This window comes from Arthrobacter pigmenti (genome assembly GCF_011927905.1).
GTDB lineage: Bacteria > Actinomycetota > Actinomycetes > Actinomycetales > Micrococcaceae > Arthrobacter_D > Arthrobacter_D pigmenti.
The window spans coordinates 2410635-2465422 of record NZ_JAATJL010000001.1 but is presented as its reverse complement, the minus strand read 5'-3'; the positions used below and the strand labels follow the sequence as shown (position 1 = coordinate 2465422).

Below are 54788 nucleotides of genomic sequence, written 5' to 3'. Positions count from 1 at the left end.
CGCGGCGTCGTGACCGTGTCCGGTCCGGACCGGCTGAGCTGGCTCAATACGCTGTCCTCCCAGCTGTTGCTCGACCTGCAGCCGGGCGAGTCCACCGAGACCCTCCTGCTCACCGTTCAGGGCCGCATCGAGTTCAGTCCCCGGATAGTCGACGACGGCGAAACCGCCTGGCTACTCACGGAGGGATGGGAAGCTGCTCCTCTGGCTGACTGGCTGAACCGGATGAAATTCATGCTGCGCGTGGAAGTGACACATGCCTCGGACCAGTGGGCCGTCGTCGGCGCGGTGAAACCCGTTGAGCGATTCGGGGACCGCATCACCTGGATCGACCCCTGGCCGTATATCAGCGCGGGCGGTTACGCGTACAGCGTCGTCGCGGAGCCGTCGCACCCGGGCACCGACCGCCCCTGGTTCGAACACCTCGTGCCGCGTGCCGAGCTTGCCGATGCTGTGCACGGTATTCCGCTAGCAGGCATCATGGCGTCCGAAGCATTGCGTATTGCGGCCTGGCGCCCACGGCTCGGCATCGAAACGGACGAGCGAACCATTCCCCATGAACTGGACCTCCTGCGCACGGCGGTCCACCTGTCCAAGGGTTGCTACAAGGGCCAGGAAACCATCGCCCGCGTCCATAATCTGGGACACCCGCCGCGGCGCCTCGTGTTCCTGCAGCTCGACGGGAGCCAGCACACGCTGCCAGCCGCGGGCAGCGCCGTCGTCGTCGGTGGACGGACCGTGGGTACACTGACCTCGGCCGCCCAGCACTACGAGATGGGTGCAGTGGGCCTTGCCGTCATCAAGCGCAGCGTCGACGCCGAAGCCGAACTGGAGGTTCTCGACGGGGAAGAACGCTACGCCGCAGCACAGGAAATCATCGTGGCTCCGGACGCCGGCCAGGTTGTGGGGCGTGCCAAAGGGTTCCTGAGGGGTGCGCGACCATGACCGGGCACGGAGCAGAGGATCAGGCCGCTGAGCAGGCGATCGCGCTTGCCCACCGGCTGATGGACGCGGCCCGCGAGGGGAATGGCGCGACACTGCGCAAGTACCTCGACGCCGGTGTTCCCGCCACCCTGACCAACGCGGCGGGGGACAGCCTGCTGATGCTCGCCGCGTATAACGGGCACGCCTCAGTGGTGGAAGACCTTCTTGCCCGCGGCGCAGATGCCAACACGGCGAACGATCGCGGCCAGACACCCCTGGCGGGCGCTGTCTTCAAGGGCTACAGCGACGTCACCCGGGTGCTTGTCGACGCTGGAGCCGATCCTGATGCCGGCACACCCTCGGCGCGCGACGCCGCGACGATGTTCGGAAGGTCGGAGCTGCTCGAACTGTTCAGCCGGTGACCGGCTCAAGCAACACGCTCGTCTGACTTCCCGCCAACTCAAATCCCGCGCTCAGCGCCGTGCGCTGCGATGCCACATTGTCCGCCCGGGCACGCCACTGAGGCACGAGCCCGGAGGCCATTGCCTCCTCCACGGCGACCGACGCCGCGAACTGTGCCAGGCCGCGCCGTCGTTCTTCCGGCGCCGTAATCACACCCACATGCGCGAGAATGCCCGCCCAAACGTCATAGCCGGCGCCGGCCAGCGGAGCAGCCGGGTCCCGGTCTTCGTCCATCAGGATGCAGTTGTGCTCCATGGCGCTCAAGCCGACTTCCGCGACGTCGTCGGGCGGGCAGAGCCGTTCCAGGGCGATGCTGTGTTCCGGATCGCTGCTGACCGGCGGCCCATCTTCGGCGAAGGCCGGCAACGCGTCGCAGAAGTAGAGGTGAGCCTCGCCGAGTGCGCGTCCGCCGTGCGGGCGGCTCAGCGAGAGCAGCGTCGAGTGACGTGCGAGTTCGACGCCGCTGAGCCCGCGCGCCGCGTCCACCGCCCAGGACGGTCCAATGAGGGCTTCCTGTCCGAAGAGCGAAACGAACGTGAGCACCGACGCACTGTTGTCCTCGCGATAAATGCGGTCCCCGCCCTGCGCCAACGCGCCGTCGTCGAGTTTCAACAGGCGCGACCACGCAAGCTGGATGATCGAAACGGTGCCGGGCTCCAAATCCATACCGGCAACGTTAGCTGACGAGCAAAGTCAGCCGAACAGTATGGCGGCCTCGTCGTAGCGGTGCTGAGGTACACGCTTCAGGTTTCCGAGGGCCGCCTCGAATCCGACGTGGGCAATCTCCGTGCCGTGCAAAGACACCATGGTGCCCCAGAGCCCGTCCACTACGGAGTCGACGGCTGCCATTCCCAGGCGGGTGGCGAGCACCCGGTCGAAGGCCGAGGGTACGCCGCCGCGCTGGATGTGGCCGAGGATCGTGGCCCGCGTCTCGATCCCGGTGCGTGCTTCGATCTCCGGGGCGAGCTGATCAGCGATCCCGCCCAACCGGGGCCGGCCAAAGGTATCGAGGCCGCGCTCGGAGTGGGCCTGCTCGAGGTGAGCCGGAACAAAGCCCTCCGCGACCACAACGAGGGGGGCGCGCCCACGGTCACGGGCGTCGGTAACCCATTCACACACCTGCTCAATGGATGTCTGCTGCTCGGGGATGAGGATGGCATGTGCGCCGGAGGCCATCCCCGCGTGAAGAGCGATCCAGCCGACATGTCGGCCCATTACCTCAGCGACCATGCAGCGGCTGTGCGACTCACCGGTGGTCCTCAGTCGGTCGATCGCCTCAGTGGCGATCTGCACGGCGGTGTCGAAGCCGAAGGTGTAATCAGTCGCGTCGAGGTCGTTGTCGACTGTCTTCGGCACGCCCACAATCTTCAGTCCGGCATCAGTCAGGCGCTTCGCGGCGGCGAGCGTACCCTCGCCGCCGATGGCGATCATCGCTTCGATTCCCAGTCGTTGAAGGGTTGCCTTGATGGCCTCGGGGCCGCCGTTCCCGTCGAAGGGGTTGGTGCGGGAAGTACCGAGGATGGTGCCGCCCTGCTTGGAGATTCCGCGAACCGCGTGACGGGGAAGGTCGATGATGTCTCCCTCGACCACGCCCCTCCACCCGTCGCGGAACCCAACGAACTCGAGGTCGTGGGACTTGATGCCGTTCAGCACGGCGCCGCGGATAACAGCGTTGAGGCCGGGGCAATCGCCGCCGCTGGTGAGGATGCCGATCTTCATAAAGGGGGAGTTCCAATCAAGAGTGGACGGATGACTTGGTCAGGCGCCTCCTTGAGCCCCGTATGATTCTAGACACACTGGCCGTTCGACGCTCAAAGATGTCTCCGCCGGTCCGCGGCAGGAAGCAGGCCCCGTTCCATGGCGACCACCACGGCGCGTGTGCGGTCATCGACGTCGAGCTTCGCGAAGGTCCGAAGCAGGTGTGTCTTGACCGTTGTCTCCGCGATGAAAAGCTTCGTCGCAATTTCCGGATTGCTGAGCCCCTGCGCCACGGCTTGGAGAACTTCCACCTCCCTTGGCGAAAGGGCAGGCAGTTCCGGCCCACGCAGCCGGGAAACCAGCTTCGCGGCAATCGGGGGAGCGAGCACCGTCTCACCGCGGGCCGCCGCCAGGACGGCACCAATGATGGCTTCCCCCGGTGTGTCCTTCAGGAGATAGCCCACCGCGCCGGACTCGACTGCCCGCATAATGTCCGTGTCGCCGTCGTACGTCGTCAGCACGAGGACCTTGACGGCGGGCGCGGCAGCAAGGAGTTGGGCCGTTGCGCCGGCGCCGTCCAGATGCGGCATGCGCAGGTCCATGAGTACGACGTCGGGGGCACACTCCGCGCTCAAGGACACCGCTTCCCTGCCGTCCCCGGCTTCGCCCACCACCAGCAGTCGCCCGTCAGTGCTCAGGAGTGCGCGCAGGCCTGCCCGCACGATGGGGTGGTCGTCGACGATGAGGACGCGGACCCGTACGGCGTCGTCGTTCATTGTGTTTGAACTTCCTGTGCTGGAGTTTTCTGCCCTGGAGCTTCGGGCCCTGGAGCTTCGGGCCCTGGTGCCTCGGGCCCTGGTGCCTCGGGCTCGGGGGCTGGTTTCGCGAGCGGCACGGTCATGGTGAGGCTGGTGCCCTGCCCGGGAGCGGAGCGGAGCTCGAGTGACCCGGCGATTTCGGCCAGCCGGGCACGCATGGAGTGCAGGCCATAACCGCCCGGACTGTCCGCAACCGCAAAGCCGGCGCCGTTGTCGGAAACGGTGAGAACCAGGTCGCCGCCACTGCTTTGAACAACCAGTTCCACCACATCCGCACCGCTGTGGCGGCGGACATTGCTGAGAGCCTCCTGCGCACAGCGGAGCACGGCGATCTGCTGGGCGGACTCGAGCGGCGGCAAACTATCCGGCAGGGTGATACGCACCCCGCGGCCGTCCTGTGCGGAGGCTTCCCCGACGCGTCTCAGCGCACCGAGCAAGTCGCCGCCCTGGAGCTGGGTAGGGCCGGCGGAGGCGATGAGCGCCCTCGCTTCCTGCAGGTTCTCCCGTGCTGTGGCACCGATCGCAGCAAGGTCCGTTTCCAGGTCCGTGGCCGGAGCTTCGGGTGTTCTCTGGCGCAGACGGGCCTGGCCCGCTTCGGAGAGCATGATGATCGAGGTGAATCCCTGGGCCAGCGTGTCATGGATCTCCCGGGACATCCGTTCGCGCTCCGCCATGGCTCCCTGTTCTTGGTGTGCATAGGCCAGTTCAGCGCGGGCGGCTTCCAGCTGTGCGATCAACTGCCCGCGGTCTTCGCTTTGGTCGATGATCTTGTAGATCCATAGCCCGAGCATGCTTGAGGCAAGGAAGGAGATCAGCGCCTGGAGCGCCACGCTCTGCAAATTCTGCGGGTCGGTGCCGAACAGCCTGAGCTGCCCAAGTGCCACCACGATGCACAGCACAGCTGTGGCAATCAGTCCTCCCCTGGGCGATCCGGAGAACATCCACACCTGCGGGAACGCGATGAAGAGCAGGACCGCGCCCGAGCCGGACAGGAAGGCCAGAAGCCCGACAGTGGCGATGAGCAGCACCACGTACACCCGCGGACGCCATGTTTCCAGATACTCCAGCCGGGCCAGAAACGGGTAAGCGCCTGCCAGGACTGCGATGGCGATGAACATGGCCGCCCGGACGGGGCCGCCTTCCACGCTCAGCAGCACCACGAGTACCACGGATGCCAGGGCCGTGTAGAAGCCGACGTGCCACCAGCGCATACCTCGCAGCCACACCGAATTGTCAGGCAGCAGCGTAGGGTTGCGGGCCGGTTCAACGGTCATGAGTTCACTGTACGACGGCGGGTGCCCGGACCGGACGGCGTGGTCACTTCTGCGGGGGCCAGCGGAAAAACAGTCGCGCGAGGACCAGTCCCGCGACGAGCCAGACGCCGATCACCACTGCAGCCATTCCCAGGTTCCAGATACCGCCGGGCTCCACGGTTTCCCAACCAGCGGGTAAGAACACCGAGCGCATTCCACTGGCAGTCCAGCGAAGCGGAGTGAGGTCCGCGATGGCCCTCAGCCAGTCGGGAATCTGGGAGAAGGGGAAGTACACGCCGGAGATGAAGGACAGCAGCAGGGGCGGAACGGCGGACATGGTGGACGCGCCCTGCCCGGACTTCGCCAGGCAAGCGAACACGATACCGACCGCTGACCAGGCTGCGGTCGAACCCAGCAGCAGCCAGGCGAAGGTGAGCCACGCGCTCACTGTCGTTGGAAGCTCTACGCCGAACAGGAACCGCGCACCGAGGAGGAGGAGTGCGCTCTGGGTCAGGATCAGGAATGCGGTGACGCCGGTCTTGCCGAGGAAGTAGGACACGCTGGGCAGCGGTGTCCCGGCCAGCCGTTTGATGGATCCGTTGAAGCGTTCGGTTGCCACGTAGCCGCTGAGATTTTGGAAACCGCTCAGGATGGTTCCCAGCGCCAGCATGCCCGGAAGGTAATACTCAGCGGGAGTCAGGAGCGACTCCGGCCTGGCCGGATCACCCATGCTTGCCTCGCTGCCGAAGACAGTGCTGAACAGGCCCATCATGATCAGCGGGAAGAACAGGGTGAACACGAGCGACATGGGGTCGCGCGAGAACATCCTTGTTTCGAGCAGGGTCCGCCGCCACCCCAGCACCAGGGCGTTCGGTTTCCACGGCGTTGAAGCGCTGGGGCCGCGCGCGTCCTGAAGAGTGCTCATGATGTGGCTCCTGCTGTGTGGTCATGGCTGCGCTGCCCGGCGCTGGTTTCCTTGTGCTGCTTAAGCAGCTCAAGGTAGATGTCTTCGAGGGTCGGCACACGGACCTGGAGGTTTCGCGGTTCGCGGCTGCCCCCATCGCTGAGACGGTGCACCACCTCGGCCGGCCGTTCCGTGACCTCCTCGCGGGCGATCCCGGGGTGCGCGCCGTCGTCGTCAATCCAGGTCACCCGGGGCCGGCGAAGCTCAGGCCCCCCGAGCGAGTCCGGCGTACCCTCGGCGATCAGCCGGCCGTCGGTGATGATGCCCAGCCGGTCCGCGAGTTGTTCCGCCTCATCGAGGTAGTGGGTGGTGAGGACGATGGTGGTGCCCTCCGCCCGGAGTCCACGGATCAGTTCCCAGAAGGCGCGCCGCGCGTCAGGGTCGAACCCGGTGGTCGGCTCGTCGAGGAAGAGCAGCTCGGGGTTGCCGATGAGACCCATGGCAACGTCCAGCCTGCGCCGCTGGCCGCCCGAAAGGGTACTGATGCGCTGAGAATCCTTGCCGTCCAGCCCCACAGCGGTGATGAGTTCGTCCACGGCGCGGGGTCGGGGATAGTAGGCGGCCAGGGCCTGCAGGGATTCCGCCACCCTCAGCTCACCGGCGTCGGTTGCCTCCTGCAGGACAATGCCGATCCTCGCCCGAAAGGACGGCGCAGCCTTGTACGGGGTGGTTCCGAGGACGCTCACCCGGCCGGATGTGGGCTTCCGGTGCCCCTCCAGGATTTCGATCGTGGTGCTCTTCCCGGCGCCGTTGGGGCCGAGCAGGGCGTAGGTTTCGCCCGCCCGGACTGAGAAGCTCAAGTTGTTCACGGCGCGCAGTACGCCTGACTTGGTTGTGGGGTATTCCTTGGTGAGGCTGTCGACTTCGATCGGCGAGACAGGAATGCCCGCCTCGCCCGTATGTGGGGATGCGTTGAACGCTGTGGTTCTCATGACTCAAGCGTGCCGCGGCCGGGTGCGGTTCCGTAAGCGCCTGTTGACTGAAAGGGCGTGTCCACCGGTTGGTGGACACGCCCTTTTCAGAGTCTTCGGCGTACGCGCTAGCGGCGATTGCCCACCAGCTGCTCCAGGGCGATGGTGCCATCGGTCTTGGGCAGCAGGATCCACAGCACAATGTAGAGCGGGATTCCGATGAAGGGCAGCAGGAAGCTGAGCAGCACGCCGAGCCGGACAAAGCCGACCCGCCAGCCGAACTTCAGCGCGATACCGGAGGCAATGCCGCCGAACCAGCCGCCGGGGGCACGCTTGATGGGTGAGGAGCGGAGGGCGTTGAAGAAGGAGTTCATGGGTCCATGCTTTCGTATTGGCGGTTGCTTGTCACGGGTCTTGCGAGGGTCTCGGATAAAGATAGGACCTACGACGACGGCGGCAGTCGCCGCGCGCGGTCCACTTTCCTCTCGCGGCGGGTCATCGACAGTACGCCGCCGACCACGAGGGAGAGCCCAGTGCCGATCAGCAGTGCCATCACCACCAGAACAGGGTCCAGCATGATGTCCGTCAGTGCGCCGGCAAGGATCAGGGCACCGATCACTATCGTGACCACACCCCAGATGATGGTTCCGGGGCGTACCCGGGTGGCGCCGTCGTCGTGGTTGGTGGTGTGGATGGAGCTCATCGTTCCTGCCCGCTTTCGGTGTCTTCGAGTGCTGCTTCTGTTGTGGCAACCGTGACGTGGCTGACCACTCCGCGGACATCCAGGATGATGCGGGGGCCTTCGGCGCCCTCATTGAGATGAAGGGTGCCCGGCTGCCAGATTCCGCCGAGGGTGGTGGTGTCGGACGCGGTTACGAGCTCAGTGGAGCTCAGCGCCACCATGGACCGGACATCCACGGGAACGTCCTCGGGCACCAGGATGCCCACGTTCCCCGCGGCAGCGTTGACCGGGATAACGACGTCCTCGGTAATGTCGGCGAGGTCCGTCAGGTCCAGCCGGCCCTGGCCCGCCACAATGGTGTATCCCTCTTCGGCCGGATCGGCGCTGGTAGTGGACCACTGGCCTTGCGTTGCGAGCACCCAGTTGCCGGTCGACGGCACGGCAGCGGAGACGATGCTCGCTATGAGGCCCACCGCCGCGAGGAATCCGAGTACCCCGGAGGTTTGTCCGCGCATCCCCATCAGGACCACACCGAGCCCGATAACCACCGAGCCCGTCGCCACCGCAACGGTGAAGCGGTCACCGCCCAGTGACAACAGCCCGAGGTAGTCGAGGGCGAGGACCAGGCCGGCGAGAAGTACGGCTCCACCAAGGAAGACGGCGACGTCGGCCCCGCTGGGCCCCGGCACTACCGGCTTCGGCGCCTTCTGCGGCTTGATCACGGGTGGGATGGACGGCCGGGGATGGAAGGTGTGCGGCGCGTATTGTGCCGTCTGGTCCCGCGGCGTCTCCACGGTGAGCGGCATAGTGTGCGCGGTGTGTCCATCCGCCGGAACGGGTGTGCCTGCATCGGCCGGGGCGCCGGCGTCTGCCTTCTTCCGGTTGGCCGAGTTGGAAATCCAGTAAACGATGAAGACAGCTACGCCGATCCAGAACAGGCTCCAAAGGAAGCCGCCGAATCCGCCTGTGCTGCCGAAGAAGGGCACGTTCGGCCGCCACAGCCCCAGGATCGAAACCACCATGGCTCCCGTCATTCCCGATGTCCAACTGCCACGGGCTGCTGATTCAGCGTGGATCCGTCCGTCTGGTTCCGGCAGGAGCGCCCAGGCCAGACCGTATGCGAGCAGCCCGATGCCGCCGAAAATCGCGAGTACAACGAAGAGCCCGCGTACCAGGATGGGGTCCAGCCCGGTGCGTGCAGCGATCCCGCTTGCCACGCCTCCAATCCAGCGGTCCTGGCCGCGAACCAGGTTCAGGCTCCGAAGCCAGCCGAAGAAGCCCCCTGCTCCGGACGGACGGTTGGGCGCTGTGGGCGTAGGTTCAGTGGAAGGTGATTCACCGGACGCAGCCGATCGGTCTGCTGGTTCTTCCGGCGTCGAAGGAGGGTCCTGATGCGAGTTCATACCTTCATCCTGCTGCCCGGAACCGGGACGGACCATCGGGGCTCACCCTGAACCTCCCCTGAGCGGCACCCGGATTCCCCTGACTTACGGTTACGCACGGCCCTGACCCCTTTTAACTATGTTTCGATTGATGCATGAGACCTGCGCTGATCCGCTCCGACGACGCCGTGATCGCCGGTGTCTGCGCAGGCCTGGCCGCCCATCTAGGGGTGTCCCTGCGTGCTGCTCGTATCGGCATGGTTGCGCTCGCGCTGGTGGGGGGAGCGGGTCTGGTTCTTTATGGCTGGCTATGGCTCCTTGTTCCGACAACTGAGGAACGACGGCGGGGTGTGGCGCAGCCGGCCGGGCTGCGGTTGGGTGCGCCCGCGCTCGCCGGCCCCGTGCCCGAGGCGACCGGGGTCATTCGTTCGCCGGGGCGCCGGGAGGTGATTATCGGCGTCGGGCTTCTGGTGGTGGCCGCCGCCTTTGTTGCCCAGCAACTCGGTGTGAACATCCAATGGGGTTGGCTGCTGCCGGTCGGTGCGGTGGCGCTGGGCGCGGTGCTCGCCTGGTCGCAGATTGATGAAGCCCGTCGGGCCAAGCTCATGGACCACGCGGGAGCCACACGGGCGGACGGCCTCGCCCGGCTGGCGGCCGGTCTGGTCCTCGTCATGGTGGGCGTGCTGATCCTCGTCTCCGGTTCCCTTTCATGGCAGTTTTCCTGGCCTGTGCTGCTGGCGGCCGGTGCGGTACTCGGCGGCGTGGGTCTGGTGCTGGCTCCGTGGGCAGTGAAGTTCTGGAAGGATCTGGAGGCTGAGAGGGCAGGGCGTATCCGCGAAACTGAACGTGCCGAGATCGCCGCTCACCTGCACGATTCGGTGCTGCAGACCCTCGCCCTTATCCAGAACCGGGCCGGGTCGGAGCAGGATGTCGTGCGGTTGGCGCGGGCACAGGAACGGGAGTTGAGGCGTTGGCTCTATGCGGACGCCGCACGGCGAACCGGGAATCTTGCGGACAGCATCAAGGCGGCCGCGGCGGAAGTCGAGGAAGCCTACGGGCACCCCGTCGACGTCGTTTCCGTTGGTGACATGCCGATGTCCATGCGGCAGGAAGCGCTGGTCCAGGCCGCGCGGGAGGCGATGGTCAACGCAGCCAAGCACGCAGGCGGCGCCATCTCCGTCTACTTCGAGGCGAGCGGGGGTGTATCGCAGGTGTTCGTGCGGGACCGCGGGAACGGCTTCGATCTGGATGCCGTACCCTCTGACCGGCTGGGAATACGTGAATCCGTCATCAACAGGATGCAACGGCACGGCGGGACTGCAGGGATCCGCAGTTCAGAGGCAGGAACGGAAGTGCAATTGACCATGCCGGAAGCCGAAGCAGGTGGGACACATGAGTGAGCCGGTGACCGTCGTCGTCGTCGATGACCACGCCATTTTCCGGTCGGGCCTCAAGGCGGACCTCGACGGACGGGTGCATGTGGTTGCCGAGGCCGCGACGGTCGAGGATGCGGTCACGGTGATAACTCAACACCGGCCGCAGGTGGTCCTGCTGGATGTCCATCTGCCGGGCGGCAAGGGCGGCGGCGGCGCGGAGGTGATCGCCGGCTGCGGCGACGTCCGGGATTCCACACGGTTCCTGGCCCTCAGCGTCTCAGATTCGGCCGAGGATGTGGTTACGGTAATCCGCGCCGGCGCCCGTGGATACGTTACGAAGACCATCTCCGGAGCGGACATCTCGGATGCCGTCCTGCGGGTCGCTTCGGGGGACGCCGTCTTTTCTCCGCGCCTCGCGGGCTTCGTGCTGGATGCCTTCGGCACTGCGGCGGTCGCCGCCGTCGACAGTGAACTGGACCGCCTCTCGGCACGCGAACTCGAAGTGATGCGGTTGATCGCGCGCGGATACAGCTACAAGGAGGTTGCCAAGGAGCTGTTCATCTCGATCAAGACTGTTGAAACGCACGTCTCAGCGGTGCTCCGGAAGCTCCAGCTGTCCTCACGCCACGAGCTCACCCGATGGGCTGCCGAAAGGCGGCTGTTGTAAATCCCTCGCGAGAGTCACCGCTACCGGAGCTTGCGCGCTGACGGCCATCGCGATGCCCCGGTGTGGTGGGCATCGCGGAGCGGGCAGGGCCCGCGATGTCCGTCGGCGCGTCCGGAGTCAGCGAGCGGTGCCGAGGAACTGCTGAAGCCGGCCCACGCCCTCAGCAAGATCCGCGTCGCCGAGCGCGTAGGAGAGGCGGAGGAAGCCGCTGGGACCGAACGCCTCACCCGGCACGACAGCAACCTCTACGGTGTCGAGGATCAGCGCCGCAAGCTCGGCCGAAGTCAACGGCCGGGCCCCGGCAAGCTCGCGTCCCAACAGGTTCCTCACGTCCGCATACGCATAGAACGCACCATGCGGCACCGGGCACTCAACGCCGTCGATCTCGTTAAGGCCGGAAATCATGGCACGACGACGGCGGTCGAAGGACTTCTTCATCTCATCCACTGCGGTCAACGGCCCGGAAACAGCCGCCAACGCAGCCATCTGCGACACATTCGCGACGTTGGAAGTAGCGTGGGACTGCAGGTTCGTTGCCGCCTTCACGACATCCTGGGGGCCGATCATCCAGCCCACCCGCCAGCCGGTCATTGCGTAGGTCTTGGCCACGCCATTCAGGATGACCACACGGTCGCCGAGCGACGGCGCCGCAGTGGCGATCGAGGTGAAGGGAACGTCGTCGTACGTGAGGTGCTCGTAGATCTCGTCGGTGATGACCCAAAGGCCGTTTTCCGCTGCCCAGTCGCCGATCTCACGAACCTGTTCCGGTGGGTATACGGAGCCCGTCGGGTTCGAGGGGGAGACAAACAGGAGGACTTTGGTGCGGGGCGTCCGGGCTGCTTCGAGCTGTTCGACCGTGACGAGGTAGGACTGCTCGGGGCCGGCGAACACTTCAACAGGGACGCCGCCGGCCAGGCGGATGGCCTCGGGATAGGTGGTCCAATACGGCGTGGGGACAAGAACCTCGTCTCCTGGATCCAGGAGCGTGGCAAAGGACTCATACACGGCCTGCTTGCCGCCGTTTGTCACGAGTACCTGGGACGGGTCAACCTGGTAGCCGGAGTCGCGCAGGGTCTTCTCCGCGATTGCCTGGCGGAGTTCGGGGAGGCCGCCTGCGGGGGAGTAGCGGTGGAACCGAGGCTGCCTGGCAGCCTCTATAGCCGCCTCAACGATGTAGTCCGGCGTCGGGAAGTCGGGCTCTCCGGCGCCGAAACCGATGACGGGCCGCCCTGCGGCTTTCAGCGCTTTGGCTTTCGCGTCGACGGCGAGCGTGGCGGACTCAGCGATCGAGGCGATTCGCTGGGACACACGCCCGGCGGCATGCTGGGTCAGGGCGTCGGCGGCAGTCATGGTCTTCCCGTCGGTCGGAGGATGAATTCCCCTCCAGCTTAGGGCTTCAGATGGAGTGAACGCCCGTCATGACGCACCGCCGTATCCCCTGCGTTGACCGGGACACGGTTGGATCCCTGAGCCGGATCCCGTCCGGTTCGACGTTGCGTTCCAGATTGCGTAGACTAATTCCTCGGTGTTGAAATCGCCATGCTGTTCTGTGCCTGCATTACGGGCACAGGTAGCGGCGGGAATCACTCCAAAGGGTAGTGGCGCAATTGGTAGCGCAGCGGTCTCCAAAACCGCAGGTTGCAGGTTCGAGTCCTGTCTGCCCTGCGCATCACCGTCATGGATGGCATGCGGCAGTGCGGCGTTGAACGCTCAGTGAGTCTTTGGTCAGTGCGGCCGGCTCAGATACCTAACAAGATTGATGAGGTTGAAGGTGACCGATACGGCTGCGAGCAGCTCCAAGGGAAGCCCCTCCGAGAAGCAGGAACCCAAGCGCGGGTTCTTCGGCCGGATCATCCTTTTTGTCAGGCAGATCATTGCCGAACTGCGCAAGGTGGTTGTACCCACACGCAAAGAGCTGGTGCGGTTCACCATAACCGTCCTGGTGTTCGTGATCATCATGATGCTCATCGTGACCGGTCTGGACTACCTGTTCGGATCCGGCGCAGTGTGGCTCTTTGGCGGCGAAGGCTAGTTTCTGCCTCCAAGGGGCAGTATCGAGCAAGCACAGCAATCCAGAAAGCAGGCAGCTAGGTGTCCGAGCAAGAACTCGACCGACAGATCACAACCGACGAGGAAGATCTGGGTACCGAGGATGAGGTAACCACGGCAGGTGCACAGGACGCACCTGCCGATGCTGTTGCGCCCGAAGACAACGACGACGCCGCTGAGCCCGAAGCCGCTGAATCTGACGCCGCTGAATCTGACGCTGCTGAGCCCGAAGCTGCTGAACCTGAAGTTGACCCTGTTGCTGATTTCAAGGCGAAGCTGCGTCGGCAGGATGGCGACTGGTATGTGATCCACTCCTACGCAGGTTATGAGAACCGCGTGAAGGCCAACCTGGAGACCCGTATCCAGACCCTGGACATGGAGGATTACATCTTCGAAATCCAGGTACCGATGGAAGAAGTGGTGGAGATCAAGAACACCACGCGCAAGATCGTGAACCGGGTCCGGATTCCGGGGTATGTGCTTGTCCGCATGGATCTCACTGACGAATCGTGGGGTGCGGTGCGCCACACGCCGGGCGTCACCGGTTTTGTTGGAAACGCACATGACCCTGTCCCGTTGAGCCTCAATGAGGTGTTCTCCATGCTGGAGCACACCATCGTGAAGACTGGGGCGGAGGCCGGCAAGCCGGCTCGGGCCCAGGCAACTCCGACCCTGGTCAACTTCGAGGTTGGCGAGTCCGTGACGGTCAACGAGGGTCCGTTCGAGACTCTGCCGGCAACCATTTCGGAGATCAAGCCCGAGTCCCAGCAGTTGGTTGTCCTCGTATCGATCTTCGAACGCGAGACGCCGGTGACCCTCTCCTTCAATCAGGTCACCAAGATTCAGTAAGCTTCGTCCTCGTCGGGTTCGCTTTGACCCGGCAGGGACGGCCGGCCGCCACGCCATGGTGGTCAACAATCCACGGGACGCTCCTGTCACGTGGAACGAATGTAAGAAAAGGACCCTTTCATGGCCCCCAAGAAGAAGGTCACCGGCCTCATCAAGCTGCAGATCCAGGCAGGCGCCGCCAATCCGGCTCCTCCGATCGGTCCTGCACTTGGTCAGCACGGTGTCAACATCATGGAGTTCTGCAAGGCGTACAACGCCGCCACGGAATCTCAGCGCGGGAATGTTATTCCCGTCGAAATCACGGTGTACGAGGACCGCTCGTTCACCTTCATCACCAAGACTCCGCCGGCCGCAGAGCTGATCAAGAAGGCTGCGGGCGTCCAGAAGGGTTCGGCTACGCCGCACACCGTCAAGGTCGCCAAGCTGACCAAGGCTCAGGTTGAGGAAATCGCCACCATGAAGATGGAAGACCTCAACGCCAACGATGTTCAGGCTGCAGCCAAGATCATCGCAGGCACCGCCCGCTCCATGGGCATCACCGTCGACTAACGGTTGACAACACCAATCATCAAGAAAACACCGTGCCTCACCGGCCCGGATGTTTGTGGCAGGGCCGAGCGCGGTCCGCAGACCGCAACTGCATAAGGAGAAAGAGCAGATGGCAAAGCGCAGCAAAGCATATGAGGCAGCTGCCGCCAAGATTGACGCGAACAAGCAGTACGCGCCGGTCGAGGCAGTAAAACTGGCGAAGGACACCAACCCTTCGTCGTTCGATGCAACGGTTGAGGTGGCTTTCCGTCTCGGCGTTGACCCCCGCAAGGCAGACCAGATGGTGCGCGGCACCGTCAACCTGCCGCACGGCACCGGCAAGACAAAGCGCGTCCTCGTGTTCGCAACCGGTGACAAGGCTGAAGCGGCAATTGCTGCCGGCGCCGATTTCGTCGGCTCCGATGACATGATCGAAAAGGTAGCCGGTGGCTGGGTCGATTTCGACGCCGCCGTTGCTACTCCCGACCTCATGGGCAAGGTCGGCCGCCTCGGCAAGGTTCTTGGCCCCCGTAACCTGATGCCGAACCCGAAGACCGGCACGGTAACCCCGGATGTCACCAAGGCTGTCAACGACATCAAGGGTGGAAAGATCGACTTCCGTGTCGACAAGCACTCCAACCTGCACTTCATCATCGGCAAGGTGTCCTTCGACGCCGTCAAGCTGGCTGAGAACTACGCCATCGCGCTGGAGGAAGTGCTTCGTCTGAAGCCGTCGGCTTCGAAGGGACGGTACATCCAGAAGGCGACCGTGAGCACCACCTTCGGACCGAGCATCCCGGTTGACCCCAACGTCACCAAGGTACTGGTGGACGCGTAATTCGCGGATATCCCAAAGGGCGGGTGCAGCTTCGGCTGCATCCGCCCTTTGTTTTACCGCCGATGGTGCACCGATTGACAGTTCCCAATCAGTGCACCATCATGATGCTATGACCACTACCTCCGTCAGCATCCGGCGCTATGAGCTTCCGAAGTCTCTCCAGGCTCCCGAAGCGCGGCCGTTCATTGCTGCCTCTGACCTCAGTAACCTCATTGAACGCGAGATTTGGGGCAATGATGATCACAGTCACACGGCGGAAACCCGCTTCGAGAGCGCCCAGCCCAACGAATACGAGGAGCGGGCAACCTTCCTTGCGTTCGAGGAGGATCGGGTAGTCGGTAAGGCTGTTGTCGACGTTCCGTTAGCCGATAATTTGCAGACGTGCTACGCGTTCGTGCTCGTTCACCCGGATGCGCGGCGCAGGGGGGTGGGTTCACGGCTCTACTCGGCAGTGGAGGAGCACGCAAAGCTGCATCGCCGCTCGACTGTCATGGGTTGGACTGACCACTCGGCTGGATTCGACAGCGGCGTCGATGTGCTCGTTCCGGCCACAGGTGCGGGGGCATTCCCTGCCTCAAGTCTTCCCGCCCGGTTTGCTGGACACTGGGGCTTCGGTCTGGCACAGGTTGACCGCTGCAGCGTCCTGGTGGTTGGGGTCAACCCGGAGCTCGAGGAGTTGGCCGCTGACGCCGCGCAGACGGCGGGAGGGGATTACACCGTCGTGGACTGGATGGATCGCTGCCCGGAGCACCTCCTTGAGCAGTACGCCCTGCTGCGCCAGACCATGAGCACTGACGTGCCGATGGGAGAGTTGAAATGGGAGGAAGAGATCTGGGACGGAGCGCGTGTACGTGAGGGCGAGGACCGCCTGGCCAGGGAAGGGGGCAGTAGTCTGGTGCGCGCCGTCCTTCACAGGCCGAGCAACGAACTGGTCGGACACACCATCCTTGAGCGGCGGGCCGAGAAACCTGACACGGTGTACCAGGAAGACACGCTCGTGCTGACCCGGTATCGCGGTCATCGGCTCGGAATGTGGCTCAAGGCAGCCAATCTACTTGCTGTTGCCCACGCGTGGCCCGAGGCGAAACGCATCTATACCTGGAACGCCGAGGAGAACAGTCACATGCTTGGCGTCAATATCGAGTTGGGTTTCAAGCCGGTCGGCTATACCGCTGCCTGGCAGAAATCCCTCGAGCTCTGAACGGCGAACGACGGCGCACGCGCAGTGCCGTCGTCGTCGTTCCGTTCGGGACAGTGATTTGGCGGGTAGCTCCCGCTCCCGTAAGCTTGAAGAACCAAAGACCGTCGGTCGATGATCACCTCCGCAAGAAGCGCAGTTCGCTGTGTGTGGAAGTGAGCGTCTGAAAGGTCCCTATCAAGGGCGGCCAGCGCAGGTGAACGAAGCTCACTTCCTCAGGGTTTACGCCCTGCCGGTGGAAAGCCCCGTGCATCTGCGCGGGGCGTTTTTTATTGGAACCGTACACCGGCACCAATTCCCCGGAAGGAGGGTTATGGCAACGCCAACAAAGGTTTCGGCCGTGGATGAGATCACCACTGATTTCAAGGAATCCGCCGCCGCTGTCCTAACCGAATACCGTGGGCTCTCCGTTGCACAGCTCAAGGAACTGCGTCGCTCGCTCGGCGCGGACACCAAATACGCTGTCGTCAAGAACACCCTGACTGGCATTGCGGCCAAGGAAGCCGGTATCGACGCGTTCGATGGCCAGCTTGCCGGACCTACCGCAATCGCCTTCATCAAGGGTGACGCCGTTGCTGCGGCAAAGAGCCTGACGGATTTCGCGAAGACCAACCCACAGCTCGTCATCAAGACCGGTTACTTCGAGGGCAAGGCCCTCGACGCTTCGGCGGTTACCGCTCTTGCTGCTCTTGAGTCACGTGAGTTCCAGCTGGCCCGTGTTGCAGGTGTCCTCAAGGCACCCATGTCAATGCTTGCCCGCACCGTCGATGCGCTGCGCATCAAGTTGGAGGAGAACGGGGACGCTGCACCTGCGGCAGCAGCCGTTGCTCCCGCGGCAGAGGAAGCACCCGCAGCAGCGGATGCGGCGCCTGCCGAGGCTGCGGAAGACGCAGCTGCCCCCGAAGAGAAGTAAGTCTCTCACCCACCAATCTCCCGGTGCCGTGTGCACCATTTCAGGAAGGATGCTTAGCCATGGCGAAGCTCACCAACGAAGAGCTCATCGAAGCTTTCAAGGAACTGTCCATCATCGAGCTCTCGGACTTCGTAAAGCTGTTCGAAGAGACCTTTGACGTCACCGCTGCTGCTGTTGCTGTTGCGGGCCCCGCCGGTGGCGGCGCTGGCGAAGCTGCCGAGGAAGAGAAGGACTCCTTCGACGTCGTCCTCGAAGCTGCCGGCGACAAGAAGATCGCAGTCATCAAGGAAGTACGTGCCCTGACCTCCCTCGGCCTCAAGGAAGCCAAGGACCTGGTTGACGGCGCACCGAAGGCTGTCCTCGAAGGCGCAAACAAGGAGACGGCAGAAAAGGCCAAGGAGGCCCTTGAGGCAGCCGGTGCTACCGTCACCCTCAAGTAAGTTCCTCGAACTTCACAAAGCAGCCCCGGAACCGACGGTTCCGGGGCTGCTTTGTGTCTTGGATCAATCAGTCGCGGTACAGCAGAAGGGCTTCGCCCTGGCCGCCGCCACCGCACAGCGAAACGGCCGCCTTACCGGTTCCGCGCCGGTTCAGTTCCGTCGCTGCGTGGAGCGCAAGTCGGGCACCCGAGGCGCCGATGGGGTGGCCGAGGGCGATCGCCCCACCGTGGATATTGCACTTCTCAAGCGGGAGGTCCAGCTCCTTCAGGGACTGGCACGCCACGGATCCGAACGCCTCATTGATCTCGATGAAGTCCAGATCCCCTGTCGACCAGCCAGCGCGCTCCAGCGCCTGCGCAATCGCGCGGGACGGCTGGGAGTGCAGCGAATTGTCCGGCCCGGCTACCTGGCCCGGCCGGCCGACGACGGCGAGCACGCTCAGTCCGCGTTCCGCGGCATTGGCGCGGGTGGTCAGAACGAGTGCGGCGGCGCCGTCGGACAGCGGGGAGGAGTTTCCGGCCGTGATGGACCCGTCTTTCGAGAATGCCGGCCGGAGTCCCGCAAGGGTGTCAACGGTGGTGTTCGGGCGGACACCCTCGTCCTGGTTCACGACAAGATCCTCGCCCTTCCGTTGTGGCACGCGCACGGGCACAATCTCGTCGTCGAACACGCCAGACTCCATGGCTGCAGCTGCGCGCTGGTGCGACGAAGCCGCAACTGTGTCCTGCGCGGTGCGGTCGATCTTGAGGCTCGTGTTGCCCCGTTCGGTCGAGGATCCCATCGATTCGGCGTCGAAAGCATCGGTCAGGCCATCATGCGCCACAGAGTCCACCGCGGGCATAGTTCCGTAGGTCCAGCCCTGGCGTGCACCGGGAAGCAGGTGCGGCCCGCGGGTCATCGACTCCTGTCCGCCCGCAACCACCACGGTCGCCTCGCCGCTTCGGATGAGACGCGCGGCATCGATCACCGCAGTCAGGCCGGAGAGGCAGACCTTGTTGACCGTGACCGTGGGGACATCCCAGCCGATCCCGGCCTTGATGGAAGTCTGGCGTGCCGGATTCTGGCCACAGCCGGCCTGGACCACGTGGCCCATAATGACGGCGTCGACATCGTCGGTCGAGACGCCTGCCCGATCAAGCGCGCCCGAGACAGCGAAAGCACCGAGCTCCACGGCGCTGAAGGACGCGAGCTGCCCGTTGAGGCGGCCTTGCGGTGTGCGGGCGCCGCCTACGATGACGACGTCCTGCGGATTCTGTTCGAGGGTATTCATGGGATTACTGCTCACTTTCGTCATTGAAATGCCGCTATCCACAAGGCTACCGGCGCCAGGGCCAACTCAGCTAATGGTCATTCACTGAAATCGTTTAACGGGGGACCGATGGCCGGCGTTCGCATATACCACATCGGGTTGGACATTGTCGCTAGCTGTGCCGTACAGTTGATATTTGCGTCTTCCCTCATAACCTCAGCCTTCATATAGCGGTGGGCTTTGCCTCGCATTTGCCATTTAACGGATTTCTCGACGATCGAGATCTTCCGTCCATTGGTTGCGGGCGTCAGGTTGGCACCGAACGGTGCGGGGAGTGATCGTAAGAACACGCCTGTTGGTCTGTGGAAGGATCCCTCTTGGTCGCCCCGAGCACCTCAAATAATGCAACCGCTACCAGCCAGGTCGACGCCGACGGCGCCGCACCCCGGCTTTCATTCGCAAAGATTCACGAACCGCTGGATGTTCCCAATCTTCTAGCCCTCCAGACGGACAGCTTTGACTGGCTGGTCGGTAACGAGCGCTGGAAGGCGCGCGTCAAGGAGGCGCTGGAGCAGAACCTCCCCGGCGTAGCCACCACCTCCGGCCTTGCTGACATCTTTGAAGAGATCTCACCGATCGAAGACTTCCAGGGCACCATGTCCCTGAGTTTCTCCGAACCTGAGTTCGCGGATCCGAAGTACACCATGGCTGAGTGCAAGGACCGCGACGCCACGTACGCCGCACCGCTGTACGTCAAGGCCGAGTTCATGAACAACAACACGGGCGAAATCAAGCAGCAGACCGTGTTCATGGGCGACTTCCCGCTGATGACCGAGAAGGGTACGTTCGTCATCAACGGCACCGAGCGTGTCGTCGTCTCGCAGCTGGTCCGTTCACCCGGCGCCTACTTTGAGCGTGCTGCGGACAAGACCAGCGACAAGGACATCTTCAGCGCGAAGATCATCCCCTCGCGCGGTGCATGGTTTGAGCTGGAGATCGACAAGCGCGATCAGGTCGGCGTTCGCCTGGACCGCAAGCGCAAGCAGTCGGTTACCGTCCTCCTGAAGGCGCTCGGCTGGACCGAGGGCCAGATCCTGGAGACGTTCGGCGAGTACGACTCCATCCGCGCAACCCTTGAAAAGGATGCTACGGAGACCCAGGAAGATGCCTTGCTGGACATCTACCGGAAGCTGCGTCCGGGAGAGCCGCCCACGGTTGAGGCTGCCAAGACCCTGCTGGACAACCTTTACTTCAACTCCAAGCGCTATGATCTCGCGAAGGTCGGCCGCTACAAGATCAACCGTAAGCTCGGCATTGACAAGAACCTCGGTGATCCGGACGCCTCAGTCCTGAACATCGACGACATCGTCGCGATGATCAAGTTCCTGGTTGCCCTACACGCTGGTGAGAAAACGCTGGCCGGTAAGCGCGACGGCGAAGAGGTGGAGCTCCGTGTCGAGGTCGATGACATTGATCACTTCGGCAACCGCCGCATCCGCGCCGTCGGCGAGCTCATCGAGAACCAGGTCCGTACTGGCCTGTCCCGCATGGAGCGCGTTGTCCGCGAGCGCATGACCACGCAGGATGTCGAGGCGATCACGCCGCAGACCCTGATCAACATCCGTCCGGTTGTGGCAGCGATCAAGGAGTTCTTCGGGACTTCCCAGTTGTCGCAGTTCATGGACCAGAACAACCCGCTCGCCGGCCTGACGCACAAGCGTCGCCTGTCGGCACTGGGCCCGGGTGGTTTGTCCCGCGACCGCGCCGGCATGGAGGTCCGTGACGTCCACCCCTCGCACTACGGACGTATGTGCCCCATCGAAACCCCGGAAGGCCCGAACATCGGCCTGATCGGTTCGCTGGCGTCCTACGGCCGGATCAACACCTTCGGTTTCATCGAAACCCCGTACCGCAAGGTCGAAAACGGTGTTGTGACGGACCAGATCGATTACCTGACGGCGGATGACGAGGTGGAGCGCCTCATTGCCCAGGCAAACGCTCCGCTCGATTCGAACAGCAAGTTCGAAGAGGACATGGTCCTCGTCCGTACCCGTGGTGGTTCCGGTGAGCCCGTTCTCGTTGCCGCAACCGACGTTGAGTACATGGACGTCTCCCCGCGCCAGATGGTTTCGGTAGCAACCGCGATGATCCCGTTCCTTGAGCACGACGACGCCAACCGCGCGCTCATGGGTGCGAACATGCAGCGTCAGGCTGTGCCGCTGCTGCGTTCCGAGCGTCCTCTCGTGGGAACCGGCATGGAGCGTAACGCCGCTGTTGACGCCGGCGACGCCGTGACAGCCAACAAGCCGGGCGTTGTCACCGAAGTATCGGCTGATCTTGTTGCCGTCCTGAACGACGACGGCACCGAGACCAACTACCCGATCATGAAGTTCGCACGCTCCAACCAGGGCAATGCGTACAACCAGCGGGTGCTGGTCGCAGAGGGCGACCGCGTGGAGTACAACGGCATCATCGCCGACGGCCCGTCCACCGATCAGGGTGAACTGGCTCTCGGCAAGAACATGCTCGTTGCTTTCATGTCCTGGGAAGGCCACAACTTCGAAGATGCGATCATCCTCTCGCAGCGCATCGTCTCCGACGATGTCCTGACCTCCATCCACATCGAGGAGCACGAGGTTGATGCCCGCGACACCAAGCTGGGTGCCGAGGAAATCACGCGTGATATCCCGAATGTCTCCGAAGAGGTCCTCGGCGCGCTCGACGAGCGCGGCATCATCCACATCGGTGCCGAGGTCGAGGCAGGCGACATCCTGGTTGGCCGCGTCACACCGAAGGGTGAAACGGAGTTGACCCCGGAGGAGCGCCTGCTGCGCGCCATCTTCGGTGAGAAGAGCCGCGAAGTCCGCGACACCTCGCTCAAGGTGCCCCACGGTGAGTCCGGTACGGTCATCGGCGTGCGTATCTTCGATCGCGACAACGACGACGAACTGCCCCCTGGCGTCAACCAGCTCGTGCGGGTCTACGTCGCGCAGAAGCGCAAGATCACCGACGGCGACAAGCTCGCCGGCCGGCACGGCAACAAGGGCGTCATCTCCAAGATCCTGCCCGTCGAGGACATGCCGTTCCTTGAGGACGGCACCCCCGTCGACATCGTCCTGAACCCGTTGGGTGTTCCTGGCCGTATGAACGTCGGACAGGTATTGGAGATCCACCTTGGCTGGGCCGCCAAACAGGGCTGGAAGATTGAAGGCGAGCCCGAGTGGCTCAAGAACCTTCCGAACCTGCCGCGCGAGGTAGCTTCGACCACCGTCGCAACCCCCGTCTTTGACGGCGCCACCGAGGACGAAATTGTCGGCCTGCTCAACTCGACCAACGTCACCCGTGACGGCGAGCGACTGATCGGCGAGTCCGGCAAGGCACGGTTGTTCGACGGCCGTTCCGGCGAACCTTTCCCGGACCCCATCTCGGTGGGCTACATGTACATCCTGAAGCTCCACCACCTGGTGGACGACAAGATCCACGCCCGGTCCACCGGCCCGTACTCGATGATCACGCAGCAGCCACTGGGTGGTAAGGCACAGTTCGGTGGCCAGCGCTTCGGTGAGATGGAAGTTTGGGCTCTCGAGGCCTACGGCGCGGCGTACACGCTGCAGGAACTCCTGACCATCAAGTCGGACGACATCCACGGACGCGTCAAGGTGTACGAGGCCATCGTCAAGGGTGAGAACATCCCGGAGCCCGGCGTTCCGGAGTCCTTCAAGGTTCTGATCAAGGAAATGCAGTCGCTGTGCCTGAACGTGGAAGTCCTTTCCACCGACGGCACCACCATTGAGATGCGTGACTCGGATGAAGAAGTCTTCCGGGCCGCGGAAGAGCTGGGCATCGACCTCTCACGGGCCGAGCCGAGTTCTGTCGAGGAAGTGTAAGGCGACGTATCGGACTTAGTTCCGGGCCGATGCCTGGAGGAAAGGCGGCTTTAATATTTCGGAGGCCGCCCGCGGCCGAGGAAATTTCGTTGCCGCCGATCCAGGTAGCGGTCCGGGACACCCGGCACCCAGCCAAACACCTCCCACCGCACCCAAAGACTTCTTGAATTTAGAGATAAAGAGAGACAGGGACCACATGTCCAGCGAATCCTCATTCGGCCTCATGCGAATCGGCCTGGCCACCGCGGAAGAGATCCGCGGCTGGTCGTACGGCGAAGTGAAGAAGCCGGAAACCATCAACTACCGCACGCTCAAGCCTGAGAAGGACGGACTCTTCTGCGAGAAGATCTTCGGTCCTTCCCGTGACTGGGAATGCTACTGCGGCAAGTACAAGCGCGTGCGCTTCAAGGGCATCATCTGCGAGCGGTGTGGCGTTGAGGTCACCCGTGCGAAGGTGCGCCGCGAGCGGATGGGCCACATCGAGCTCGCAGCTCCGGTTACGCACATCTGGTACTTCAAGGGCGTCCCCTCGCGCCTTGGCTACCTCCTTGACCTGGCGCCGAAGGACCTTGAGAAGGTCATCTACTTCGCTGCCTACATGATCACCTCGGTTGACGAGGAGAACCGCCACGCGGAACTGCCGAATCTCCAGGCCGAGCACGATCTTGAGAAGAAGCAGCTGGTTGATCAGCGCGATTCTGACATCGCGACCATCGCCCGCGACCTTGAGGATGAGCTCGCTCGTCTTGAGGGTGAAGGCGCGAAGGCTGCCGACAAGAAGAAGGCACGCGATTCCGCTGACCGCCAGATGGCAAACGTACGCAAGCGTGCCGACGCCGAGATCGAGCGTCTGGAGCAGGTTTGGGACCGCTTCAAGACCCTGAAGGTTGCCGACCTTGAGGGCGACGAAGGCCTGTACCGCGAGCTGCGCGACCGCTACGGTCTGTATTTCGAAGGCTCCATGGGCGCCGAAGCGATCAAGAAGCGCCTCGAGAACTTCGACATGCAGGCAGAAGCAGACCTGCTGCGCGACATCATCCAGAATGGTAAGGGCCAGCGCAAGACCCGCGCCCTGAAGCGCCTGAAGGTTGTCAATGCGTTCCTCACCACCACCAATAGCCCGTTGGGCATGGTGCTGGACGCTGTACCGGTGATCCCGCCGGAACTGCGCCCGATGGTTCAGCTGGATGGCGGGCGCTTCGCGACCTCCGACCTGAATGACCTGTATCGTCGCGTCATCAACCGGAACAACCGCCTGAAGCGTCTGCTCGACCTCGGTGCGCCGGAGATCATCGTCAACAACGAGAAGCGCATGCTTCAGGAAGCCGTTGACTCGCTGTTCGACAACGGTCGTCGTGGACGTCCTGTCACAGGGCCGGGCAACCGTCCGCTGAAGTCGCTCTCCGACATGCTCAAGGGCAAGCAGGGCCGCTTCCGTCAGAACCTGCTCGGTAAGCGCGTTGACTACTCCGGCCGTTCGGTCATCGTCGTCGGCCCCCAGCTGAAGCTGCACCAGTGTGGTCTGCCCAAGCAGATGGCTCTGGAACTCTTCAAGCCGTTCGTGATGAAGCGCCTGGTTGACCTCAACCACGCCCAGAACATCAAGAGTGCCAAGCGGATGGTGGAGCGTTACCGTCCGCAGGTCTGGGATGTCCTCGAAGAAATCATCACTGAGCACCCTGTGTTGCTGAACCGTGCACCAACCCTGCACCGCCTCGGCATTCAGGCGTTTGAGCCGCAGCTTGTTGAAGGCAAGGCTCTGCAGCTTCACCCGCTGGTCTGTGGTGCCTTCAACGCTGACTTCGACGGCGACCAGATGGCTGTGCACCTGCCGCTGAGCCCTGAAGCCCAGGCAGAGGCCCGCATCCTGATGCTGTCCTCGAACAACATCCTGAAGCCTTCGGACGGCCGCCCGGTGACCCTGCCTTCGCAGGACATGATCATCGGTCTGCACCACCTCACCACAAAGCGCGAAGGTTCGGCAGGGGAGGGGCGCGTCTTTTCGAGCCCCGCCGAAGCCATCATGGCTTTCGATTCAGGCGAGCTCCACCTCAACTCGGTCGTGAAGATCCGGGTGCCGGGCTTCGTGCCGGGTCCGGATATTGCTGCGCCCGAGGGATGGGAAGAGGGCGCTCCTGCGCTTATCGAGACCACGCTCGGCCAGGTTATCTTCAACGAAACCCTGCCGGAGGATTACCCGTGGGTGGATAAGGTTGCAGACAAGGGCGAGCTCTCGGCCATCGTCAACGACCTCGCCGAGCGTTACCCGAAGGTCGTCACCGCTGCAACGCTGGATAACCTGAAGGACGCCGGTTTCTACTGGGCAACCCGCTCGGGCGTCACCGTTGCCATCTCCGATATCTCCGCGCCGATCAACAAAGCCGGAATCATGGAGGGCTACGAAGCACAGGCCGCCAAGGTCCAGGGTCAGTTCGACAAGGGTCTCATCGCCGATGAGGAACGTCGTCAGGAACTGATCGACATCTGGAACAAGGCGACCAACGAAGTAGCCGAGTCGATGCGTGGGGCAATGCCCAAGGACAACACGATCAACCGCATGGTCTCCTCGGGTGCTCGTGGTAACTGGCTGCAGGTTCGCCAGATCGCCGGTATCCGTGGCCTGGTGGCTAACCCGAAGGGTGAGATTATCCCGCGTCCGATCAAGTCCTCCTACCGTGAGGGTCTTTCGGTCCTGGAGTACTTCATCGCAACCCACGGTGCCCGAAAGGGTCTGGCGGATACCGCTTTGCGTACCGCTAACTCGGGTTACCTGACCCGTCGCCTGGTCGACGTGTCGCAGGACGTCATCGTGCGCGAGGATGACTGCGGTACCGAGCGTGGGCTCAACGTCACCATTGCGGTCCCGAACCACGACGGTGAGCTGGTCCTGCACGAGGAAGTCGAGAACTCGGCGTACGCCCGTACGCTGGCCACCGACGTCGTCGATTCGAACGGCGAGGTGCTGGCACCTGCGGCGTCCGATGTCGGCGACGTGCTGATCAACAAGCTGTTCGCAGCGGGAGTGACGGACATCAAGATCCGTTCGGTCCTGACCTGTGAGTCCAGCGTTGGCACCTGCGCACTGTGCTACGGCCGTTCGCTGGCCACCGGCAAGACGGTTGACATCGGTGAGGCTGTGGGTATTATCGCCGCGCAGTCAATCGGTGAGCCGGGTACCCAGCTGACCATGCGTACGTTCCACACCGGTGGTGTTGCATCGGCTGAGGACATCACGCAGGGCCTGCCCCGTATCCAGGAGCTCTTCGAAGCGCGTACCCCGAAGGGTGTTGCGCCGATCTCCGAGGTCGCCGGCCGGGTCACCATCGAGGATGCAGAGAAGCAACTGCGCCTTGTAGTCACGCCTGACGACGGTTCCGAGGAGATCGCGTACCCGGTTCTGCGGCGCGCACGGCTTCTTGTATCCGACGGCGACCATGTCGAGGTCGGTCAGCAGCTGGTCTTCGGTGCTGTGGATCCCAAGCAGATCCTCCGCATTCTCGGGCCGCGCAAGGCACAGGAATTCCTGGTGGACGAGGTGCAGCGTGTGTACCGCAGCCAGGGCGTAGGCATCCACGACAAGCACGTGGAAGTCATCGTCCGGCAGATGCTGAGGCGCGTGACCGTCATCGAGTCCGGCGACTCCGACCTCCTCCCCGGCGAGCTGGCCGAGCGCCGGCGCTTCGAAAACGAGAACCGGCGTGTGGTATCAGAGGGCAAGAAGCCGGCTTCCGGCCGTCCCGAGCTCATGGGTATCACCAAGGCATCGCTGGCAACCGAGTCGTGGCTGTCCGCCGCTTCGTTCCAGGAGACCACGCGTGTACTCACGCAGGCCGCCATGGAAGGCAAGAGCGACCCGCTGCTCGGCCTTAAGGAGAACGTGATTATCGGTAAGCTCATCCCGGCCGGTACCGGCCTGGACCGCTACACGAAGGTGACAGTTGAACCGACTGAGGAAGCCAAAGCGAACTTGTTCACTGGTCCGAGCGCCTTCAGCGACTTCGACTACGCAGGCGTCGACGGCGGCCTGAGCCCTGAGTTCCACGCCATCCCGTTGGATGACTACGACATGGGGTCTTCGAACGATTTCCGCTAGGAAGCTCTAAGAAGTTGCAAAGCGTAAAGGGGCCCGGGCTGCCTAGTCCGGGCCCCTTTACCATGCCGTCAGGGCGCAGGTCGGCAATCTGGTAGACTTGCGGGGAATTGTTTGTGTGGCAGTGGATTGGCGTCTTTCCGACGTATCTCCGGGTTGTAGGGAACTTGTACAACGAATGCCACATTTTTGCACGCCTACGGTCGTTTTTGCTTGCGTCCTTCATAGGCACGCCAAACGACTGACAAGCTCCGTTGCTGCAATCGGCCCCGGCCGGCGGTGGCGCGCGGAGTCAGCAGAGATCTGATCTCAAGACAACATACGGAGAACTGAGAAGTGCCTACCATTAACCAGCTGGTCCGTAAGGGCCGGTCACCTAAGGTCTCCAAGACCAAGGCGCCCGCACTGAAGGGCAGCCCCATGAAGCGCGGCGTCTGCACCCGCGTCTACACCACCACCCCGAAGAAGCCGAACTCGGCTCTCCGGAAGGTTGCGCGCGTTCGCCTCAACGGCGGCATCGAGGTAACCGCATACATCCCCGGTGTGGGACACAACCTCCAGGAGCACTCCATCGTGCTGGTGCGCGGTGGTCGTGTGAAGGACCTTCCCGGTGTCCGCTACAAGATTGTCCGTGGCGCACTGGATACCCAGGGCGTAAAGAACCGCAAGCAGGCTCGCAGCCGCTACGGCGCAAAGATGGAGAAGAAGTAATATGCCTCGTAAGGGCCCGGCCCCGAAGCGGCCGCTCGTTGTAGATCCCGTTTACGGTTCGCCTCTGGTCACGCAGCTGATCAACAAGGTGCTCGTTGACGGCAAGAAGTCCACCGCTGAGCGCATCGTCTATGGCGCGCTTGAAGGTGCCCGTGCCAAGTCGGGCGGTGACCCCGTTGCAGCCCTCAAGAAGGCGATGGACAACGTCAAGCCGAGCCTCGAGGTTCGCTCCCGCCGCGTCGGTGGCGCAACCTACCAGGTGCCTGTCGAAGTCAAGCCGGGCCGTTCCACGGCTCTGGCTCTCCGCTGGCTGGTCGGCTACTCGAAGGCCCGCCGCGAGAAGACCATGACCGAGCGCCTCCAGAACGAGATCCTCGATGCTTCAAACGGTCTGGGTGCCGCTGTGAAGCGCCGCGAAGACACGCACAAGATGGCCGAGTCCAACAAGGCCTTCGCTCACTACCGCTGGTAATCGCGCTGCCGGTCCTGATTCCCGCCCCGGCGGCGTGCAGGACCGGCGGTCCAGTAGAACTCCACCTTAGAAAAGGGAGACACCGTGGCACAGGACGTGCTTACTGACCTCAACAAGGTCCGCAACATCGGCATCATGGCCCACATTGATGCCGGCAAGACCACTACAACCGAGCGCATCCTGTTCTACACGGGTGTAAACCACAAGATCGGCGAGACGCACGACGGCGCCTCGACGACTGACTGGATGGAACAGGAAAAGGAACGCGGCATCACCATCACCAGCGCCGCGGTGACTTGCTTCTGGGAACAGAACCAGATCAACATCATTGACACCCCCGGTCACGTTGACTTCACCGTCGAGGTTGAGCGCTCACTGCGCGTCCTTGACGGCGCCGTCGCCGTATTTGACGGCAAAGAGGGCGTAGAGCCCCAGTCCGAGACCGTGTGGCGCCAGGCCGACAAGTACGAAGTTCCCCGCATTTGCTTCGTCAACAAGATGGACAAGCTGGGGGCAGATTTCTACTTCACCGTTGACACCATTATCAGCCGCCTGGGCGCGAAACCGCTGGTCATGCAGTTGCCGATTGGTGCCGAAAACGACTTCGTAGGCGTCGTCGATCTTCTCTACATGCGTGCACTCGTCTGGCCCGGTGACTCCAAGGGTGACGTAACTATGGGCGCCAAGTACGAGGTCCAGGAAATTCCTGCTGACCTCCAGGCGAAGGCTGAGGAGTACCGCGCAGCTTTGGTCGAAGCTGTTGCTGAGTCTTCGGATGAGCTGATGAACAAGTTCCTCGAGGGCGAAGAGCCCACCATCGAGGAGCTGAAGGCCGGCATCCGTAAGATGACCATCAACTCGGAGATCTACCCGGTTCTCTGTGGTTCCGCATTCAAGAACCGTGGTGTGCAGCCGATGCTCGATGCCGTCATCGACTACCTGCCTTCCCCGTTGGACGTTCCGCCGATGGTTGGACACGACCCGCGCAACGAAGAGACCGAACTGACTCGCAAGCCGAGCACCGAAGAGCCGTTCTCGGCTCTTGCTTTCAAGGTTGCGACTCACCCGTTCTTTGGGCAGCTGACGTTCATCCGGGTGTACTCGGGACACGTGACCGCCGGCACTGGCGTGGTCAACTCCACCAAGGGCAAGAAGGAACGCATCGGGAAGCTCTTCCAGATGCACGCGAACAAGGAAATCCCCGTAGATGAAGCCTTCGCAGGCCACATCTACGCGGCGATCGGACTGAAGGACACCACTACCGGTGACACCCTGTCCGACTCCTCGAACCAGATCGTCCTCGAGTCGATGAGCTTCCCCGAGCCGGTTATCTCGGTTGCGATCGAGCCCAAGACCAAGGGCGATCAGGAGAAGCTCTCGACTGCCATCCAGAAGCTCTCGGCTGAGGATCCCACGTTCCAGGTTTCCCTCAATGAGGACACCGGCCAGACGATCATCGCCGGTATGGGCGAGCTCCACCTGGATATCCTGGTCGACCGCATGCGGCGTGAGTTCAGGGTCGAGGCCAACGTCGGCAAGCCTCAGGTTGCGTACCGCGAGACCATCCGCGGTACCGTGCAGAAGCACGATTACACCCACAAGAAGCAAACGGGTGGATCCGGACAGTTCGCGAAGATCCAGATCATGATCGAGCCGATGGACACCTCCGAGGGCGAGCTGTACGCGTTCGAGAACAAGGTCACTGGCGGCCGCGTGCCTCGCGAGTACATCCCGAGCGTTGACGCCGGCATTCAGGATGCCTTGAATGACGGCATCCTGGCCGGATACCCGGTAGTCGGCATCAAGGCAACCCTGCTTGATGGCGCCTACCATGACGTCGACTCCTCCGAAATGGCCTTCAAGATCGCCGGACGTATGGCGTTCAAGGAAGCTGCTCGCATGGCGAAGCCGGTGCTGCTCGAACCGCTGATGGAGGTGGAAGTCCGCACGCCTGAGGAATACATGGGTGATGTGATCGGCGACCTGAACTCCCGCCGCGGCCAGATGCAGTCCATGGAGGACGCGAGCGGTGTGAAGGTTATCCGTGCCCATGTGCCGCTGTCCGGCATGTTCGGGTACATCGGTGACCTGCGTTCAAAGACCCAGGGTCGTGCCGTCTACTCGATGCAGTTCGACAGCTACTCGGAGGTCCCGAAGGCTGTAGCCGACGAGATCATTCAGAAGACCCGCGGAGAGTAACCGAAGGCGTCCGTCCGTAGACGGGAGCCGAACGCCGGTGGGCGGGCACTTCCTGACAAAGCCTGCCCACCGCGCGTAGCGCTTGGATTCACCCTTGGAATCTGGCGCGATCAGCAATTTCACCAAAGTAAAAGCCCCCAGTAGACTTGCATGAGTTTCAGCCGCGAAAAGCGTGGCTGGGGAGTAAGTCTTCTAAAAACGTTCTAGGAGGAACCCGTGGCGAAGGCAAAGTTCGAGCGGACTAAGCCGCACGTTAACATCGGCACCATCGGTCACGTTGACCATGGCAAGACGACGTTGACGGCTGCCATTTCCAAGGTGCTTTACGACAAGTACCCCACACTCAACGAGGCCCGTGACTTCGCGTCGATTGACTCGGCTCCCGAAGAGAAGCAGCGCGGTATCACCATCAACATCTCGCACGTTGAGTACCAGACCGAGAAGCGCCACTACGCACACGTAGATGCTCCCGGTCACGCTGACTACATCAAGAACATGATCACCGGTGCTGCTCAGATGGACGGTGCAATTCTTGTTGTTGCCGCCACTGACGGCCCGATGGCACAGACCCGCGAGCACGTTCTTCTCGCCCGCCAGGTTGGTGTTCCCTACCTGCTGGTCGCGCTGAACAAGTCCGACATGGTTGATGACGAGGAACTGCTTGACCTCGTGGAAATGGAAGTTCGCGAACTGCTCAGCTCGCAGGGCTTCGACGGCGATGAAGCACCCGTTGTGCGCGTTTCGGGCCTTAAAGCTCTGGAAGGCGACGCCGAGTGGGTCAAGTCCGTTGAGGAACTGATGGAAGCTGTAGACAACAGCGTTCCGGATCCTGTGCGCGACAAGGACAAGCCGTTCCTCATGCCTGTCGAGGACGTCTTCACGATCACCGGTCGTGGAACCGTTGTCACCGGCCGTGCAGAGCGCGGCACTCTCGCCATCAACTCCGAGGTCGAGATCGTCGGCATCCGCCCGATCCAGAAAACCACGGTCACCGGTATCGAGATGTTCCACAAGCAGCTGGACGAAGCATGGGCAGGCGAGAACTGTGGTCTGCTTCTCCGCGGCATTAAGCGCGAAGACGTAGAGCGTGGCCAGGTCATTGTGAAGCCGGGTTCGATCACCCCTCACACCGACTTCGAGGCAAACGTCTACATCCTGGCCAAGGATGAGGGTGGGCGTCACAACCCGTTCTACTCCAACTACCGTCCGCAGTTCTACTTCCGTACGACGGACGTGACCGGTGTAATCACCCTCCCCGAAGGCACTGAAATGGTCATGCCTGGCGACAACACTGAGATGACCGTTGAGCTCATCCAGCCGATCGCAATGGAAGAGGGCCTTGGCTTCGCTATCCGCGAAGGCGGCCGCACCGTCGGATCAGGTCGCGTTACCAAGATCATCAAGTAGTAGCTTCACCAGTACTGCTGGATAGAAAGCCCCGCTGCGGTCATCGCAGCGGGGCTTTCGCGTTCTTCGCGGCGGCGGTTCATAGAGTGGTCCCATGCAGATCTATTCGAACTACCCGGTTCAGCGCACGCGCCAGATCCTTGCCGATGTGCTGGCGGTTACTATCGTCCTCTTGGCTGTTCTATTAGCCCGGGCGGCGGCAGCGGCTGTGACCGCGTTCGCGGAGTTTGGACGCGGCATGGAGGAAGCCGGTGCGGGCTTTCGGAATACGATGGACGATGCGGCAGTGCGGATCGGGGGAGTGCCGATCATCGGGGACCAGGCCAGCGCCCCGTTCCGGGAAGCGGCTGACGCCGGGGCATTCCTGGTAAGCGCCGGTCAGGATCAGCAGGACGCGGTAGCGCTGGCCGCGTCAGCGGTGGGTTGGATGGTTGCGCTGGTCCCGCTGGCGGTGCTTGCACGCATTTGGTTGGTCAGGCGTGCCAAGTTCATCCGTCAGAGTTCCCGTGTCCGTTCCCTCATGAATTCACCGGCCGGGCGCGAGATCCTCGCGTTCCGCGCACTGAATAACGCACGGCCGGCGGAGCTACTCGGTCTGTCAGACGACCCGGTCGGAAACTGGCGGAGGGGAGACCCCGCAACGGTCTCCGCGCTGTCACAACTGGCGGCCCAACGGGCCGGAGTGAAGGCCGGGTAGGGTTTGCGCGGCGTGTCGGGGAGTCGCCACGATGCCTGATTCGCAATGTGTTGCATAATCTGGCACACTGGGTGAGTTGTTCAAGCGCCTGTGCGCGCGGTTTGAGACTTAGTCCCGGTCAGGATAATGCCTGACGCAGGGTCGTGTACGCCGCGGAAGCTGGCCCAAATATAACCCACCCCAATCGTGAATGCCGGGATCGCTGCGTACTTTCTTGCAGAGAATGCGCGACACGCCCGAGCGCGGGGGTCGGAGCCTCGACAGGGTGAGGAACCCGGAATAGTCCGGATTCAGTCTGTTGGAGGAGCGCCAAGCAACGGGCGCATACGTACGTACGCACTTGAGAGCGTCACCGATTCGGTGGCGTTCTTTATGAAGAGAGAGAGTCGAGACGCCATGGCGGGACAAAAAATCCGCATCCGGCTGAAGTCGTATGACCACGAGGTCATTGACGTTTCAGCTCGGAAGATCGTTGAGACGGTGACGCGCGCAGGCGCGACGGTGGTTGGCCCCGTGCCGCTGCCGACGGAGAAGAACGTTTACTGCGTTATCCGGTCGCCGCACAAGTACAAAGACAGCCGCGAGCACTTTGAAATGCGCACGCATAAGCGTCTGATCGACATCATTGACCCCACGCCCAAGGCCGTCGATTCGCTCATGCGCCTCGACCTGCCTGCGGACGTGAACATCGAAATCAAGCTGTAGGGGAGGGGAGATAACTATGTCTACTTCGCTTACACGCCAGGTCAAGGGTCTCCTTGCCATCAAGCTCGGCATGACCCAGGTCTGGGACGAGAACAACCGCCTCGTGCCTGTTACCGTCCTGCAGGCCGACTCCAACGTCATCACCCAGTTGCGTTCGGCTGATGTCGATGGTTACAGCGCCGTTCAGATCGGCTTCGGGCAGATTGATCCGCGCAAGGTTACCAAGCCGCTCGCCGGTCACTTCGAGAAGGCCGGCGTTACGCCGCGCCGTCACGTCGTCGAACTGCGTACCTCTGATGCAGACGCTTACTCACTTGGCCAGGAACTCTCAGTCGAGCTGTTCGAAGCCGGCCAGCCGGTCGACGTCGTGGGCAAGACCAAGGGTAAGGGTTTCGCGGGTGTCATGAAGCGCCACGGCTTCCACGGTGTCGGGGCCTCTCACGGTGCCCACAAGAACCACCGTAAGCCGGGTTCGATCGGTGGAGCATCCACCCCTAGCCGCGTCTTCCGTGGAATGAAAATGGCCGGCCGCATGGGTGCCGTTCGCCAGACCACGCTGAACCTCACCGTTCATGCCGTGGACGTCGAGAAGTCGCTGCTGCTGATCAAGGGCGCTGTACCCGGCGCCCGCGGACAGGTCGTACTCGTACGCACCGCCGTGAAGGGAGCATAGCTAAATGGCTACCAAGACCGCTGCGAAGAATACTTCGAGCACCGTGAATGTTGATCTCCCCGCTGAGATCTTCGACGTTCAGACCAACGTGCCGCTGCTGCACCAGGTCGTAGTTGCTCAGCTCGCCGCTGCCCGTCAGGGTACGCACAAGACCAAGACCCGCGCCGAGGTCAGCGGAGCCGGCCGCAAGCCGTTCAAGCAGAAGGGCACTGGCCGCGCACGCCAGGGCTCGATCCGCGCCCCGCACATGACCGGTGGTGGCGTTGTTCACGGACCCACGCCGCGTGACTACAGCCAGCGCACCCCGAAGAAGATGAAGGCCGCCGCACTGCGGGGCGCACTGTCTGATCGGGCACGCAACGGCCGTATCCACGTGATCGACTCGCTTGTTTCCGGTGACAAGCCGTCCACCAAGGGTGCACTGTCGACGCTCCGGGGCATCTCGGAGCGCGCAAGCCTGCTGGTCGTCATCGAGCGTTCCAATGATGTTGCCGCGCTCTCGGTGCGCAACCTCGCCGAGGTTCACACGATTTACGTGGACCAGCTCAACACCTACGACGTGCTCGTGTCTGACGACGTGATCTTCACGAAGGCTGCCTACGAGGCTTTCGTTGGATCGCAGGCTGGCGCCGCGTCTGACACCACAACTGAGGAGGACGCCAAGTGAGTGGCTCCATCGCAAAGGATCCTCGCGACGTCGTCATCGCACCCGTCGTGTCGGAGAAGAGCTACGGACTGATCGACGAAGGCAAATACACCTTCCTGGTCGACCCGCGCTCCAACAAGACAGAGATCAAGCTGGCCGTGGAGAAGATTTTCTCCGTCAAGGTTGACTCGATCAATACCATCAACCGTGCAGGGAAGCGCAAGCGCACCCGCTTTGGATGGGGACAGCGCAAGGACACCAAGCGCGCAATCGTCACCCTCAAAGAAGGCACGATCGACATCTTCGGCGGTCCGCTCGGCTAGAGCGGAGACCACTTTAACGAGGAACTGAAAAATGGCAATCCGTAAATACAAGCCGACAACCCCGGGCCGTCGCGGCTCGAGCGTTGCCGACTTTGCAGAAATCACACGGTCGACGCCGGAGAAATCCCTGGTGCGTCCGCTCCCCAAAAAGGGCGGCCGTAACAACACCGGCAAGATCACTACCCGTCATAAGGGTGGTGGACACAAGCGTCAGTACCGTCTTATCGACTTCCGTCGCCATGACAAGGACGGCGTCAACGCCCGCGTCGCAGAGATCGAATACGATCCCAACCGCACCGCGCGCATTGCACTCCTGCACTACGTGGATGGCACGAAGCGCTACATCATCGCGCCGAACAAGCTCAAGCAGGGCGACTTCGTTGAGGCCGGCCCCGCTGCCGACATCAAGCCCGGCAATAACCTGCCGATGCGCAACATCCCCGTTGGTACGGTCATCCACGCTGTGGAACTGCGGCCCGGTGGCGGTGCGAAGATGGCACGCTCCGCTGGTGCTTCGGTCCAGCTGGTCGCCAAGGAGGGCCGCTTCGCGCAGCTTCGCCTGCCGTCCGGTGAAATCCGCAACGTAGATGTGCGCTGCCGCGCCACCATCGGCGAAGTCGGCAATGCCGAGCAGTCGAACATCAACTGGGGCAAGGCAGGCCGCATGCGCTGGAAGGGCGTTCGCCCGACCGTCCGCGGTGTTGCGATGAACCCTGTTGATCACCCGCACGGTGGTGGTGAAGGCAAGACCTCCGGTGGTCGTCACCCGGTCAACCCGAACGGTAAGGCCGAGGGCCGCACCCGCCGCCCCAACAAAGAAAGCGACTCGCTCATTGTGCGTCGCCGTCGTTCCGGCAAGAACAAGCGATAGGAGCCTGGAAACATGCCACGCAGCCTGAAGAAAGGCCCCTTCGTCGATCAGCACTTGTTCGTGAAGGTGGACCGAGAGAATGAGAAGGGCACCAAGAACGTCATCAAGACCTGGTCCCGCCGTTCGATGATCATCCCCGACATGCTCGGCCACACGATCGCCGTGCACGACGGGCGCAAGCACATTCCGGTGTTTGTCACCGAGTCGATGGTCGGGCACAAGCTCGGCGAATTCGCTCCCACGCGGACATTCCGCGGCCATGTGAAGGACGACCGCAAGGGCAAGCGCCGCTAAGGCGCCTGTTCCTACGGCTAAGACGAGAGAAGGAAAGCAATGGAAGCCAAGGCTATTGCGCGTCATCTGCGCGTAACGCCTATGAAGGCCCGGCGCGTCGTCAACCTTGTTCGTGGTAAGCAAGCGAATGAGGCTCTGGCAATCCTGAAGTTTGCCCCCCAGGCAGCTTCGGAGCCGGTATTCAAGGTAGTTCAGTCGGCAGTTGCCAACGCACGCGTCCTCGCGGACCGTGACGGCGTTGCATTCGACGAAGGCGACCTCATCATCAGCGAAGCATACGTCGATGAAGGCCCCACGATGAAGCGGTTCCAGCCGCGAGCCCAGGGCCGCGCGTTCCGCATCAACAAGCGGACCAGCCACGTCACAGTTGTTGTCGCTACCCCTGAGAAAGTGGAGGACCGCTAAGTGGGACAGAAAGTAAACCCGCACGGGTTCCGACTCGGCATCACCACTGACCACAGGTCACACTGGTTTGCTGACAGCAACAAGCCTGGCCAGCGCTACAAGGACTTCGTTCGCGAGGACATCAAGATCCGCCAGCTGATGTCCACGGGCATGGACCGCGCCGGCATCGCCAAGGTTGAGATCGAGCGCACCCGTGACCGCGTTCGTGTGGATATTCACACGGCCCGTCCCGGTATCGTCATCGGTCGCCGCGGCGCCGAGGCAGACCGCATCCGCGGCGAGCTCGAGAAGTTGACCGGCAAGCAGGTGCAGCTGAACATCCTCGAGGTGAAGAACCCCGAGGTCGAGGCGCAGCTGGTAGCGCAGGGCATCGCTGAGCAGCTTTCTTCCCGCGTGGCATTCCGCCGCGCAATGAAGAAGGCCATGCAGTCGGCGCAGCGCGCAGGTGCCAAGGGCATCCGTGTACAGTGCTCCGGTCGCCTCGGCGGCGCGGAAATGAGCCGTTCGGAGTTCTACCGCGAAGGCCGTGTGCCCCTGCACACCCTGCGCGCGAACATCGACTACGGCTTCTTCGAGGCCAAGACCACCTTCGGCCGTATCGGCGTGAAGGTCTGGATCTACAAGGGCGATGTCACAGCCAAGGAACTCGCTGCCCAGGCAGCTGCTGCGCCGTCGCGTGGACGTGGCGGAGACCGCCCCGGCCGCGGCCCGGCCGGCGCCGACCGTGGTGACCGCCGTCGTCGTAGTGCCGATCGCGGCAACTCCGGCCAGGGTGAGGCTAACGCCGCTCCCGCCGAGTCCGCACCGGCTGAGTCCGCTGCTGCAGCGGAAGGAGGACAGGCTTAAATGCTTATCCCACGTCGAGTAAAGTTCCGTAAGCAGCACCACCCGGGTCGCTCGGGCGCTGCTACCGGCGGCACGCAGGTCAGTTTCGGTGAGTGGGGTATCCAGGCTCTGAGCCCGGCATACGTCACGAACCGCCAGATTGAATCAGCGCGTATCGCAATGACCCGCCACATCAAGCGTGGCGGCAAGGTCTGGATCAACATCTACCCGGACCGTCCGTTGACCAAGAAGCCTGCCGAAACCCGCATGGGCTCCGGTAAGGGTTCCCCTGAGTGGTGGGTGGCCAACGTCAAGCCCGGCCGTGTTCTATTCGAACTTTCCGGTGTCAATGAAGAGGTAGCTCGCGAGGCCCTGCGCCTGGCGATCCACAAGCTGCCGTTGAAGGCACGTATCGTGCGTCGTGAGGGTGGTGAATAGTCATGGCACTCGGTTCAAAGGAACTGGCAACCGACCAGCTGGATGGGTTCGATAGGGACCGTCTGGTGGAGGAACTTGCCAAGGCGAAGGAAGAGCTGTTCAACCTGCGCTTCCAGTCCGCCACCGGTCAGCTTGAGAATCACGGACGCCTGCGCGCTGTAAAGCGGGACATCGCCCGTATTTACACCGTGCTGCGTGAGCGCGAACTGGGAATTCGGCCTGACGTCGTTGTTCCGGTAGAAGAAGCAAAGACCGAAAAGGCCGGCAAGAAATCCAAGAAGGCCTCCACGAAGGACGAAAAGTCCGTGGAAACACAGGCTTCTGAGGAGGATGCCAAATGAGTGAAGAGAAGACTGAAACAACAGCACCGCAGGCCGCATCCCGCGGTTACCGCAAGACCCGGCGCGGCTACGTCGTCTCCGACAAGATGGAGAAGACCATTGTTGTCGAGGTTGAGGACCGCGTGAAGCACGCACTGTACGGCAAGGTCATCCGCCGTACCTCGAAGGTCAAGGCACACGATGAGCAGAACACTGCCGGTATCGGTGACATGGTTCTGATCAGCGAAACCCGTCCGCTGTCTGCCACCAAGCGGTGGCGTCTGGTGGAGATTCTCGAGAAGGCCAAGTAAGGCTCGATCAGTTCAGCATGGAGGCCCCCCGTTTCTTTGGAAGCGGGGGGCCTCTGCGTATTCGCCGAGCGCCGCCCGTCGTGTGCTGGTGGGGTAGGGCCGGTGAAACGTGTTAGGATATTGAGTTTGTATGGCGCCTTCTGTGCTCAGTTCCTGTGCACGGTATTACGCGCCGTCATGAAACCTCGTAAACAATCGTGCTCCGGCATAGTACTTCCCTGCGCTCCGCGTCCTGGGAAGTAAATGCTTTGGGCACGGGCGTTTAGGCCTTTACTGGCAAAATCCAGGCAGGCCCAGAGACACCCCGATCAACCGTTCCGCAAGGCTCATTCCGTACGCAGTACTTCGGGCTGAGAACCAGCGCGACGCAAGGAGTAGATAGTGATTCAGCAGGAGTCGCGACTGAAGGTCGCCGACAACACTGGTGCTAAGGAAATCCTTACCATTCGTGTTCTCGGCGGATCCGGCCGTCGCTACGCAGGTATTGGCGACGTCATCGTCGCCACCGTAAAGGACGCAATCCCTGGCGGGAACGTCAAGAAGGGCGATGTGGTCAAGGCCGTCATCGTCCGCACCAAGAAGGAACGCCGCCGCGCGGATGGTTCCTACATCAAGTTCGACGAGAACGCTGCCGTTATCCTCAAGGGCGACGGCGACCCTCGCGGAACCCGTATCTTCGGCCCAGTCGGTCGCGAACTTCGCGACAAGCGCTTCATGAAGATCATCTCACTGGCCCCGGAGGTGCTGTAGTCATGGCTCAGACCCGATCGAAGTTGAAGATCAAGAAGGGCGACCTGGTTCAGGTCATCACTGGCGCCAAGCAGGACCGCGGCGGAGACCGCGGCAAGCAGGGCAAGGTTCTCAAGGTGTTCCCCGAGAGCAACCGCGTGCTGGTTGAGGGCATCAATCGGATCACGAAGCACACCAAGGTCGGACAGTCGCAGCGCGGCACCAAGACCGGTGGCATCGAGACTATTGAAGCTTCCATTCACATCAGCAACGTTGCAGTCGTAGACCCGGAGACCAAGAAGCCCACCCGCGTCGGTTACCGCACCGAAACCGTGGAGCGGGACGGCCGTGAGCGCACGGTCCGTATCCGCGTCGCCAAGGCATCAGGGAAGGATCTCTAATGACTACTGAAGCCGTAGAAACCAAGATCGCCCCGCGCCTGAAGACCCGCTACGCATCCGAGATCAAGTCGGCGCTGCTGGAAGAGTTCAGCTACAGCAACGTCAACCAGGTTCCCCGGCTCGTCAAGGTCGTCGTGAACATGGGCGTCGGAGATGCTGCAAAGGACTCCAAGCTCATCGACGGTGCGGTCCGCGACCTCACCCAGATCACCGGTCAGAAGCCGCAGGTCACCAAAGCCCGCAAATCGATCGCACAGTTCAAGCTTCGCGAGGGCATGCCGATCGGCGCCCACGCGACACTGCGCGGCGACCGCATGTGGGAATTCGTTGATCGACTGGTCTCCCTGGCGCTGCCCCGTATCCGCGACTTCCGCGGACTCAACGGCCGCCAGTTCGACGGCAACGGCAACTACACCTTTGGCCTCACGGAGCAGTCCATGTTCCACGAGATCGACCAGGACAAGATTGACCGTGTCCGCGGTATGGACATCACTGTTGTCACCACCGCCAAGACCGACGACGAAGGCCGCGCCCTGCTCAAGGCGCTCGGTTTCCCATTCAAATCCGAAGACTAATTCAACTACGTTCCAGGTCCGTTCCCGCGGTCGGTCAACTCACGTTGCACGCCGCCGGAAACCGGAAACCGTTACGAGGAAGGGCTAGAGCCCAATGACAATGACAGATCCAGTTGCAGACATGCTCACGCGTCTCCGCAACGCCAACTCGGCATACCACGACACCGTGTCCATGCCATACAGCAAGCTGAAGGCACGTGTTGCAGACATCCTGAAGGCCGAAGGCTACATCGCCGGCTGGAAGGAAGAGGAAGCTGAAGTGGGCAAGAAGCTCACCATCGACCTCAAGTTCGGACCAGACCGTCAGCGTTCGATTGCGGGCATCCGGCGCATTTCAAAGCCTGGCCTGCGTGTATACGCAAAGTCCACCAACCTGCCGCACGTACTGGGCGGGCTGGGCATTGCCATCCTGTCCACGTCTTCCGGTCTTCTCACCGACCGTCAGGCAGCCAAGAAGGGTGTAGGTGGGGAAGTCCTCGCCTACGTCTGGTAGCGGGAAAGGGAAAGAGAAACATGTCACGTATTGGACGTCTCCCCATCACCGTGCCTGCGGGCGTTGAGGTAAAGCTTGACGGCAGCCTCGTCTCAGTCAAGGGATCCAAGGGCGAACTGAGCCACACTGTGGCCAGCCCCATCCAGGTATCGCTCGACGAGAGCACGATCACCGTCTCCCGCCCGAACGACGAGCGCGAATCGCGGTCGCTGCACGGCCTGACCCGCACCCTGATCTCCAACATGATCACGGGTGTGACTGAGGGCTACAAGAAGAACCTCGAAATTGTCGGCACCGGTTACCGTGTGCAGGCGAAGGGTTCAGACCTGGAGTTCGCACTGGGCTACAGCCACCCTGTGGCTGTCAAGGCACCCGAGGGCATCACGCTCACCGTGGAAGGCCCCACCAAGCTCTCCGTCTCCGGCATCAACAAGCAGCAGGTCGGCGAAGTTGCTGCTAATATCCGCAAGCTGCGGCGCCCGGATCCCTATAAGGGCAAGGGCATCCGTTACGCTGGCGAGGTTATCCGCCGCAAGGTCGGAAAGGCTGGTAAGTAACCATGGCACTGAGCATCAACAAGAAGCGCAGCTCAAAGAGCAAGTCCGCACAGCGTGGACGCCGGCACCTTCGGGTCCGCAAGCGCATCACCGGCACCGCTGTTCGTCCGCGTCTGGTCGTCAACCGCTCCGCACGGCACGTATTCGTGCAGGTCGTGGACGACACCAAGGGCGTCACCGTTGCATCGGCATCTACCCTCGAAGCGGACCTTCGGGTGTTCGAAGGGGACAAGACCGCCAAGGCCAAGCGCGTTGGTGAACTCGTCGCTGAGCGGGCAAAGGCAGCCGGCATCGAGGCAGTCGTCTTCGACCGTGGTGGCAACAAGTACCACGGCCGGATTGCCGCAATCGCAGACGGCGCACGCGAAGGCGGGCTGGCACTGTGACCGAGCAAAACAACGCAAAGGAAGCTTCATTGAATACAGCAAAGGCTGATCAGCCTGCGACTGTTGCTCCCGCAGCCGAGTCCACTGAGACTGCGTCCAACACCGATGACCGCCGCGGCGGCCGTCGGGGTGAGCGCGGTGGCCGTGACGGCGGCCGCGGAGGTCGTGACGGTGGCCGTGGAGGTCGCGATGGCGGGCGGGGCGACGACAAGGACAAGTTCGTAGAACGCGTCGTGTCGATCAACCGTGTTGCCAAGGTCGTCAAGGGCGGTCGACGCTTCAGCTTCACCGCGCTGGTTGTCGTCGGTGACGGCAACGGCATGGTCGGCGTCGGCTACGGGAAGGCCAAGGAAGTACCTTCGGCTATTTCCAAGGCAGTTGAGGAAGCCAAGAAGTCCTTCTTCAAGGTCCCGCGCATCGGCGGCACCGTGCCCCACCTGGTACAGGGTGAGGCCGCTGCCGGCGTCGTGCTCCTTCGCCCCGCGTCCCCCGGTACCGGTGTTATTGCCGGCGGCCCGGTGCGCGCGGTGCTTGAATGCGTGGGTATCCACGACGTCCTGTCGAAGTCGCTGGGATCCTCCAACGCCATCAACATTGTTCACGCAACCGTTGACGCGCTGAAGCGGCTCGAAGAGCCCCAGGCTGTGGCTGCACGCCGCGGACTCCCGCTGGACGAGGTTGCCTCCACATCGATGCTGCGCGCTATGCAGGATCAGAAGGCAGGTGCGTAATGGCAACTCCGAAGCGTCTGGTTGCCAGCTCCGCAAAGCTGGAAATCACACAGATCAAGTCCGTCATCGGCGGTAAGCAGAACCAGCGGGACACCCTTCGCTCACTCGGCCTGAAGCGGATTGGACACACCGTTGTCCGAGATGCTGATGCCGTGACGGTCGGCATGGTCAACACGGTTCCGCACCTCGTGAAGGTTGAGGAGGCCAAATAATGGCAGAGAAGAAGACGGTGGAGGAATCCACCGAGAAGAAGCCGGCGCGCAAGAAGCCGGCCGCCAAGGTGGCTGCCACGCAGGAGAGCACCGAAAGTGCACCCCGCGTGCACTCGCTGAAGGTTCACCACCTTCGCCCCGCCCCGGGAGCAAAGACTGCCAGGACCCGAGTGGGTCGTGGTGAAGGCTCGAAGGGTAAGACCGCGGGTCGCGGTACCAAGGGCACCAAGGCCCGGTACCAGGTCAAGGCCGGCTTTGCCGGCGGCCAGCTTCCGCTGCACATGCGCCTGCCGAAGCTGCGCGGCTTCAAGAACCCGTTCCGCGTTGAGTACCAGGTAGTCAACCTGGAGCGTCTGAACGAGCTCTACCCTGAAGGCGGAGAGGTGTCCGTGGACAGCCTGATCGCCAAGGGTGCAGTTCGCAAGAACCAGCTCGTGAAGGTTCTCGGAACCGGCGACCTTTCGGTCAAGGTGGACGTCAAGGTGCATGCCGTATCGTCCAGCGCTGCCGAGAAGATCACCGCCGCCGGCGGCACGGTCTCCGCGCTCTAGTTTTCAGCCGTAGCTTCTCCGCCGCAGCCAGCGACTGGGCAGCGGTCGGGGAAGCCGACTGTGATCTAGCTCATGAAGCAACTAGACTCTTGGTGGGCCGGGATCTCCGGTCCACCAAGAGTTTGTTTCGTTTAACCGGCCTTTGCGGCCCCAGGTTCTTTTGTGCCTGGTTCCAACCGTTAGACTCGGTTGGTGTGAATTGCCCGTGAAGGGCCACTATGACTCAATCAGGAGGACGCTTGCTTAGCGCTATTGGCCGGGCTTTCCGGACGCCAGACTTGCGGCGCAAGCTGTTGTTCACGCTGGGGATCATCACCATCTTCCGCCTGGGGGCCTTTATCCCAGCACCTGGTGTCGATTACGGCAACGTTCAACAGTGCTTGTCGCTCGGCAATACTGAGGGCGGCCTCTACCAGTTCGTCAACCTCTTCAGCGGCGGCGCCCTGCTGCAGGTTTCAGTTTTTGCCCTCGGGATCATGCCGTATATTACGGCCAGCATTATCACGCAGCTGCTGCGCGTGGTTATTCCCCGCTTCCAGGAACTTCATCAGGAGGGCGCGCAGGGCCAGGCAAAGCTGACTCAGTACACCCGGTACCTTACGATCGCCCTCGGTCTTCTGAACGCTACGACGCTGGTGTCGCTTGCGCGTTCGGGAGCGCTGCTTGGAAATTGCCCCGTGCCGATCATTCCGGATGACAGCCTCATCACCATCATCCTGTTGATCATCACGCTGACCGCCGGTACCGGCCTCATCATGTGGATGGGCGAGCTCATCACCGAGAGGGGCGTCGGTAACGGCATGTCCCTGCTCATTTTCACGGCTATCGCGGCAGGCTTCCCGACGTCCCTCGGCGAGATCCTCCGCACCCAGGGCTGGAACGTGTTCCTCGGAGTGCTGGCTATCGGCATCCTTGTGGTCATGCTTGTGATCTTCGTGGAGCAGTCGCAGCGGCGTATCCCGGTCCAGTATGCAAAGCGCATGGTTGGCCGCAGGACACTGGGCGGCAGCAGCACCTACATTCCGATCAAGGTGAACATGGCCGGTGTCATCCCGGTGATCTTCGCGTCGTCGATGCTTTACTTGCCGTCGCTCATCGCCCAGTTCAATACACCGACGGACGGCGAGACCCCGCCACCGGAGTGGGTCAACTGGATCACCACGTACCTGACAACCGGCGACCACCCGCTGTATATGGCGCTCTACTTCGGCATGATCGTATTCTTCACGTACTTCTACGTGGCGATCACATTCAATCCGGAGGAAGTCTCCGAGAACATGAAGAAGTACGGGGGGTTTATCCCGGGCATCCGCGCGGGCCGGCCAACCGCCGAGTATCTGCAGTATGTGCTCTCCCGCATCACGTTGCCGGGCGCGCTCTATCTTGGTTTTGTGGCGCTCATTCCGCTGATCGCTCTGGTCGCCATCAACGCGAACCAGAACTTCCCGTTCGGCGGTACCTCCATCCTCATCATGGTGGGCGTAGGCCTTGAGACGGTGAAGCAGATCGATGCGCAGCTTCAGCAGCGCCATTACGAAGGGCTATTGCGATGACACGGATGCTCATTATCGGACCACCGGGCTCGGGCAAGGGCACACAGGCTTCCCGTATCTCGGAACGCCTCGGCGTGGTCGCCATCTCCACGGGCGACATCTTCCGCGAGAACGTCAAGAACGAAACACCCTTGGGCGTCGAGGCCAAGAAGTACATGGACGCCGGCGATTTCGTTCCGGACAGCGTTACCAACAGCATGGTCCGGGCGCGCCTCACCGAAGACGACGTCCAGGACGGCTTCCTGCTGGACGGCTACCCCCGCACGGCTGCCCAGGTAACCGAGCTGGATGACATCCTGCAGCAGAATGACCTGACTCTCGACGTCGTGCTGCAGCTCACGGCGGATGACGAAGAACTGGTTCGCCGCCTCCTTGGCCGTGCGCGCCTGGACGGACGTACGGATGACAACGAGGTTGTCATCCGGCACCGGCTGGACCTCTACCACGAGCAGACCGAGGTGGTCGTCTCCCAGTACGAGGCACGCGGCATCGTGACGCGTGTGGACGGTATCGGCGCTATCGATGAAGTGACCGAGCGCGTCATGTCCGCGCTGAAGGTGACGCAGTAGCCGGTGTTCCGTCAGCAGCGGGTTGAGTACAAGACCACCGAACAGATTCGGACCATGCGGGAAGCAGGTCTGATTCTTTCCAGTGCCCTGGACCAGGCAGTTGCAGCGGCACGGGTCGGTGTGTCTACCCGCGAGTTGGACACTGTGTTCGCCGGCGTGCTCGCGGATGCCGGCGCAACCTCGAACTTCCTCGGCTATCACGGGTTCCCAAACAGTATTTGCACTTCCGTCAATCACGAGGTTGTGCACGGGATTCCAGGAGACTATGTGCTCCAGGACGGTGACATCATCTCGATCGACGGCGGCGCCGTGGTCCGTGGCTGGCACTCGGACTCAGCCCGCACCGTCAGTGTGGGTACGCCGCGTCCGGAAGACCAGCGGCTGTCGACTGTGACTGAGGATGCTATGTGGCGTGGAATTGCCGCATTGGCCACCGGTAAGTACGTCGGCGATATAGGGTGCGCCATCGATGACTACGTCTCTGCTGTGAAGGGCCCGCCACTTGGGATCCTGCAGGACTACGTGGGCCACGGCATCGGTACCCAGATGCACCAGTCGCCGGATGTCCTGAACTACCGCACCAGTCACCGCGGCCCCAGGATCAGGTCCGGGCTTTGTCTCGCAATCGAGCCGATGCTTGTTCAAGGTGGCGTGGAAACCGCGGTCCTGGACGATGGCTGGACAGTTGTCACCGTAGACGGCAAGCGTGCTTCCCAATGGGAGCACACGGTCGCCGTGCACGACGGCGGTATCTGGGTTCTGAGCGCAGCAGACGGCGGCGCTGCGCGCCTGGCTGAACTGGGTGTCCACGTCGCGCCTCTCGACTGATCGTTTGGGTACCCCAGCGGGTCTGGCTTATCCAACCGGCGGGGCCGGACCGCGAGCGGTCGAGGACCGGACGATTTAACTTTGCGCGTCAGGTAGCGTAAAGTTCTTTGTTGGTTGTCTCTGCTTCTGCGCCCTTTTGCGTGCCATCCCTTCGGACGGATCGTTTCAGTTGAATCTGTTGCGTTCACCGAAGCGTCGCGAGTCAGGTGTCCGCGGATCCAGCAATCAAAACCCCAAAGCCGTCCACTGCGCGAGCTGTGGACACCGAAGTTAGCGGAGGATATGGCCAAGAAAGACGGTGTCATTGAGATTGAAGGCACTGTGAACGAGGCTCTGCCCAACGCGATGTTCCGCGTTGAGCTGGCCAACGGACACATTGTCCTCGCCCACATCTCGGGAAAGATGCGTCAGCACTACATTCGAATCCTCCCCGAGGACCGGGTGGTAGTGGAGCTTAGCCCTTACGACCTCACCAGGGGTCGTATCGTCTACCGCTACAAGTAGACGTTTGTTTCAGGTCTTAGTGTCAAGCCGGCACTAAGACAAAGCACAAACTGCAAGAACGCAAAGGAAAACCATGAAGGTCCAGCCGAGCGTGAAGCGGATTTGCGACAAGTGCCAGGTGGTTCGCCGCAAGGGCAATGTACTCGTAATCTGCGAAAACCCGCGCCACAAGCAGCGCCAGGGCTGAATCCTCCTTTGAGGGTCACCCACGCGTAGCAACACTTAGATAAAGCAAGGCAAGGTTCAACCTTGGACACGGTCCAGTTGAACCCACACCCCCGGTACGGAGGCCGGGGACCGGAGCTTTCCGGAACGCCCTGCATCAGACCTCCGGTAATCCAAAGGAGAACCGCCACTATGGCACGTCTCGCAGGCGTAGACATTCCCCGCGAAAAGCGGGTAGTCATCGCGCTTACCTACATCTACGGCGTGGGCAAGACCCGTGCAGATCAGACGCTTGCTGAAACGGGTATCAACCCGGACACGCGCGTCAAGGATCTCAGCGACGCTGAGCTTGTTCAGCTCCGCGACTACATCGAAGGCAACTACAAGGTCGAGGGTGATCTCCGCCGTGAAGTGGCCGCAGATATTCGCCGCAAGGTGGAGATCGGCAGCTACGAAGGCATCCGGCACCGCCGCGGCCTTCCCGTGCGTGGACAGCGCACCAAGACCAACGCGCGCACCCGCAAGGGCCCCAAGCGCACCGTCGCAGGCAAGAAGAAGGCCGGCCGCTGATCCCTAACCGCCCCCTAACTTAGCTCGCAGAGCTCGCTAAGCCAGGGAACCCGGCGGTCATGAGCCCACAGCGGCAGTCTTAGCCCCCTCAACTAAACCTTCGTAGGAGAAGTAATGCCCCCCAAGACTCGTGGAGCGGTTCGTAAGCCGCGTCGCAAGGACAAGAAGAATATCGCCTTCGGACAGGCGCATATCAAGAGCACCTTCAACAACACCATCGTCTCCATCACGGACCCCAGCGGAGCAGTAATCTCCTGGGCTTCCGCTGGAGAGGTCGGATTCAAGGGCTCACGCAAGTCAACCCCGTACGCCGCACAGACTGCTGCCGAAGCCGCTGCGAAGCGGGCGCAGGAGCATGGCGTGCGCAAGGTCGACGTATTTGTGAAGGGCCCGGGATCCGGACGCGAGACTGCGATCCGTTCACTCCAGGCTGCAGGCCTCGAGGTCGGCTCCATTCAGGACGTCACTCCGAGCGCCCACAACGGCTGCCGCCCCCCGAAGCGTCGCCGCGTCTAATAGGCTTCGCGGCTCCAGGCTGTTCACCCCTCACAGGGCGGGCAGCCTGGAGCCGACTGTCGTTAGCTACTGAGCGCAGCTCGCTAGCTGTCCCTTTCCACCATTTGTGTTGCGTCATATAGCGGATGCTCCCTGAAAGGAAATGTAAGTGCTCATTGCACAGCGCCCCACCCTGACTGAAGAAGTAGTCGCTGACAACCGCTCGCGGTTCGTCATCGAACCGCTGGAGCCCGGTTTCGGCTACACCCTCGGCAACTCGCTGCGTCGCACGCTGCTGTCATCCATCCCCGGCGCTGCTGTTACCAGCATCCGGATTGACGGCGTCCTGCATGAATTCACCACTGTTCCTGGTGTGAAGGAAGATGTCACCGAGATCATCCTGAACATCAAGAACCTCGCTGTCTCCTCCGAGCATGACGAGCCCGTGGTTGCCTACCTGCGCAAGCAGGGACCCGGCGTCGTAACCGCAGCTGACATTGCGCCGCCTGCCGGTGTGGAGTTCCACAACCCGGACCTGCACATCGCCACACTGAACTCGAAGGGCAAGTTCGAGCTCGAACTCACCATCGAGCGCGGCCGCGGCTACGTTTCTGCCTCCCAGAACAAGTCCGGCGACTCCGAGATCGGGCGCATCCCGGTTGACTCGATCTACTCGCCGGTCCTTAAAGTCACGTTCCGCGTGGAAGCCACTCGTGTTGAGCAGCGCACCGACTTCGACCGCCTGATTGTCGACGTCGAGACCAAGGACGCAATCGCCCCCCGCGACGCCGTTGCTTCGGCAGGCACCACGCTGGTTGAGCTCTTCGGCCTGGCCCGCGAGCTGAACACGGCTGCTGAAGGTATCGAGATCGGCCCGTCGCCGAGCGACGCCGCCCTTGCTGCCGACATGGCGCTTCCGATCGAGGATCTCGAACTCACCGTTCGTTCCTACAACTGCCTCAAGCGTGAGGGCATCCACACCGTGGGTGAACTCGTAGCCCGCTCAGAGGCAGACCTGATGGACATCCGTAACTTCGGTGCGAAGTCCATCGATGAGGTCAAGGCGAAGCTCGTTGAGCTGGGTCTGTCCCTGAAGGATTCCCCTCCAGGATTCGACCTTGCTGCCCGCGCAGCCGCGATCGAAGAGGACGACGCCGCCTACGGCGACGACGAACTCTAAACGTCAGAAAACCTGGTGCCGCGTTGGATGCGGCCTCGGGCACATTCATGAGGAGATAACACATCATGCCCACACCCACAAAGGGCCCACGCCTCGGTGGCGGTCCGGCGCACGAGCGCCTGATGCTCGCCAACCTGGCCGCCTCGCTGTTCGAGCACAAGCGCATCACCACCACGGTGACCAAGGCCAAGCGGCTTCGTCCGTACGCCGAGCGTCTGATCACCTTTGCCAAGCGCGGTGACCTGGCCTCGCGCCGTCGTGTTCTTGCTGTCATCAGCAACAAGGGCGTCGTCCACGAGCTGTTCACGGACATCGCCCCCGCTGTGGCAACCCGCAATGGCGGCTACACCCGCATCACCAAGATCGGCAACCGCAAGGGCGACAACGCGCCCATGGCCGTCATTGAGCTGGTGCTGGAAGCTGTTTCACCGAAGCAGGCTGTAGTCGGCGAAGCCGAGCGCGCTGCCGGTAACGCTGCCGCCCGCGACGCTGCCGCTGCTGCGCCGGTTGCTTCTGCGGAGTCCGCAGATTCGCCGGACTCAGCTGATTCTGCAGATTCGCCGGATTCACCGGACTCGGCTGACTCAGCGCCCTCGGCAGCATCCGCTGAAGAGGTTGCCGCTGAGGACACCACGGTGAACGCGGAGTCTGACAACGCCGAAGAGGTAGTTGTTGTCGAAGAGGGCTCCGTACCGGAAGCTGACGAGAAGAAGTAGTCGCCAGACCCTTCTTCAGTACCGCTCGAGCTACTGATCCAGATGAACGAACAGATACCCGCCATCCCAGCAGTGGATGGCGGGTATCTGCGTATCCGGGTCGATCTCGCGTACGACGGCGGGCCGTTCTCCGGGTGGGCAGTCCAGCCGGGACTGCCGACTGTCCAGGGCACAGTTCAGGCCGGGCTTGAGATGTTGTTCCGCCGGCCAGTTCGTGCCACAGTAGCGGGCCGCACCGACGCCGGAGTCCATGCCCGCGGGCAGGTAACGCATATAGACATCACCTACCCCGAATGGTCAGGGCTGAGCCGCGGGCGCTCCATTGACCCTGCTCTTGCGCTGAAGCGTCGTCTGCAGGCAACCATCAACCGCCACCTTCCGGAGAGCGCCGAAGCGCGCACGGTGTACGCGGGAAACCCGGCTTCCGCCGTCGTGGTACGGGATGTGAGCCTCGCACCGCCCGGCTTCGACGCGCGCTTCTCCGCGCTGTGGCGGCGTTACAGCTATCGAATCGCCGACCGCTCTGAGCTTCAGGACCCGCTGAACCGCGCGGTGGTGATGTGGCACTCCGAGCACCTCGATGAGCGGCTCCTGCATGAGGGTGCGACGGCGATGCTTGGCTTGCAGGATTTTCGCGCCTTCTGTAAGCCGCGGGCTGGGGCGACTACCATCCGTGAACTGCAGCGCTTCGAGTTCGAGCGGGATGCGGACGGCATCCTGGTTGCAACGGTGCAGGCTGATGCGTTCTGCCACAACATGGTCCGTGCGCTGATCGGTTCGGCGTTGCGGGTGGGCAGTGGGGAAGAATCGCCCGCCTGGTTAGGGGAGCGGCTGCATGCGCGCCGCAAGGATCCGAAGTCCGTGCTGGCTCCTGCCCATCCACTTGTCCTCGAAGAGGTGCGGTATCCGGACGATGCGGCCATGGCAGAGCGCGCGGAACTGACCCGGGCCAGGCGCGAGGGCGGTTAGGGCCGGCTACGGTTCGATGCCATCCAGTACGTTTCGGCACGAACCGCCAGCTTCGCCGATCAGTTTTCCTGCGATCGATGCAAGGGCAGCGTCACGGTGAACGTGGTTCCGGAGCCAGGAACACTTGTGCAGTGGATGGTCCCGCCGTGGCTGTCAACAATCGCCTTGGTGATAGACAGGCCCAGGCCGACGCCGGGGATGGAGGATTCCCGGGCTGCCACCGTGCGGAAGAACTTGCCGAATATCAGGGAAGTCTCACTGGGTGACATGCCGATCCCGGTGTCCTGAACCTCCAGGAGGGCCGCGTCACACTGTTGGCGGGCACGCACGGTCACTGTGCCGCCGTCGGGAGAGTACTTGATTGCATTGGAAATCAGGTTGTCGAGGACCTGGCGGATCCGCAGCGGATCGGACGTGGTCCAGAGGATCTCCGGGACGTCGGCCTTGAGAGTGACGCCGGTGTCGGAGGCCTGCGGCCAGGCGGATTCGATGCTGTGTTCCACGATTCCGGTCAGGTCCGTGGGGCGCAGGTGGACGCTGGCTGCGCCGGAGGCTGCAGCGAGGAGGTCGGAAACCAACGCATAAAGCCGCTCAGCGTTCCGGCGGGCTACTGAGAGCTGATCCGCGACGCCCGGTGGCAGGTCCTGCTCGTCATCCAGCACGAGGTCAAGGTGGCCGAGGATCGAGGTCAGCGGTGTCCACAATTCGTGTGAGACGTTGGAAACGAAGTCTTCCTTCGCGCTCAGCGTTTCGACCATATTGGTGACGTCGTTGGAGACAATCACCGATCCGGCGAACCGGCCGGCGGTGTCCTTCATGGCGGTTGCCGCGGTGGCGACTGCCCGCTGCGAGTCCTTTGGGCCCAGCCACACCAGGTAGTTGGAGAACGTTTCACCTGCAGCCGCGCGCTGGACCGGTTGGCGGTGCGGGCTGAGCGGTGTGGACTTGTCCGCGCCGTAGAGGTGGCCGCCGTCGTCGTCGCCTGTCTCGACCAGCAGGTCATAAGACCGCTGCTGCCGGTTGGTCAGCGTGCGCCGGCCCCCCGAATCAAGGGCCACCAGCCCGACATCGATCGTGTCGAGGATGGTTTCGAGGAGCCGCTCGCGTTCTGTGTTCACGTCGCGAAGGTGGTCCACTTCCGCTTCCGTGGCTTTGAGCTTGCGGCGGCTGTGGGCCGTGTTCAGGCTGGCGAACCGGATGGAAACGGAAATCGATACCATCATTGCGCCAAACAGGAACGCGGTGAACACCGGACGGTCCGATCCCAGCAACGCGGAAAGTCCGAGTATGAGGAACGGACCCGCGAAGCACGCAATAAGGCCGAGGAACGGCAACACTCCGGATGCCGAAATCCAGATGACCGGGAAGACGGCAAGGAGTGCTATCCCGGGTAGCTGTTCGTTCGCTCCGGCGTTGGTCAGGCCGATTGCCACGAAGTCCAGCAACGGGATGACGATGTAGGAGCCCTCGGGCAGCCTTTCCCAGGGCGCCAGGAAACTGACGGCAAGTAGCACGAGGTGCATCAGGACGCCCGCAATGAACGCAGGGTTGTTGGCCAACGTTGGCCAGGCGACAAGCGCGGCGATCCCGGCCGCAACAACAAGAGTGGCGAGCGGCAACTCGCACAATCCCACGCGGGCACGGAGGCTGAGCTTGGAGTAGGAGCGCTTGGCGGCGACAAACAGCACACGCTCACTCATGGCGCCAACTTCGCACGAGCGCGTAGACCGCTAAGGTAATGCCTCCGAGACCACGACATACCGTTCATTATGTCCCTCCGCGTCTATTGGTGCACCGGGGAAACCAATGTCGATCACAATGAAACTCTTTTGTGACCAGGAACGAATCCGTGTTGGTGTGGGTATGCTGTGGAAAGCACGCCGGGGTGGTCGCAGCTGATGGCCTCGGTGTTTCATCCTTTAGTGATGAGCTGCGGAACGCGCAGTTCGGTCGGGGCCAAGGAGGAAGAGTGCGAGACCCAGGTGTGGCAGTGGTGGTCGAGGACGATCTCGACGTGCGTAACCTTGTGAGCACTGTGCTCACGCAGTCCGGATTCGAGGTTCACTCGGCAGCCGAGGGCCGAAGCGGCGTGGAAGCCGTGACCGAGCACAACCCCACCCTGGTGACGCTTGACGTGGGCCTCCCGGACATTGACGGCTATGAGGTCCTGCGCAGGATCCGCGGTATCAGCGATTGCTACGTGATCATGCTGACCGCGCACAACGAGGAACTCGACACGCTTACCGCCCTTCAGTCAGGGGCCGATGACTTCGTCACAAAACCCTTCCGCCCCCGTGAGCTTCGGGCACGCGTCGCAGCGATGTTGCGGCGCCCGCGCGGCGGGCTGACAAGCGAAACGACGACGGCGCCAGCCGCCGAGGCGCCCGCGGAACCAGCACGCCCGGATTCCCTGCTGCGGCACAACGGACTGGCGCTCGATAAGGAAACCCGCACGGTGACGGTTCGCGGCGAGGAACTGGTGCTGACCCGCAGCGAGTTCGACCTGCTGCATGAACTGCTGAGAAGTGCCGGTGCCGTCCGCACCAAGGGGGACCTGGTGCGGGTTGTGCGTGGGCAGTATTACCGGACGGATGCGTATATCAGCGAAGCCGATGAGCGGGCCATCGAGGTCCACATCGGGAACCTGCGGCGGAAGCTGGGGGAGGATCCGCGTAGTCCACGATGGCTGATGACGGTCCGCGGAGTGGGTTACCGGCTGGTTCCGAAACGACCGGACTAAGCGGGATTCTGTCCAAGGTGCAGGATGGTGAGCTCGCGCATGGTTCGCAGGCCGCAGCGGTGAATCCGCGGAAACTCGGCTTCAGCCTCGTCCAGTTTCCCGTCGCGAAGGAGGCTCTCGAGTCCGTTGGCCAGTTCGACCATCTGCGTGGCGCCCACCATGGTTGAGGTGATCTTCAGGCTGAGCACCGCATCGAGTGACGCCGCCTGGTTCCGGCGGTTGATTGCCGTTGAAAGCCGGAGGTCCCGCTCATCCCACACGCTGACGTAGTCCCGTACAAATGCGTTTGCCGCGGCGCGGCTGTCAAGCTGATCCTCCAGCTCGTGGAGGACCTCGGGGTCCACCAGGGGTGCGCGGTCAACGCGGTGGCTCCCGCCTAGCACGCTTCGCGGCTCGGCTCCGACCGCGCGCAGGGATTCTGCGTCGTCGTCAGCACTGGGGCGGGAGAGAGCCATGGGCAAACGATACTTTCTCGAGGTTGGAGAAAAGCGGGAATTGACTGATACTTTGCAAACACTGCGGAATTCTTCGGCCTGTGTACTAGCGCGCCGGTGCTAGTGCGCGTTAGATTCACGATCCACTGAACGTCGCGATCGCGTTGATGACGGCAGGCCCGAGGATGATGATGAACAGCACCGGGAAGATGAAGAAGAGCAGCGGAAACAGTACCGTCACCGGCAGCTTCATGGCTTTCTCCTCCGCGCGCTGCCGCCGCTTTACGCGCATCACCTTCGCTTGGGTGCGTAGGACCCCGCTCAGCGCGATGCCGTAGGCGTCAGCCTGCACAACTGCTTTGACGAAGCTGCGCAACTCCGGAATGCTGGTGCGCTCGGCGAGGGCCAGATAGGACTCCCGTCGGCTGCGGCCAACCTGCATGTCCTGAAGCGTGCGTACCAGTTCCTGCGCGAGGGGCCCCTTGCCGGTTTCGCCGGCGCGTTGCATGGCGCTCTCGAAACCCAGGCCGGCTTCAACCGATATGAGCATCTGATCAAGCGTGTTCGCGAGCTCAAGTTGCATGGCCTTCTGCCGTTCCTGGCCCTTGCTGTAGAGGAGGAGGTCCGGAATGAAGTACCCGAGCACGGTGAGGAACAACGCGAGCACGGTGATGACGGGCTTCTGCGCGGCGGAAGCCATCAGGACGCCGAGTGCCGCCGCGCCCAAACAGAGGGCAGGTTTCGCTGCCAGGACCCGGCCCAGCGGCATGGACGCCGGCCGGCCCGCGAGGGCCAGGAGATGGTCGAGCTTCCGGACATAGCCCGACGGCGTGAGCGCCCGTCCGATATTCGTCAGGAGGTGCGAGGAATTTCCTTTGGCCGGTTCGGCGCCGGTCACGCCCAAGTGCAGGTTTGCCTGTACCGAGTTGTTTGACCTGGTACCGGGGCTGAACAGCGT

63 protein-coding genes and 1 tRNA gene (2 of these 64 cut by a window edge) are annotated in these 54788 nt (G+C 62.6%); 50 read left to right on the top strand and 14 right to left on the bottom strand.

The window, feature by feature from the left end; genetic code table 11:
- Together ygfZ and BJ994_RS11425 are read left to right on the top strand one after the other, a co-directional pair.
- Positions 1 to 942: the 3' portion of a CAF17-like 4Fe-4S cluster assembly/insertion protein YgfZ gene (gene ygfZ / locus BJ994_RS11430; protein WP_167994241.1), read on the top strand. Its footprint begins 144 nt before the window's first position; only the last 942 of its 1086 coding nucleotides appear in the window; its start codon lies beyond the left edge, outside the window; its stop codon occupies positions 940 to 942.
- A complete protein-coding gene (locus BJ994_RS11425; RefSeq protein WP_167994239.1) occupies positions 939 to 1343 on the top strand; it encodes an ankyrin repeat domain-containing protein in 405 nt (134 codons plus the stop codon). Before ygfZ ends, BJ994_RS11425 begins: the two co-directional genes overlap by 4 nt.
- On the opposite strand, the gene BJ994_RS11420 is transcribed toward BJ994_RS11425, so the two are convergent.
- The 9 genes from BJ994_RS11420 to BJ994_RS11380 form a co-directional block, all read right to left on the bottom strand.
- The gene (locus BJ994_RS11420) at positions 1333 to 2049 is read right to left on the bottom strand and encodes a GNAT family N-acetyltransferase (protein ID WP_167994237.1); all 717 of its coding nucleotides are present in this window, start codon (positions 2047 to 2049) and stop codon (positions 1333 to 1335) included. The genes BJ994_RS11425 and BJ994_RS11420 overlap by 11 nt on opposite strands.
- 27 nt (positions 2050 to 2076) lie before the next feature.
- Positions 2077 to 3102 (bottom strand): 6-phosphofructokinase, encoded by a 1026-nt coding sequence (locus tag BJ994_RS11415; RefSeq protein ID WP_167994235.1) that lies wholly within the window; start codon positions 3100 to 3102, stop codon positions 2077 to 2079.
- A gap of 92 nt (positions 3103 to 3194) precedes the next feature.
- Positions 3195 to 3857 carry a response regulator gene (locus tag BJ994_RS11410; RefSeq protein ID WP_167994233.1) on the bottom strand — a complete coding sequence of 221 codons (663 nt, stop codon included), beginning with the start codon at positions 3855 to 3857 and terminating at the stop codon, positions 3195 to 3197.
- Positions 3854 to 5173, bottom strand: coding sequence for a sensor histidine kinase (locus tag BJ994_RS11405; RefSeq protein WP_167994231.1), 1320 nt, complete (start codon positions 5171 to 5173; stop codon positions 3854 to 3856). Before BJ994_RS11405 ends, BJ994_RS11410 begins: the two co-directional genes overlap by 4 nt.
- Before the next feature lie 43 nt (positions 5174 to 5216).
- A complete protein-coding gene (locus BJ994_RS11400; protein ID WP_167994229.1) occupies positions 5217 to 6077 on the bottom strand; it encodes an ABC transporter permease in 861 nt (286 codons plus the stop codon).
- A complete protein-coding gene (locus BJ994_RS11395) occupies positions 6074 to 7048 on the bottom strand; it encodes an ABC transporter ATP-binding protein (RefSeq protein ID WP_167994227.1) in 975 nt (324 codons plus the stop codon). The genes BJ994_RS11400 and BJ994_RS11395 overlap by 4 nt, the downstream gene beginning before the upstream one ends.
- 107 nt (positions 7049 to 7155) lie before the next feature.
- Complete coding sequence (locus BJ994_RS11390) at positions 7156 to 7401, bottom strand: PspC domain-containing protein (protein ID WP_167994225.1); 246 nt, start codon at positions 7399 to 7401, stop codon at positions 7156 to 7158.
- Between the two features lie 68 nt (positions 7402 to 7469).
- Positions 7470 to 7730: a hypothetical protein gene (locus BJ994_RS11385; RefSeq protein WP_167994223.1), complete on the bottom strand. Its 261-nt coding sequence runs from the start codon at positions 7728 to 7730 to the stop codon at positions 7470 to 7472.
- Positions 7727 to 9112, bottom strand: coding sequence for a PspC domain-containing protein (locus tag BJ994_RS11380; protein WP_167994221.1), 1386 nt, complete (start codon positions 9110 to 9112; stop codon positions 7727 to 7729). Before BJ994_RS11380 ends, BJ994_RS11385 begins: the two co-directional genes overlap by 4 nt.
- Positions 9113 to 9246: 134 nt before the next feature.
- Between BJ994_RS11380 and BJ994_RS11375 the strand changes: the two genes are divergently transcribed.
- Together BJ994_RS11375 and BJ994_RS11370 are read left to right on the top strand one after the other, a co-directional pair.
- Complete coding sequence (locus BJ994_RS11375; protein WP_167994219.1) at positions 9247 to 10491, top strand: ATP-binding protein; 1245 nt, start codon at positions 9247 to 9249, stop codon at positions 10489 to 10491.
- The gene (locus BJ994_RS11370; protein ID WP_167994217.1) at positions 10484 to 11134 is read left to right on the top strand and encodes a LuxR C-terminal-related transcriptional regulator; all 651 of its coding nucleotides are present in this window, start codon (positions 10484 to 10486) and stop codon (positions 11132 to 11134) included. The genes BJ994_RS11375 and BJ994_RS11370 overlap by 8 nt, the downstream gene beginning before the upstream one ends.
- Positions 11135 to 11251: 117 nt before the next feature.
- Here BJ994_RS11370 and BJ994_RS11365 read toward each other — a convergent pair whose 3' ends face one another.
- Positions 11252 to 12484 carry a pyridoxal phosphate-dependent aminotransferase gene (locus BJ994_RS11365; protein WP_167994215.1) on the bottom strand — a complete coding sequence of 411 codons (1233 nt, stop codon included), beginning with the start codon at positions 12482 to 12484 and terminating at the stop codon, positions 11252 to 11254.
- A gap of 242 nt (positions 12485 to 12726) precedes the next feature.
- On the opposite strand from BJ994_RS11365, the gene BJ994_RS11360 reads away from it, so the two are divergent.
- From BJ994_RS11360 to rplL, 8 genes are all read left to right on the top strand, one after another.
- A tRNA-Trp gene (locus BJ994_RS11360) sits at positions 12727 to 12799 on the top strand.
- Positions 12800 to 12905: 106 nt separating this feature from the next.
- Positions 12906 to 13166 (top strand): preprotein translocase subunit SecE, encoded by a 261-nt coding sequence (gene secE, locus BJ994_RS11355; protein ID WP_342450359.1) that lies wholly within the window; start codon positions 12906 to 12908, stop codon positions 13164 to 13166.
- Between the two features lie 59 nt (positions 13167 to 13225).
- Positions 13226 to 14032: a transcription termination/antitermination protein NusG gene (gene nusG, locus BJ994_RS11350; protein ID WP_167994211.1), complete on the top strand. Its 807-nt coding sequence runs from the start codon at positions 13226 to 13228 to the stop codon at positions 14030 to 14032.
- 120 nt (positions 14033 to 14152) lie between these two features.
- Positions 14153 to 14581 carry a 50S ribosomal protein L11 gene (rplK, locus tag BJ994_RS11345; RefSeq protein WP_167994209.1) on the top strand — a complete coding sequence of 143 codons (429 nt, stop codon included), beginning with the start codon at positions 14153 to 14155 and terminating at the stop codon, positions 14579 to 14581.
- A gap of 109 nt (positions 14582 to 14690) precedes the next feature.
- On the top strand, positions 14691 to 15398 hold the full coding sequence (gene rplA / locus BJ994_RS11340) for a 50S ribosomal protein L1 (protein ID WP_167994207.1): 708 nt from the start codon (positions 14691 to 14693) through the stop codon (positions 15396 to 15398).
- A 109-nt stretch (positions 15399 to 15507) separates the two neighbouring features.
- Positions 15508 to 16599, top strand: a complete 1092-nt coding sequence (locus tag BJ994_RS11335) for a GNAT family N-acetyltransferase (protein WP_167994205.1) — start codon at positions 15508 to 15510, stop codon at positions 16597 to 16599.
- A gap of 310 nt (positions 16600 to 16909) precedes the next feature.
- Positions 16910 to 17509 carry a 50S ribosomal protein L10 gene (rplJ, locus tag BJ994_RS11330; protein WP_167994203.1) on the top strand — a complete coding sequence of 200 codons (600 nt, stop codon included), beginning with the start codon at positions 16910 to 16912 and terminating at the stop codon, positions 17507 to 17509.
- Between the two features lie 59 nt (positions 17510 to 17568).
- A complete protein-coding gene (rplL, locus tag BJ994_RS11325) occupies positions 17569 to 17949 on the top strand; it encodes a 50S ribosomal protein L7/L12 (RefSeq protein ID WP_167994201.1) in 381 nt (126 codons plus the stop codon).
- Positions 17950 to 18016: 67 nt separating this feature from the next.
- Here the strand turns inward: rplL and BJ994_RS11320 are convergent, their stop codons facing one another.
- Positions 18017 to 19219, bottom strand: coding sequence for an acetyl-CoA C-acetyltransferase (locus BJ994_RS11320; RefSeq protein ID WP_167994199.1), 1203 nt, complete (start codon positions 19217 to 19219; stop codon positions 18017 to 18019).
- 356 nt (positions 19220 to 19575) lie between these two features.
- Between BJ994_RS11320 and rpoB the strand changes: the two genes are divergently transcribed.
- The 37 genes from rpoB (at position 19576) to BJ994_RS11135 (ending at position 50656) form a co-directional block, all read left to right on the top strand.
- The gene (gene rpoB, locus BJ994_RS11315) at positions 19576 to 23085 is read left to right on the top strand and encodes a DNA-directed RNA polymerase subunit beta (protein WP_167994197.1); all 3510 of its coding nucleotides are present in this window, start codon (positions 19576 to 19578) and stop codon (positions 23083 to 23085) included.
- Positions 23086 to 23281: 196 nt separating this feature from the next.
- Positions 23282 to 27178 (top strand): DNA-directed RNA polymerase subunit beta', encoded by a 3897-nt coding sequence (locus tag BJ994_RS11310; RefSeq protein ID WP_167994195.1) that lies wholly within the window; start codon positions 23282 to 23284, stop codon positions 27176 to 27178.
- Positions 27179 to 27511: 333 nt separating this feature from the next.
- Positions 27512 to 27886 carry a 30S ribosomal protein S12 gene (rpsL, locus tag BJ994_RS11305; RefSeq protein ID WP_026545668.1) on the top strand — a complete coding sequence of 125 codons (375 nt, stop codon included), beginning with the start codon at positions 27512 to 27514 and terminating at the stop codon, positions 27884 to 27886.
- Position 27887: 1 nt separating this feature from the next.
- Positions 27888 to 28358, top strand: coding sequence for a 30S ribosomal protein S7 (rpsG, locus tag BJ994_RS11300; protein ID WP_167994193.1), 471 nt, complete (start codon positions 27888 to 27890; stop codon positions 28356 to 28358).
- An 84-nt stretch (positions 28359 to 28442) separates the two neighbouring features.
- Positions 28443 to 30557 carry an elongation factor G gene (gene fusA, locus BJ994_RS11295; RefSeq protein ID WP_167994191.1) on the top strand — a complete coding sequence of 705 codons (2115 nt, stop codon included), beginning with the start codon at positions 28443 to 28445 and terminating at the stop codon, positions 30555 to 30557.
- 216 nt (positions 30558 to 30773) lie between these two features.
- Positions 30774 to 31964: an elongation factor Tu gene (gene tuf / locus BJ994_RS11290; RefSeq protein ID WP_167994189.1), complete on the top strand. Its 1191-nt coding sequence runs from the start codon at positions 30774 to 30776 to the stop codon at positions 31962 to 31964.
- Positions 31965 to 32058: 94 nt separating this feature from the next.
- Positions 32059 to 32661, top strand: a complete 603-nt coding sequence (locus BJ994_RS11285) for a hypothetical protein (protein ID WP_167994187.1) — start codon at positions 32059 to 32061, stop codon at positions 32659 to 32661.
- A gap of 396 nt (positions 32662 to 33057) precedes the next feature.
- Positions 33058 to 33366, top strand: coding sequence for a 30S ribosomal protein S10 (rpsJ, locus tag BJ994_RS11280; RefSeq protein ID WP_003803825.1), 309 nt, complete (start codon positions 33058 to 33060; stop codon positions 33364 to 33366).
- A gap of 16 nt (positions 33367 to 33382) precedes the next feature.
- A complete protein-coding gene (gene rplC / locus BJ994_RS11275) occupies positions 33383 to 34039 on the top strand; it encodes a 50S ribosomal protein L3 (protein WP_167994185.1) in 657 nt (218 codons plus the stop codon).
- Positions 34040 to 34043: 4 nt separating this feature from the next.
- Positions 34044 to 34706 carry a 50S ribosomal protein L4 gene (gene rplD / locus BJ994_RS11270; protein WP_167994183.1) on the top strand — a complete coding sequence of 221 codons (663 nt, stop codon included), beginning with the start codon at positions 34044 to 34046 and terminating at the stop codon, positions 34704 to 34706.
- The gene (rplW, locus tag BJ994_RS11265) at positions 34703 to 35008 is read left to right on the top strand and encodes a 50S ribosomal protein L23 (protein WP_167994181.1); all 306 of its coding nucleotides are present in this window, start codon (positions 34703 to 34705) and stop codon (positions 35006 to 35008) included. The genes rplD and rplW overlap by 4 nt, the downstream gene beginning before the upstream one ends.
- Before the next feature lie 31 nt (positions 35009 to 35039).
- Positions 35040 to 35879: a 50S ribosomal protein L2 gene (rplB, locus tag BJ994_RS11260; RefSeq protein WP_167994179.1), complete on the top strand. Its 840-nt coding sequence runs from the start codon at positions 35040 to 35042 to the stop codon at positions 35877 to 35879.
- Positions 35880 to 35891: 12 nt separating this feature from the next.
- Positions 35892 to 36173, top strand: coding sequence for a 30S ribosomal protein S19 (rpsS, locus tag BJ994_RS11255; RefSeq protein ID WP_011692805.1), 282 nt, complete (start codon positions 35892 to 35894; stop codon positions 36171 to 36173).
- Between the two features lie 39 nt (positions 36174 to 36212).
- A complete protein-coding gene (gene rplV / locus BJ994_RS11250) occupies positions 36213 to 36578 on the top strand; it encodes a 50S ribosomal protein L22 (RefSeq protein ID WP_167994177.1) in 366 nt (121 codons plus the stop codon).
- A complete protein-coding gene (rpsC, locus tag BJ994_RS11245) occupies positions 36579 to 37424 on the top strand; it encodes a 30S ribosomal protein S3 (protein WP_167994175.1) in 846 nt (281 codons plus the stop codon). It begins immediately after the preceding gene.
- A complete protein-coding gene (gene rplP / locus BJ994_RS11240; RefSeq protein WP_026545657.1) occupies positions 37425 to 37841 on the top strand; it encodes a 50S ribosomal protein L16 in 417 nt (138 codons plus the stop codon).
- Between the two features lie 2 nt (positions 37842 to 37843).
- The gene (rpmC, locus tag BJ994_RS18340) at positions 37844 to 38182 is read left to right on the top strand and encodes a 50S ribosomal protein L29 (RefSeq protein ID WP_167994173.1); all 339 of its coding nucleotides are present in this window, start codon (positions 37844 to 37846) and stop codon (positions 38180 to 38182) included.
- Complete coding sequence (gene rpsQ / locus BJ994_RS11230) at positions 38179 to 38472, top strand: 30S ribosomal protein S17 (protein WP_167994171.1); 294 nt, start codon at positions 38179 to 38181, stop codon at positions 38470 to 38472. The genes rpmC and rpsQ overlap by 4 nt, the downstream gene beginning before the upstream one ends.
- Positions 38473 to 38853: 381 nt before the next feature.
- Entirely contained in the window at positions 38854 to 39222 is a 369-nt protein-coding gene (rplN, locus tag BJ994_RS11225) for a 50S ribosomal protein L14 (protein WP_026545654.1), read from the top strand.
- A gap of 2 nt (positions 39223 to 39224) precedes the next feature.
- Positions 39225 to 39602: a 50S ribosomal protein L24 gene (rplX, locus tag BJ994_RS11220; RefSeq protein WP_167994169.1), complete on the top strand. Its 378-nt coding sequence runs from the start codon at positions 39225 to 39227 to the stop codon at positions 39600 to 39602.
- A complete protein-coding gene (gene rplE / locus BJ994_RS11215) occupies positions 39602 to 40177 on the top strand; it encodes a 50S ribosomal protein L5 (protein WP_167994167.1) in 576 nt (191 codons plus the stop codon). Before rplX ends, rplE begins: the two co-directional genes overlap by 1 nt.
- 94 nt (positions 40178 to 40271) lie before the next feature.
- Entirely contained in the window at positions 40272 to 40670 is a 399-nt protein-coding gene (gene rpsH / locus BJ994_RS11210; protein ID WP_167994165.1) for a 30S ribosomal protein S8, read from the top strand.
- Between the two features lie 20 nt (positions 40671 to 40690).
- A complete protein-coding gene (gene rplF, locus BJ994_RS11205) occupies positions 40691 to 41227 on the top strand; it encodes a 50S ribosomal protein L6 (protein WP_167994163.1) in 537 nt (178 codons plus the stop codon).
- Positions 41228 to 41229: 2 nt separating this feature from the next.
- Positions 41230 to 41613, top strand: a complete 384-nt coding sequence (rplR, locus tag BJ994_RS11200) for a 50S ribosomal protein L18 (RefSeq protein WP_167994161.1) — start codon at positions 41230 to 41232, stop codon at positions 41611 to 41613.
- A gap of 29 nt (positions 41614 to 41642) precedes the next feature.
- Entirely contained in the window at positions 41643 to 42344 is a 702-nt protein-coding gene (rpsE, locus tag BJ994_RS11195; protein WP_167994159.1) for a 30S ribosomal protein S5, read from the top strand.
- Positions 42344 to 42556 carry a 50S ribosomal protein L30 gene (rpmD, locus tag BJ994_RS11190; protein ID WP_167994157.1) on the top strand — a complete coding sequence of 71 codons (213 nt, stop codon included), beginning with the start codon at positions 42344 to 42346 and terminating at the stop codon, positions 42554 to 42556. Before rpsE ends, rpmD begins: the two co-directional genes overlap by 1 nt.
- Positions 42556 to 43107, top strand: coding sequence for a 50S ribosomal protein L15 (rplO, locus tag BJ994_RS11185; RefSeq protein WP_167994155.1), 552 nt, complete (start codon positions 42556 to 42558; stop codon positions 43105 to 43107). The genes rpmD and rplO overlap by 1 nt, the downstream gene beginning before the upstream one ends.
- A gap of 239 nt (positions 43108 to 43346) precedes the next feature.
- Positions 43347 to 44660 carry a preprotein translocase subunit SecY gene (gene secY / locus BJ994_RS11180; RefSeq protein WP_167994153.1) on the top strand — a complete coding sequence of 438 codons (1314 nt, stop codon included), beginning with the start codon at positions 43347 to 43349 and terminating at the stop codon, positions 44658 to 44660.
- Positions 44657 to 45229 (top strand): adenylate kinase, encoded by a 573-nt coding sequence (locus tag BJ994_RS11175; RefSeq protein ID WP_167994151.1) that lies wholly within the window; start codon positions 44657 to 44659, stop codon positions 45227 to 45229. Before secY ends, BJ994_RS11175 begins: the two co-directional genes overlap by 4 nt.
- 3 nt (positions 45230 to 45232) lie before the next feature.
- The gene (map, locus tag BJ994_RS11170) at positions 45233 to 46057 is read left to right on the top strand and encodes a type I methionyl aminopeptidase (protein WP_167994149.1); all 825 of its coding nucleotides are present in this window, start codon (positions 45233 to 45235) and stop codon (positions 46055 to 46057) included.
- Between the two features lie 282 nt (positions 46058 to 46339).
- Positions 46340 to 46561, top strand: a complete 222-nt coding sequence (gene infA, locus BJ994_RS11165) for a translation initiation factor IF-1 (protein WP_019481515.1) — start codon at positions 46340 to 46342, stop codon at positions 46559 to 46561.
- Positions 46562 to 46634: 73 nt separating this feature from the next.
- The gene (gene rpmJ, locus BJ994_RS11160; protein ID WP_024475611.1) at positions 46635 to 46748 is read left to right on the top strand and encodes a 50S ribosomal protein L36; all 114 of its coding nucleotides are present in this window, start codon (positions 46635 to 46637) and stop codon (positions 46746 to 46748) included.
- A gap of 170 nt (positions 46749 to 46918) precedes the next feature.
- A complete protein-coding gene (rpsM, locus tag BJ994_RS11155; RefSeq protein ID WP_167994147.1) occupies positions 46919 to 47296 on the top strand; it encodes a 30S ribosomal protein S13 in 378 nt (125 codons plus the stop codon).
- A gap of 114 nt (positions 47297 to 47410) precedes the next feature.
- Positions 47411 to 47812 carry a 30S ribosomal protein S11 gene (gene rpsK, locus BJ994_RS11150; protein WP_026545640.1) on the top strand — a complete coding sequence of 134 codons (402 nt, stop codon included), beginning with the start codon at positions 47411 to 47413 and terminating at the stop codon, positions 47810 to 47812.
- Between the two features lie 148 nt (positions 47813 to 47960).
- A complete protein-coding gene (locus BJ994_RS11145; protein ID WP_026545639.1) occupies positions 47961 to 48971 on the top strand; it encodes a DNA-directed RNA polymerase subunit alpha in 1011 nt (336 codons plus the stop codon).
- 65 nt (positions 48972 to 49036) lie between these two features.
- Positions 49037 to 49687 carry a 50S ribosomal protein L17 gene (gene rplQ / locus BJ994_RS11140; protein WP_167994145.1) on the top strand — a complete coding sequence of 217 codons (651 nt, stop codon included), beginning with the start codon at positions 49037 to 49039 and terminating at the stop codon, positions 49685 to 49687.
- A gap of 42 nt (positions 49688 to 49729) precedes the next feature.
- Positions 49730 to 50656 carry a tRNA pseudouridine synthase A gene (locus BJ994_RS11135; RefSeq protein WP_167994143.1) on the top strand — a complete coding sequence of 309 codons (927 nt, stop codon included), beginning with the start codon at positions 49730 to 49732 and terminating at the stop codon, positions 50654 to 50656.
- Between the two features lie 59 nt (positions 50657 to 50715).
- On the opposite strand, the gene BJ994_RS11130 is transcribed toward BJ994_RS11135, so the two are convergent.
- Positions 50716 to 52356, bottom strand: coding sequence for a sensor histidine kinase (locus tag BJ994_RS11130; protein WP_167994141.1), 1641 nt, complete (start codon positions 52354 to 52356; stop codon positions 50716 to 50718).
- Between the two features lie 269 nt (positions 52357 to 52625).
- Here BJ994_RS11130 and BJ994_RS11125 point away from each other — a divergent pair, with 269 nt between their 5' ends.
- Positions 52626 to 53396 carry a response regulator gene (locus BJ994_RS11125; protein ID WP_167994139.1) on the top strand — a complete coding sequence of 257 codons (771 nt, stop codon included), beginning with the start codon at positions 52626 to 52628 and terminating at the stop codon, positions 53394 to 53396.
- Here the strand turns inward: BJ994_RS11125 and BJ994_RS11120 are convergent.
- Both BJ994_RS11120 and BJ994_RS11115 read right to left on the bottom strand, forming a co-directional pair.
- Complete coding sequence (locus BJ994_RS11120) at positions 53393 to 53851, bottom strand: Hpt domain-containing protein (protein WP_167994136.1); 459 nt, start codon at positions 53849 to 53851, stop codon at positions 53393 to 53395. The genes BJ994_RS11125 and BJ994_RS11120 overlap by 4 nt on opposite strands.
- Before the next feature lie 115 nt (positions 53852 to 53966).
- Positions 53967 to 54788 carry the 3' portion of a type II secretion system F family protein gene (locus BJ994_RS11115; protein ID WP_167994134.1) on the bottom strand. It continues 63 nt past the right edge of the window, so the window shows 822 of its 885 coding nt (coding positions 64-885); its start codon lies beyond the right edge, outside the window — the gene reads right to left on this strand; its stop codon occupies positions 53967 to 53969.

Excerpts from the sequence above, each read along its gene's own strand:
- BJ994_RS11425 (WP_167994239.1), top strand. The coding sequence starts at position 939 with ATGACCGGGCACGGAGCAGAGGATCAGGCCGCTGAGCAGGCGATCGCG.
- BJ994_RS11420 (WP_167994237.1), bottom strand. The coding sequence starts at position 2,049 with ATGGATTTGGAGCCCGGCACCGTTTCGATCATCCAGCTTGCGTGGTCG.
- BJ994_RS11415 (WP_167994235.1), bottom strand. The coding sequence starts at position 3,102 with ATGAAGATCGGCATCCTCACCAGCGGCGGCGATTGCCCCGGCCTCAAC.
- BJ994_RS11410 (WP_167994233.1), bottom strand. The coding sequence starts at position 3,857 with ATGAACGACGACGCCGTACGGGTCCGCGTCCTCATCGTCGACGACCAC.
- BJ994_RS11405 (WP_167994231.1), bottom strand. The coding sequence starts at position 5,173 with ATGACCGTTGAACCGGCCCGCAACCCTACGCTGCTGCCTGACAATTCG.
- BJ994_RS11400 (WP_167994229.1), bottom strand. The coding sequence starts at position 6,077 with ATGAGCACTCTTCAGGACGCGCGCGGCCCCAGCGCTTCAACGCCGTGG.
- BJ994_RS11395 (WP_167994227.1), bottom strand. The coding sequence starts at position 7,048 with ATGAGAACCACAGCGTTCAACGCATCCCCACATACGGGCGAGGCGGGC.
- BJ994_RS11390 (WP_167994225.1), bottom strand. The coding sequence starts at position 7,401 with ATGAACTCCTTCTTCAACGCCCTCCGCTCCTCACCCATCAAGCGTGCC.
- BJ994_RS11385 (WP_167994223.1), bottom strand. The coding sequence starts at position 7,730 with ATGAGCTCCATCCACACCACCAACCACGACGACGGCGCCACCCGGGTA.
- BJ994_RS11380 (WP_167994221.1), bottom strand. The coding sequence starts at position 9,112 with ATGAACTCGCATCAGGACCCTCCTTCGACGCCGGAAGAACCAGCAGAC.
- BJ994_RS11375 (WP_167994219.1), top strand. The coding sequence starts at position 9,247 with ATGAGACCTGCGCTGATCCGCTCCGACGACGCCGTGATCGCCGGTGTC.
- BJ994_RS11370 (WP_167994217.1), top strand. The coding sequence starts at position 10,484 with ATGAGTGAGCCGGTGACCGTCGTCGTCGTCGATGACCACGCCATTTTC.
- BJ994_RS11365 (WP_167994215.1), bottom strand. The coding sequence starts at position 12,484 with ATGACTGCCGCCGACGCCCTGACCCAGCATGCCGCCGGGCGTGTGTCC.
- rplK (WP_167994209.1), top strand. The coding sequence starts at position 14,153 with ATGGCCCCCAAGAAGAAGGTCACCGGCCTCATCAAGCTGCAGATCCAG.
- rplA (WP_167994207.1), top strand. The coding sequence starts at position 14,691 with ATGGCAAAGCGCAGCAAAGCATATGAGGCAGCTGCCGCCAAGATTGAC.
- BJ994_RS11335 (WP_167994205.1), top strand. The coding sequence starts at position 15,508 with ATGACCACTACCTCCGTCAGCATCCGGCGCTATGAGCTTCCGAAGTCT.
- rplJ (WP_167994203.1), top strand. The coding sequence starts at position 16,910 with ATGGCAACGCCAACAAAGGTTTCGGCCGTGGATGAGATCACCACTGAT.
- rplL (WP_167994201.1), top strand. The coding sequence starts at position 17,569 with ATGGCGAAGCTCACCAACGAAGAGCTCATCGAAGCTTTCAAGGAACTG.
- BJ994_RS11320 (WP_167994199.1), bottom strand. The coding sequence starts at position 19,219 with ATGAATACCCTCGAACAGAATCCGCAGGACGTCGTCATCGTAGGCGGC.
- BJ994_RS11310 (WP_167994195.1), top strand. The coding sequence starts at position 23,282 with ATGTCCAGCGAATCCTCATTCGGCCTCATGCGAATCGGCCTGGCCACC.
- rpsG (WP_167994193.1), top strand. The coding sequence starts at position 27,888 with ATGCCTCGTAAGGGCCCGGCCCCGAAGCGGCCGCTCGTTGTAGATCCC.
- BJ994_RS11285 (WP_167994187.1), top strand. The coding sequence starts at position 32,059 with ATGCAGATCTATTCGAACTACCCGGTTCAGCGCACGCGCCAGATCCTT.
- rpsJ (WP_003803825.1), top strand. The coding sequence starts at position 33,058 with ATGGCGGGACAAAAAATCCGCATCCGGCTGAAGTCGTATGACCACGAG.
- rplC (WP_167994185.1), top strand. The coding sequence starts at position 33,383 with ATGTCTACTTCGCTTACACGCCAGGTCAAGGGTCTCCTTGCCATCAAG.
- rplD (WP_167994183.1), top strand. The coding sequence starts at position 34,044 with ATGGCTACCAAGACCGCTGCGAAGAATACTTCGAGCACCGTGAATGTT.
- rplB (WP_167994179.1), top strand. The coding sequence starts at position 35,040 with ATGGCAATCCGTAAATACAAGCCGACAACCCCGGGCCGTCGCGGCTCG.
- rpsS (WP_011692805.1), top strand. The coding sequence starts at position 35,892 with ATGCCACGCAGCCTGAAGAAAGGCCCCTTCGTCGATCAGCACTTGTTC.
- rplV (WP_167994177.1), top strand. The coding sequence starts at position 36,213 with ATGGAAGCCAAGGCTATTGCGCGTCATCTGCGCGTAACGCCTATGAAG.
- rplP (WP_026545657.1), top strand. The coding sequence starts at position 37,425 with ATGCTTATCCCACGTCGAGTAAAGTTCCGTAAGCAGCACCACCCGGGT.
- rpmC (WP_167994173.1), top strand. The coding sequence starts at position 37,844 with ATGGCACTCGGTTCAAAGGAACTGGCAACCGACCAGCTGGATGGGTTC.
- rpsQ (WP_167994171.1), top strand. The coding sequence starts at position 38,179 with ATGAGTGAAGAGAAGACTGAAACAACAGCACCGCAGGCCGCATCCCGC.
- rplX (WP_167994169.1), top strand. The coding sequence starts at position 39,225 with ATGGCTCAGACCCGATCGAAGTTGAAGATCAAGAAGGGCGACCTGGTT.
- rplE (WP_167994167.1), top strand. The coding sequence starts at position 39,602 with ATGACTACTGAAGCCGTAGAAACCAAGATCGCCCCGCGCCTGAAGACC.
- rpsH (WP_167994165.1), top strand. The coding sequence starts at position 40,272 with ATGACAATGACAGATCCAGTTGCAGACATGCTCACGCGTCTCCGCAAC.
- rplF (WP_167994163.1), top strand. The coding sequence starts at position 40,691 with ATGTCACGTATTGGACGTCTCCCCATCACCGTGCCTGCGGGCGTTGAG.
- rplR (WP_167994161.1), top strand. The coding sequence starts at position 41,230 with ATGGCACTGAGCATCAACAAGAAGCGCAGCTCAAAGAGCAAGTCCGCA.
- rpmD (WP_167994157.1), top strand. The coding sequence starts at position 42,344 with ATGGCAACTCCGAAGCGTCTGGTTGCCAGCTCCGCAAAGCTGGAAATC.
- rplO (WP_167994155.1), top strand. The coding sequence starts at position 42,556 with ATGGCAGAGAAGAAGACGGTGGAGGAATCCACCGAGAAGAAGCCGGCG.
- BJ994_RS11175 (WP_167994151.1), top strand. The coding sequence starts at position 44,657 with ATGACACGGATGCTCATTATCGGACCACCGGGCTCGGGCAAGGGCACA.
- infA (WP_019481515.1), top strand. The coding sequence starts at position 46,340 with ATGGCCAAGAAAGACGGTGTCATTGAGATTGAAGGCACTGTGAACGAG.
- rpmJ (WP_024475611.1), top strand. The coding sequence starts at position 46,635 with ATGAAGGTCCAGCCGAGCGTGAAGCGGATTTGCGACAAGTGCCAGGTG.
- rpsM (WP_167994147.1), top strand. The coding sequence starts at position 46,919 with ATGGCACGTCTCGCAGGCGTAGACATTCCCCGCGAAAAGCGGGTAGTC.
- rpsK (WP_026545640.1), top strand. The coding sequence starts at position 47,411 with ATGCCCCCCAAGACTCGTGGAGCGGTTCGTAAGCCGCGTCGCAAGGAC.
- rplQ (WP_167994145.1), top strand. The coding sequence starts at position 49,037 with ATGCCCACACCCACAAAGGGCCCACGCCTCGGTGGCGGTCCGGCGCAC.
- BJ994_RS11135 (WP_167994143.1), top strand. The coding sequence starts at position 49,730 with ATGAACGAACAGATACCCGCCATCCCAGCAGTGGATGGCGGGTATCTG.
- BJ994_RS11130 (WP_167994141.1), bottom strand. The coding sequence starts at position 52,356 with ATGAGTGAGCGTGTGCTGTTTGTCGCCGCCAAGCGCTCCTACTCCAAG.
- BJ994_RS11120 (WP_167994136.1), bottom strand. The coding sequence starts at position 53,851 with ATGGCTCTCTCCCGCCCCAGTGCTGACGACGACGCAGAATCCCTGCGC.